The 56,846-nt window shown below is 64.9% G+C and carries 53 protein-coding genes (2 of these 53 running past the window's edge); 18 read left to right on the top strand and 35 right to left on the bottom strand.

The window, feature by feature from the left end:
• The 8 genes from CO675_RS17925 to CO675_RS17960 all read right to left on the bottom strand — a co-directional run.
• Window positions 1-82 carry the 5' portion of an Lrp/AsnC family transcriptional regulator gene (locus CO675_RS17925; protein WP_097673218.1) on the bottom strand. 428 nt of this gene lie to the left of the window's left edge, so the window shows 82 of its 510 coding nt (coding positions 1-82); its start codon is at window positions 80-82; the stop codon falls past the left edge of the window.
• A 313-nt stretch (window positions 83-395) separates the two neighbouring features.
• The gene (locus CO675_RS17930) at window positions 396-1,328 is read right to left on the bottom strand and encodes a sugar-binding protein (protein ID WP_097673219.1); all 933 of its coding nucleotides are present in this window, start codon (window positions 1,326-1,328) and stop codon (window positions 396-398) included.
• A gap of 96 nt (window positions 1,329-1,424) precedes the next feature.
• On the bottom strand, window positions 1,425-2,507 hold the full coding sequence (locus CO675_RS17935) for an ABC transporter permease (RefSeq protein WP_198964643.1): 1,083 nt from the start codon (window positions 2,505-2,507) through the stop codon (window positions 1,425-1,427).
• The gene (locus CO675_RS17940) at window positions 2,507-3,271 is read right to left on the bottom strand and encodes an ATP-binding cassette domain-containing protein (protein WP_097673221.1); all 765 of its coding nucleotides are present in this window, start codon (window positions 3,269-3,271) and stop codon (window positions 2,507-2,509) included. The genes CO675_RS17935 and CO675_RS17940 overlap by 1 nt, the downstream gene beginning before the upstream one ends.
• Window positions 3,272-3,309: 38 nt before the next feature.
• Window positions 3,310-4,659 (bottom strand): carbohydrate porin, encoded by a 1,350-nt coding sequence (locus tag CO675_RS17945; protein ID WP_097673222.1) that lies wholly within the window; start codon window positions 4,657-4,659, stop codon window positions 3,310-3,312.
• Window positions 4,660-4,959: 300 nt separating this feature from the next.
• Entirely contained in the window at window positions 4,960-6,021 is a 1,062-nt protein-coding gene (locus CO675_RS17950) for an ABC transporter permease (protein WP_097673223.1), read from the bottom strand.
• On the bottom strand, window positions 6,018-7,544 hold the full coding sequence (locus tag CO675_RS17955; RefSeq protein WP_097673224.1) for a sugar ABC transporter ATP-binding protein: 1,527 nt from the start codon (window positions 7,542-7,544) through the stop codon (window positions 6,018-6,020). The genes CO675_RS17950 and CO675_RS17955 overlap by 4 nt, the downstream gene beginning before the upstream one ends.
• 64 nt (window positions 7,545-7,608) lie before the next feature.
• Window positions 7,609-8,574 (bottom strand): sugar-binding protein, encoded by a 966-nt coding sequence (locus CO675_RS17960; protein ID WP_097673225.1) that lies wholly within the window; start codon window positions 8,572-8,574, stop codon window positions 7,609-7,611.
• A gap of 241 nt (window positions 8,575-8,815) precedes the next feature.
• On the opposite strand from CO675_RS17960, the gene CO675_RS17965 reads away from it, so the two are divergent.
• Window positions 8,816-10,087, top strand: a complete 1,272-nt coding sequence (locus CO675_RS17965) for an ROK family protein (protein WP_097673226.1) — start codon at window positions 8,816-8,818, stop codon at window positions 10,085-10,087.
• Between the two features lie 79 nt (window positions 10,088-10,166).
• Window positions 10,167-10,925 carry an SDR family NAD(P)-dependent oxidoreductase gene (locus CO675_RS17970; RefSeq protein ID WP_097673227.1) on the top strand — a complete coding sequence of 253 codons (759 nt, stop codon included), beginning with the start codon at window positions 10,167-10,169 and terminating at the stop codon, window positions 10,923-10,925.
• Window positions 10,926-10,948: 23 nt separating this feature from the next.
• Here CO675_RS17970 and CO675_RS17975 read toward each other — a convergent pair whose 3' ends face one another.
• The 21 genes from CO675_RS17975 to CO675_RS18075 all read right to left on the bottom strand — a co-directional run bounded on the left by CO675_RS17975 (window position 10,949) and on the right by CO675_RS18075 (window position 35,069).
• Window positions 10,949-13,318 (bottom strand): xanthine dehydrogenase family protein molybdopterin-binding subunit, encoded by a 2,370-nt coding sequence (locus CO675_RS17975; protein WP_097673343.1) that lies wholly within the window; start codon window positions 13,316-13,318, stop codon window positions 10,949-10,951.
• 14 nt (window positions 13,319-13,332) lie between these two features.
• The gene (locus tag CO675_RS17980; RefSeq protein ID WP_097673228.1) at window positions 13,333-13,791 is read right to left on the bottom strand and encodes a (2Fe-2S)-binding protein; all 459 of its coding nucleotides are present in this window, start codon (window positions 13,789-13,791) and stop codon (window positions 13,333-13,335) included.
• A gap of 15 nt (window positions 13,792-13,806) precedes the next feature.
• Window positions 13,807-14,700 carry an FAD binding domain-containing protein gene (locus CO675_RS17985; RefSeq protein WP_245452805.1) on the bottom strand — a complete coding sequence of 298 codons (894 nt, stop codon included), beginning with the start codon at window positions 14,698-14,700 and terminating at the stop codon, window positions 13,807-13,809.
• A complete protein-coding gene (locus tag CO675_RS17990; protein WP_097673229.1) occupies window positions 14,697-15,710 on the bottom strand; it encodes an ABC transporter permease in 1,014 nt (337 codons plus the stop codon). Before CO675_RS17990 ends, CO675_RS17985 begins: the two co-directional genes overlap by 4 nt.
• Window positions 15,703-16,719: an ABC transporter permease gene (locus tag CO675_RS17995; protein ID WP_097673230.1), complete on the bottom strand. Its 1,017-nt coding sequence runs from the start codon at window positions 16,717-16,719 to the stop codon at window positions 15,703-15,705. Before CO675_RS17995 ends, CO675_RS17990 begins: the two co-directional genes overlap by 8 nt.
• The gene (locus CO675_RS18000; protein WP_097673231.1) at window positions 16,716-18,254 is read right to left on the bottom strand and encodes a sugar ABC transporter ATP-binding protein; all 1,539 of its coding nucleotides are present in this window, start codon (window positions 18,252-18,254) and stop codon (window positions 16,716-16,718) included. The genes CO675_RS17995 and CO675_RS18000 overlap by 4 nt, the downstream gene beginning before the upstream one ends.
• Window positions 18,255-18,315: 61 nt before the next feature.
• Window positions 18,316-19,422 carry a TMAO reductase system periplasmic protein TorT gene (torT, locus tag CO675_RS18005; protein WP_097673232.1) on the bottom strand — a complete coding sequence of 369 codons (1,107 nt, stop codon included), beginning with the start codon at window positions 19,420-19,422 and terminating at the stop codon, window positions 18,316-18,318.
• 114 nt (window positions 19,423-19,536) lie between these two features.
• Complete coding sequence (locus tag CO675_RS18010; RefSeq protein WP_097673233.1) at window positions 19,537-21,498, bottom strand: hydantoinase B/oxoprolinase family protein; 1,962 nt, start codon at window positions 21,496-21,498, stop codon at window positions 19,537-19,539.
• Between the two features lie 3 nt (window positions 21,499-21,501).
• Window positions 21,502-23,526 (bottom strand): hydantoinase/oxoprolinase family protein, encoded by a 2,025-nt coding sequence (locus tag CO675_RS18015; protein WP_198964653.1) that lies wholly within the window; start codon window positions 23,524-23,526, stop codon window positions 21,502-21,504.
• Between the two features lie 194 nt (window positions 23,527-23,720).
• Window positions 23,721-24,680, bottom strand: coding sequence for an AraC-like ligand-binding domain-containing protein (locus tag CO675_RS18020; protein ID WP_198964644.1), 960 nt, complete (start codon window positions 24,678-24,680; stop codon window positions 23,721-23,723).
• 106 nt (window positions 24,681-24,786) lie between these two features.
• Window positions 24,787-25,752, bottom strand: a complete 966-nt coding sequence (locus CO675_RS18025; RefSeq protein WP_097673235.1) for a LysR family transcriptional regulator — start codon at window positions 25,750-25,752, stop codon at window positions 24,787-24,789.
• Between the two features lie 211 nt (window positions 25,753-25,963).
• Window positions 25,964-26,941, bottom strand: a complete 978-nt coding sequence (locus CO675_RS18030) for a 5-oxoprolinase subunit C family protein (RefSeq protein ID WP_097673346.1) — start codon at window positions 26,939-26,941, stop codon at window positions 25,964-25,966.
• Window positions 26,931-27,806, bottom strand: coding sequence for a 5-oxoprolinase subunit B family protein (locus tag CO675_RS18035; protein WP_097673236.1), 876 nt, complete (start codon window positions 27,804-27,806; stop codon window positions 26,931-26,933). The genes CO675_RS18030 and CO675_RS18035 overlap by 11 nt, the downstream gene beginning before the upstream one ends.
• 43 nt (window positions 27,807-27,849) lie before the next feature.
• Window positions 27,850-29,250 (bottom strand): acetyl-CoA carboxylase biotin carboxylase subunit, encoded by a 1,401-nt coding sequence (locus CO675_RS18040; RefSeq protein ID WP_097673237.1) that lies wholly within the window; start codon window positions 29,248-29,250, stop codon window positions 27,850-27,852.
• 13 nt (window positions 29,251-29,263) lie between these two features.
• Entirely contained in the window at window positions 29,264-29,506 is a 243-nt protein-coding gene (locus CO675_RS18045; RefSeq protein WP_021082329.1) for an acetyl-CoA carboxylase, read from the bottom strand.
• A 40-nt stretch (window positions 29,507-29,546) separates the two neighbouring features.
• The gene (locus CO675_RS18050; protein WP_097673238.1) at window positions 29,547-30,275 is read right to left on the bottom strand and encodes a LamB/YcsF family protein; all 729 of its coding nucleotides are present in this window, start codon (window positions 30,273-30,275) and stop codon (window positions 29,547-29,549) included.
• A gap of 90 nt (window positions 30,276-30,365) precedes the next feature.
• The gene (locus CO675_RS18055; protein WP_097673239.1) at window positions 30,366-31,553 is read right to left on the bottom strand and encodes an ABC transporter substrate-binding protein; all 1,188 of its coding nucleotides are present in this window, start codon (window positions 31,551-31,553) and stop codon (window positions 30,366-30,368) included.
• Between the two features lie 30 nt (window positions 31,554-31,583).
• On the bottom strand, window positions 31,584-32,657 hold the full coding sequence (locus CO675_RS18060) for a branched-chain amino acid ABC transporter permease (RefSeq protein ID WP_097673240.1): 1,074 nt from the start codon (window positions 32,655-32,657) through the stop codon (window positions 31,584-31,586).
• A 3-nt stretch (window positions 32,658-32,660) separates the two neighbouring features.
• Entirely contained in the window at window positions 32,661-33,575 is a 915-nt protein-coding gene (locus CO675_RS18065; RefSeq protein ID WP_097673241.1) for a branched-chain amino acid ABC transporter permease, read from the bottom strand.
• Window position 33,576: 1 nt separating this feature from the next.
• On the bottom strand, window positions 33,577-34,299 hold the full coding sequence (locus CO675_RS18070; RefSeq protein ID WP_097673242.1) for an ABC transporter ATP-binding protein: 723 nt from the start codon (window positions 34,297-34,299) through the stop codon (window positions 33,577-33,579).
• On the bottom strand, window positions 34,296-35,069 hold the full coding sequence (locus CO675_RS18075; RefSeq protein WP_097673347.1) for an ABC transporter ATP-binding protein: 774 nt from the start codon (window positions 35,067-35,069) through the stop codon (window positions 34,296-34,298). Before CO675_RS18075 ends, CO675_RS18070 begins: the two co-directional genes overlap by 4 nt.
• Window positions 35,070-35,169: 100 nt before the next feature.
• On the opposite strand from CO675_RS18075, the gene CO675_RS18080 reads away from it, so the two are divergent.
• Together CO675_RS18080 and CO675_RS18085 are read left to right on the top strand one after the other, a co-directional pair.
• Window positions 35,170-36,090 (top strand): LysR substrate-binding domain-containing protein, encoded by a 921-nt coding sequence (locus tag CO675_RS18080; RefSeq protein WP_097673243.1) that lies wholly within the window; start codon window positions 35,170-35,172, stop codon window positions 36,088-36,090.
• A gap of 167 nt (window positions 36,091-36,257) precedes the next feature.
• Window positions 36,258-36,902 carry a TetR/AcrR family transcriptional regulator gene (locus CO675_RS18085; protein WP_097673244.1) on the top strand — a complete coding sequence of 215 codons (645 nt, stop codon included), beginning with the start codon at window positions 36,258-36,260 and terminating at the stop codon, window positions 36,900-36,902.
• An 8-nt stretch (window positions 36,903-36,910) separates the two neighbouring features.
• On the opposite strand, the gene paaZ is transcribed toward CO675_RS18085, so the two are convergent.
• Together paaZ and paaG are read right to left on the bottom strand one after the other, a co-directional pair.
• Entirely contained in the window at window positions 36,911-38,938 is a 2,028-nt protein-coding gene (paaZ, locus tag CO675_RS18090) for a phenylacetic acid degradation bifunctional protein PaaZ (RefSeq protein ID WP_097673348.1), read from the bottom strand.
• A 109-nt stretch (window positions 38,939-39,047) separates the two neighbouring features.
• Window positions 39,048-39,839, bottom strand: a complete 792-nt coding sequence (paaG, locus tag CO675_RS18095) for a 2-(1,2-epoxy-1,2-dihydrophenyl)acetyl-CoA isomerase PaaG (protein WP_097673245.1) — start codon at window positions 39,837-39,839, stop codon at window positions 39,048-39,050.
• Window positions 39,840-40,226: 387 nt separating this feature from the next.
• Here paaG and CO675_RS18100 point away from each other — a divergent pair, with 387 nt between their 5' ends.
• Entirely contained in the window at window positions 40,227-41,207 is a 981-nt protein-coding gene (locus tag CO675_RS18100; RefSeq protein ID WP_158231265.1) for an AraC family transcriptional regulator, read from the top strand.
• A gap of 39 nt (window positions 41,208-41,246) precedes the next feature.
• Here the strand turns inward: CO675_RS18100 and CO675_RS18105 are convergent, their stop codons facing one another.
• Entirely contained in the window at window positions 41,247-41,618 is a 372-nt protein-coding gene (locus CO675_RS18105) for a hypothetical protein (protein ID WP_097673247.1), read from the bottom strand.
• 312 nt (window positions 41,619-41,930) lie between these two features.
• Between CO675_RS18105 and CO675_RS18110 the strand changes: the two genes are divergently transcribed.
• The 9 genes from CO675_RS18110 to CO675_RS18150 all read left to right on the top strand — a co-directional run bounded on the left by CO675_RS18110 (window position 41,931) and on the right by CO675_RS18150 (window position 50,459).
• Window positions 41,931-42,443 (top strand): class I SAM-dependent methyltransferase, encoded by a 513-nt coding sequence (locus tag CO675_RS18110; RefSeq protein WP_158231266.1) that lies wholly within the window; start codon window positions 41,931-41,933, stop codon window positions 42,441-42,443.
• 140 nt (window positions 42,444-42,583) lie between these two features.
• A complete protein-coding gene (locus CO675_RS18115; protein WP_097673249.1) occupies window positions 42,584-43,024 on the top strand; it encodes a hypothetical protein in 441 nt (146 codons plus the stop codon).
• 37 nt (window positions 43,025-43,061) lie between these two features.
• Window positions 43,062-44,081 (top strand): DUF4424 domain-containing protein, encoded by a 1,020-nt coding sequence (locus CO675_RS18120; protein WP_097673250.1) that lies wholly within the window; start codon window positions 43,062-43,064, stop codon window positions 44,079-44,081.
• Between the two features lie 167 nt (window positions 44,082-44,248).
• The gene (locus tag CO675_RS18125) at window positions 44,249-45,463 is read left to right on the top strand and encodes an acyl-CoA dehydrogenase family protein (protein ID WP_097673251.1); all 1,215 of its coding nucleotides are present in this window, start codon (window positions 44,249-44,251) and stop codon (window positions 45,461-45,463) included.
• 36 nt (window positions 45,464-45,499) lie between these two features.
• On the top strand, window positions 45,500-45,994 hold the full coding sequence (locus CO675_RS18130) for a hypothetical protein (RefSeq protein WP_097673252.1): 495 nt from the start codon (window positions 45,500-45,502) through the stop codon (window positions 45,992-45,994).
• A gap of 233 nt (window positions 45,995-46,227) precedes the next feature.
• Complete coding sequence (locus tag CO675_RS18135; RefSeq protein WP_097673349.1) at window positions 46,228-47,349, top strand: branched-chain amino acid ABC transporter substrate-binding protein; 1,122 nt, start codon at window positions 46,228-46,230, stop codon at window positions 47,347-47,349.
• Between the two features lie 247 nt (window positions 47,350-47,596).
• On the top strand, window positions 47,597-48,640 hold the full coding sequence (locus CO675_RS18140) for a hypothetical protein (protein WP_143279039.1): 1,044 nt from the start codon (window positions 47,597-47,599) through the stop codon (window positions 48,638-48,640).
• A gap of 75 nt (window positions 48,641-48,715) precedes the next feature.
• Complete coding sequence (locus CO675_RS18145; RefSeq protein WP_158231267.1) at window positions 48,716-49,573, top strand: alpha/beta fold hydrolase; 858 nt, start codon at window positions 48,716-48,718, stop codon at window positions 49,571-49,573.
• A 46-nt stretch (window positions 49,574-49,619) separates the two neighbouring features.
• Window positions 49,620-50,459 (top strand): class I SAM-dependent methyltransferase, encoded by an 840-nt coding sequence (locus CO675_RS18150; RefSeq protein ID WP_097673255.1) that lies wholly within the window; start codon window positions 49,620-49,622, stop codon window positions 50,457-50,459.
• 18 nt (window positions 50,460-50,477) lie between these two features.
• On the opposite strand, the gene CO675_RS18155 is transcribed toward CO675_RS18150, so the two are convergent.
• Both CO675_RS18155 and CO675_RS18160 read right to left on the bottom strand, forming a co-directional pair.
• Window positions 50,478-50,882 carry a GFA family protein gene (locus tag CO675_RS18155; RefSeq protein WP_097673256.1) on the bottom strand — a complete coding sequence of 135 codons (405 nt, stop codon included), beginning with the start codon at window positions 50,880-50,882 and terminating at the stop codon, window positions 50,478-50,480.
• Between the two features lie 38 nt (window positions 50,883-50,920).
• Window positions 50,921-51,622: a TetR/AcrR family transcriptional regulator gene (locus CO675_RS18160; protein WP_198964645.1), complete on the bottom strand. Its 702-nt coding sequence runs from the start codon at window positions 51,620-51,622 to the stop codon at window positions 50,921-50,923.
• On the opposite strand from CO675_RS18160, the gene CO675_RS18165 reads away from it, so the two are divergent.
• Window positions 51,579-51,893 carry a monooxygenase gene (locus CO675_RS18165; RefSeq protein ID WP_097673351.1) on the top strand — a complete coding sequence of 105 codons (315 nt, stop codon included), beginning with the start codon at window positions 51,579-51,581 and terminating at the stop codon, window positions 51,891-51,893. The genes CO675_RS18160 and CO675_RS18165 overlap by 44 nt on opposite strands.
• A 28-nt stretch (window positions 51,894-51,921) precedes the next feature.
• Here the strand turns inward: CO675_RS18165 and CO675_RS18170 are convergent, their stop codons facing one another.
• Window positions 51,922-53,238 carry a hypothetical protein gene (locus tag CO675_RS18170; protein ID WP_245452809.1) on the bottom strand — a complete coding sequence of 439 codons (1,317 nt, stop codon included), beginning with the start codon at window positions 53,236-53,238 and terminating at the stop codon, window positions 51,922-51,924.
• A 162-nt stretch (window positions 53,239-53,400) separates the two neighbouring features.
• On the opposite strand from CO675_RS18170, the gene CO675_RS18175 reads away from it, so the two are divergent.
• The 3 genes from CO675_RS18175 to CO675_RS18185 all read left to right on the top strand — a co-directional run.
• Window positions 53,401-54,441: an aldo/keto reductase gene (locus tag CO675_RS18175; protein ID WP_097673257.1), complete on the top strand. Its 1,041-nt coding sequence runs from the start codon at window positions 53,401-53,403 to the stop codon at window positions 54,439-54,441.
• Window positions 54,438-55,292 (top strand): amidohydrolase family protein, encoded by an 855-nt coding sequence (locus CO675_RS18180; protein WP_097673258.1) that lies wholly within the window; start codon window positions 54,438-54,440, stop codon window positions 55,290-55,292. The genes CO675_RS18175 and CO675_RS18180 overlap by 4 nt, the downstream gene beginning before the upstream one ends.
• 119 nt (window positions 55,293-55,411) lie before the next feature.
• On the top strand, window positions 55,412-56,846 hold the 5' portion of the coding sequence (locus tag CO675_RS18185; protein WP_097673259.1) for a Tex family protein. Its footprint extends 905 nt past the window's final position; the window shows 1,435 of its 2,340 coding nt (coding positions 1-1,435); the start codon lies at window positions 55,412-55,414; its stop codon lies off the right edge, out of view.

Genomic DNA, 56,846 nt, shown 5'->3' on the forward strand with positions numbered 1-56,846 from the left:
CCTGGAGAACCCGCAGGATCTTGCGATCAATCGCATCGAGGCGACGGGGCGCGACCGCCGAAAGCGTTTGGATGTCGGTCATGTGCAGAACTCTCGTTCAAATGAAATGTCTGCATCAATGCTAGATGAAACAATCTTCTACGCAAGCCGCGGGCATTTTGAAAAAAGCGATCGCCGGAGAAATCCCTTCCGCGGGTTCCGCGCTTTGTAGTCCATCTATCCGGCTGCTGCAGGTCGGAAGGCGTCGCGCTCAACGCTCGAGAAGGCACTCCGGCAGTATCGTAGGTTTGGTTGGCGTGGGGAAAGGCGTGGTAGCCTTGCCCCGTCACCAAGGGCGCCGATCTTGTGCGCCGAGCTGCGGTTTTCAACGAATAGGCGATGCGGCCTCCGGGCTGCTACTTCAGCATCGCCGCAACGTTGTCCTTGGTTACGACGTCGAGACCGGTGTGGATGATCTCCGGCACCTTCTGGCCCTTCTTGATGGCAAGCAGCGTATCCATCGCTTTCTCGCCCATCTCGAACGGGCGCTGGCCGATCAGCCCATTGGCATAGCCCTCGTTCAGAAGTTCAAGCTGCATCTTGAGGGTGTCGGCCACGACGAGCGTGAACTTGCCTGCATTGATCTCCGTCTTGCTCTTGCTGGCGAACGCCTTGAAGCCTTCCGGCGCGAACATCGGCCAGCCGCCGACCGGGATGATCGCAGCAAGGTCGGGAGTTGCGGTGCGCAGATCGGTCATCTGCTGAACGCCCAGCGCAGGGTCGTCGTTGCAGAAGGTCGGCGATCCCCCGACTTCGGTCCACTTCGAACCCTTGAGCGCTTCGCGAACGCCATCGACGCGTTCGGCGAGGTTGGCCGCTCCCGGCCCGCCGGAGATCATCGCGTATTTTCCGCCATCGGGCCGGAGCTTGAGCAACTGCTTGCCGAGCGCGACGCCGAACTCCTTGTTGTCGGTGCCGATATAGGCAATCCGCTTCGAGCCCGGCGCATCCGAGTCGAACGTGATGACGGCGATGCCGGCCGCCGTCGCCGCCTCGATCGACTTGGTCATTGCGGCAACGTCGGCGACCGAGATGGCGAGGCCGTCCACCTTCTGGGTGATGAAGTCCTGGATGATCTGCGCCTGCGTCGCCGGCTCGTGCTCGACAGGACCCTTGTAGATGCATTCGATGTTGCCGAGTTCCTTGGCGCGCTTCTGGCAACCGTCGCGCGCGAAATCGAAGAACGGATTGTTCATCGCCTTGGGCACGATCACGAACTTGTAGCTCTGGGCAAAGCCGGGCGTCGCCATCATGGCGAGGACCGCGGCGGCAAGAAGTGTCTTCCTCATTGCTTCCCTCCACATTGTTCTTGTGCCTATTCCTCGAAATCAGCGCCTCCCGGAGGCGGATAGGCGAACATTCATGATCCTCCGGGGACGAACTCTTCAGGCCATGCGCGAGCGGAGGCGATCGACCAGCACCGCTGCGATGATGATCACGCCCACCAAGGTCTGCTGCCAATAGGAGTTGACCTGCGCGAGCACGAGGCCGTTGCGGATCACCTCGAGCAGCACGCAGCCGACGATCGCTCCGAGCGGGCCGCCGGCGCCGCCGGCGAGATTGGCGCCGCCGATGACGGCGGCCGCGATGACATTGAGCTCGTAGGACGTCGCCATGTTTGCCGGCGCCGATCCCAGCCAGCCGCAGATGATGATGCCTTGCAGGCCCGCGGCGAGCGCGCAGATCACGTAGATCTCGATCTTTACCCGGACGACCGGAATGCCGGTCAGCGCTGCCGCCTTCTCATTGCCGCCGACGGCGAAGACGTGGCGGCCGAAGCCGGTGTGGTGCAGTACGACTGCCATCGCGACCGCGAGAATGACGAGGTAGATGAACGGTGCGGGCATGCCGAACGCGACGCCCGACGTCAGCGTGTAGAAATAACCGGCGTCGGGGCCGCTGGGAAAGCTGCCGCGGCCGTTGGAGACGACGTAGCCGAGGCCGCGCACGATCGAGAGCATGCCGAGCGTGGTGACGAAGGGCGACAGTCCGAGCACCGCGATGCAGAAGCCATTGACCAGGCCGACGATCAGTGCGACGCCGAGCCCTGCCAGGATCGAGACCAGCAGGATCAATCCGGGCACATTGGCGATCACGGTCTTGCCGTCGCCGGCCAGATGTACGAACCAGTCAGCGCCAGCCATGCCCGGTGTCGAGATCTGCGTCATGACCATCGAGGTGATCATCGCGGAAAAGCACATCACCGAGCCGACCGAGAGATCGATGCCGCCCGTGATGATGACGAAAGTCACGCCGAGCGTGGCGATGGCGATGAAGGAAAAATTCTTCGCCACATTCTGGATGTTGCCCTCGGTGAGGAAGTAGGGGCTGGCGAAGTTCATCACCACGAACAGCGCCACCAGCGCGAGCAGGACGTAGCCGGTCTGCGAGGCAAACAAGCCGCTCTGCCACCATTTGGCCTTGCCGACATTGGTGAAGGTGATGGGAGATTCCAGGGGCGTGGCCATCACGCAGCCTCCTTCGCTCCCGTGATGAGGGAGGTGACTTCTTCGGGGCTGGTGTCGGCGATCGCTTTGTCGGCGCGTTTCTCGCCGCGGCGCATGACGACGACGCGGTCGCAGACCGCGAACACGTCGGGCATGCGGTGCGAGATCAGCATCACCGCGACGCCCTGTTCCTTCAGACGATGGATCAGGCCCAGCACCTGCTCGACTTGCCGGACAGAGATCGCGGCCGTCGGCTCGTCCATCATCACGAGCTTGGCATTCGACAGCCGCGTCCGTGCGATCGCGACCGCCTGGCGCTGACCGCCCGACATCTGCTTGACGAGATCGTGCGGCCGGGTCTCCGAGCGCAGCTCGCCGAACAGCTCGAGCGCGCGGGCCGCCATCGCCTTGTGGTCGAGCAACGCGAACGGACCAAGCCTGCGCTTGAGCTCACGGCCGAGGAAGACATTGGCCGCTGCCGTGAGGTTGTCGGCGAGCGCGAGGTCCTGGTAGACCACTTCGATCCCGATCGCGCGGGCATCGATCGGTCGGGCGAAATGAACCGGCTTGCCGTCAAAGCGGATCTCGCCGTGGCTCGGCGGGAAATTGCCGGCAATGAGCTTGACCAGCGTCGATTTGCCGGCGCCGTTATCTCCCATCAGGCCGAGCACCTCGCCGGGAGAAACGCGCAGGTCGACGCCATGCAACGCGCGAATGGCGCCGAACTCCTTGCCGATGCCCTTCAACTCAAGGACCGCGAGCCCGGCGTCGTGAGGGGTTACCATGGCTGGTTTCGCTCAGACATGCTGGCAACCCCTCCCGATCAGAAATGCACCAGCGTGCGCAGGCCAAGGACCCAGGCATTCTCGGTCTTGATGCCGGCGGCATTGTAGCCGCGCCCGCCGGGATTGATCACGTATTGGGCGTCGAACTTGAGGTTCATCCAGCCGGTCGCCTGCCAGCCGTACCAGGCTTCGATCGGAACTTCGTTTCCACCCGCATTCAGGGTGAGCGCCGCCGAATTCACGTGGGTCGTACCCACTGCGAAGCCGACTTCGTCTTCCGGGCGCCAGGAGAACGTTCCGGTGTGCCTGAAGCCCAGGGCGACCTGGTAGTCCTGATACGACGTCCGGTGATCGGCGACGGTCGTATTGAGGAACATGTACCAACCCTGTGCCTTTGCACCTTCAACGGTCAGCCGCTGCAGGATCGATTCATAGATGCCATAGCGGCCGCGTTGATCGCCCAGATTCTGGTCCGAGACGCCACCGATGCCGGGGGCGATCGCGATGATACCGGGGAGGCCACCGTCGATCGTCGACGCGCTGTCATACCAGCCGCCGAAGCGCCAGGTCCCGTTCAGCGGACCGCTCGGCGCCCAGACCACCTCGACCGGCACGAGCACGCCGGAGGCCCGGCTCGAGCCGGGGACGCCCGGCAGGAAGTAGGTCGCGGAGTCCGAGGTCGTCAGATAGTTCGGATTGGCGTCGTAGACGCCGACCGAAAGCTGCCATTCCTTGGTGAAGTTGTAGTGTGCGACACCGGCCCATTGGCTCACCGGCCAGTTGTAGATGTAGCCACCCTGGATGTTGCCGGGCTGACCGCCGCAGAAGGTCAGGTTGATGAACTCGCACAGGCCGAAGAAGAAGTCCGAGCCGACCGGCAAGCGGCCGCCCTTGAGTTCAAGGCGATCATCGAACAGCTTCTGCGAGTAGTAGAGTTCGGTGAGGCGCAGGATGTTGCCGCGGCCGAACACTTCGTTGGTGAGCTGCAAGGCCGGAATGCCTGCCTCGTCGTTCAGGTTGCGGCCGAAGCGATCGACCAGTGTGAGACCGACCGTGCCGCCCTGGATGCCGGCAAGTTTCGCCATGTCGAACTTGGCCTGAAAAAACAGCTGTCCGGCGTTGGCGCCGGTGTTCCTGTTGCCGCCTGACAGGTTGGTGACGGCTTCATCGCCCAGCGTCAGGGCCAGCGAGATGCCCCGCTCCTTCAGCTGCGTCCTGCCGAGATCGCCGAACAGATACGGTCGCGTCCAGAAATCATCGGTCTCCGTGTAAGGCACAGGCGGAGCCTTCGTTAAGAGATCGGCGGCATGTGCGCCGACGTTGGACAGAGATAACAAGGCGATCCCCACGCCGCACGCTCGCGCGATGTTTACAGACCAAGGTGACATTTTCTGCACTCCCAGCGTCCCCGGCTTTGTCCATTTTTGCGTCACGTTCCTGCCCAAAGCCCTTCAGCCTGGAACGTGCCCCCGTCAGTGTAGCGACTCGTCAACTTGAGATAGAAAATCCACGCGCACCAAAGCCATTCAGGACGGTGGTGAGGTCTGCCCGCGGCCGGGCTCGGCCCACAGCGCCGACATGGACGCGAGCGTCGGATGCCTGATCAGTCTTGCGCATCGAACTCTTCCCCTGTCCCTCTACCCAAGTCGCCGCGGTCATATTCCCGATCCCGGTTCTTCGTCGTCGAGCTAAGCCTGGTCGCCCGCGCTCGTCGGCAACGCTGCCGCGCCGCGCGGAGACGCGCTTTGCAGCATCGTGGTTTCCTTTGATCGAGGTGCCGTGCGGGCGAGGCCGGCGAGCGCCGCCTTGCGCCTGCGCCGGGCCTGCAATTGCTGATCTGCCAGCACGCCGATCAGAATCACGGTTCCCATCACCGCGAAGTTCAGGGAGTTCGGAATGCCGAGGATGTTCACGAGGTTCTGCAGCACCTGCAGCAGCGCTGTCCCCAGCACGATGCCGAGAATGGAGCCTTCGCCGCCGCGCAGGCTGCAGCCGCCGAGGACGGCCGCGGCAATCGCATAGAGTTCGTAGAAATTGCCGAAGGAACTCGGGGACACCGAGTTGGTGTAGAAGACGAACATCACGGTCGAGACGCCGGCGAGGCCGCCGCTGATGACATAGGCGGTCGCGATCACGAGATTCGTCCTGATGCCGGAGTAGCGCGCCGCTTCCTCGTTCTTGCCCACCGCATAAAGCCAGCGCCCGTAGACCGAACGATGCAGCAGCACGCCGAGGATCACCGCAAGGATGATCAGGAAGATGAAGGTGTTCGGGATGCCCGCGACATTGCCGGAGGCGATGTTGCTCAGCGTGCTGGCCTCGTCGCCGTAGCCGAAGCCGCGGGTCGAATCGCTGGTGTAATAACGTGCGGCGCCGCGGTAGATCAGCAGCCCGCACAGTGTCACGATGAAGGGCTGCATCTTCAGCCGGGTGATCAGGAAACCCTGGATGCCGCCCAGCGCGAGCCCGCCCAACAGCACCAGCACCAGCGCGAAAGGCCAGGGCACCTGATACGTCGTCAGCAGGTCGATGAAGACGACGCCAAGCAGCGCGAACATCGAGCCGAGCGAAAGATCGATGCCTCCGGTGATGATGACCAATCCTTCGCCCAGCGCGAACACACCGAACAGGCCGATCAAATTGGCCATGTTCAGCAGGTTCACGAACGACAGGAAGGCCGGATTGATCGCGCCGGTGATGGCGGAGATCACCGCCAGCAGCAAGAACAGGCCGAGTTCCTTCTTCATCATGGCGCAGCGGTCTCCAGGGTTTCGAGCGCCTGGCCGACCGCCAGTCTCAACACGTTGTATTCGCTGAACTGGTCGCGCTCGAGCACGCCGCTGACGCTGCCTTCATGCATCACCGCGACCCGGTCGGAGACGCCGATGACCTCTTCCATGTCGGATGAGATCATCACGATCGCGACGCCCTGGTCGGCGAGGCTGCGCATCAGCGCGTAGATCTCGCTCTTGGCGCCGACATCGATGCCGCGGGTCGGCTCGTCGAAGAACATCACGCGCGGCTGCATCGAAAGCCACTTGCCGAGCACCACCTTCTGCTGGTTGCCGCCGGAGAGCGTCACGGCCTCGATGTCGATGCTCGGTGCCTTGATCGACAGGCGCCGTGCTTGTTCCTTCGCGATCTTGCGCTCGGATCCGCCGTTGACCAGCCACATCCGCGCGTGATCCAGCAGGCTCGCGAGCGTCACGTTCTCCCGGATCGGCAGCTCCAGCACGAGTCCGGATTTCTTGCGATCCTCCGGCACGAGGTAAATCCCTTGCCTGATGGCATCGCGCGGCGAGGCGACGCCGACCGGCGTGTTGTCGATCCTGATCTCGCCACCCAGCAACGGGTCGACGCCGAACACGGCGCGGGCCAGCGAAGTGCGGCCGGCGCCGACGAGCCCGGCGAGGCCGAGGATCTCGCCGCGCCGCACGGAAAGATCGATCTGCCGGTCGGGAAAGGCCGTCGTCACAACGCCGGCGATATCGCAACCACCCGGCTCTGGCGAGCGTGCCGGCGGCGTGTACAGCGCCTTCAGGTCACGGCCGATCATCAGGCGGATCATTGCCGCATGGCTCAGCTCGTTGCGCGCCAGCTCGCCCACGGTGCGTCCGTCGCGCAGCACCACGACGCGATCGGCGCAGCTCATGATCTCACCCAGCCGGTGAGAGATGTAGATCACCGAGATGCCGTGCGCCTTCAGGTCGGCAATCACCTCGAGCAGCCGTTCCGTCTCCGAAATCGTCAGGCTGGAGGTCGGCTCATCCATGATGATCACGCGGGCATCGATCGAGAGCGCCTTGGCGATCTCCACCATCTGGCGCTCGGCGATCGACAGATTGTCGACCAGCGTGTTCGGCGCGAAATCGGCACCGAGCCGTTCCAGCAGCGGGGTTACGCGGGCGTGCATCTGCGCATTGTCCACCAGCTTCAGCGGGCCGCCGGCGAGCTTCTCGCGTCCGATGAAGACATTGGCCGCGACGTCGAGATTCTCGAACAGGTTCAGTTCCTGGTGCACAAAGGCGATGCCGGCGAGGGTCGCCTCGTTCACCGTCATCCTTGCGTGGTCGTTGCCGCCGATGCGGATCACGCCCGCGCTCGGCGCGATCACGCCGGCCAGCACGCGCATCAGCGTCGATTTGCCGGCGCCGTTCTCTCCGATCAGGCCCAGCACCTCGCCGCGGCAGACGCGCAAATTGACGTCGTCGAGCGCCCTGACTCCGGGGTAGGTCTTGCTGATTCCGCTGAGTTCGAGCAGCGTCTCCGCCATTCGGCATGTCCTCCTGCAGCCCGCCCGGCGGCCAGTGGCGGCCGGGCGGTGAAGCCGACTGAAGCTACTTTTTCAGCAGTTCCTTCAATTGCCCGGCGAACTCCGCGACGTTGGTCTTGCTGATCACCTTGGTCGGCACGATCAGCTTGCTGTCCTTCGGAATCCAGGACTTGTCGCCGTTCAGCGTCTTGATGATGTTGGTGGCGGAGAGATAGCCGAACTCGTAGGGCTGCTGCACCACGGTGGATTCGATCGTGCCGTCGGAAATGCCCCGCAGCGTGCGCTGGTCCTCGTCGAAGCCGACGATCTTCACCTTGCCGGCCTTGCCCGCGGCCTTCACCGCATCATAGATCAGCGGAGTCTCGTAGCTCCACAGGCCGGAGAGCAGTGCGATATCAGGGTATTTGACGAGCACGTTCTCCATGTTCGCCTTGGCCTTGGCAAAGTCCACCTGGTCGGTGAACACGTCGACCAGCTCGACCTTGGTGCCGGCGATCGATTCCTTGATGCCCTGTACGCGCTCGCGGGCGTTGTCGGCATCCATCGTTCCGACGAACAGCGCGATCTTGCCGCCGTTCGGCAGCGCCTTCTTGATCTCCTCGCCGGCCTGTCGCCCGGCCGCGACGTTGTCGGTGCCGATATAGGCGAGACGGTTGCTCTGCGGCGCGTCGCTGTCCGTCGTGATCAGCACGGTCTTGGCCGCGACCTTGTTGAGTTCTTCGGTTGCATGCGGCGCATCGTCGACCGAGATCGAGATGCCGGCGACACCGCGCACCAGGAGGTCGTCCAGCTCGCGCCGCTGGCCAGCCGCGGTGCCTTCGTTGGTGACGATCAACTCGATATTGTATTCCGGGTGCTCCTTCTGCGCCTTCTCAAGCCCGCGGCCCGCGATGGTCCAGAAGTCGGCTGCGACGTTGGTCACCAGCGCGATGGTCTTTTTCTGCTGCGCCTGTGCTATCCCTGTGGCCATCGCGAGCGCGGCTGCGCCCGCCAACAGCGGCACGATCAATCTTCTCATTGAGTCATTCATATGCACCTCCCTGTCGACACCCCCGGTGAGGGGTTTTCACGCTCGGCGCTTTTCACGCCTTATTTTATTCACGTAACTAATAAATTAGCGCGACAAAATGTCCAGTCAAGGATGCTGATGCCCCAATATTCAAGCAAAAATAGTGTTGTGGTGGTGTATTGTTGCCACTATCGACGCCTTTTGACCATTATATGAGTTGCTCGCGTTGAATAACTTCACCAAGAGAATTAAAAAAGCCGATATGAATGAACAGCCCGAACCGCTGAGACGTGCTTCGAGTCTGGCCCGCGGATCGAACCGCGGCCGTCTCGTCGAAGTCTTGCGGCGTCAGGGGCCATTGCCGCGCGTCGAACTCGCCCGCAGCACGGGACTGAGCTTCCCGGCCATTTCGGCCATCACGTCGAAGCTGATGGCGGAAGACCTGCTGTGCGAAGCCGAGACAGATGCGGCGACGGCGTTGCCGGACGATACCGACGAAGAGGATACGGATGGCCTGAACGGCCGTCGCCGCGGCCGGCCGGCGGTCTTGCTGACCCTGAACCCCGAGTTCGGCCGCATCATTGCGGTCTCGCTGCGCATGAACCTGATCGAGACATTGATCGCCGATTTCAGCGGCTCTGCCCTGGCGCAATCGCGGCTCGAGCTCACGACCCGCGGGCTCGATGCAGGCGCATTGTGCGATCTCGTGACCGCGCAGATCGAGGCCATGCTGGATGAGACGGCCACGCCGCGAGAGCGGCTGCTCGGAATCGGGATTGCGCTGCAGGGCATCGTCGATGCCGACACCGGCCGGCATCTGTGGAGCCCGGCGCTGTCGATCACCGACGTCGATCTGGCGACGCCAATCCGCGAGGCATTCGGCGTCGAAGTCGTGATGGCGAACGACGCGGTCGCGGTGGCGCTGGCCCTCGTGGCGGCCGAGCCGGCGCTGGCACAGGGCCTCACGGCCACGCTCATGGTCGGTCACGGCATCGGCATGGGCATCGTTGTCGACGGTGAAGCGCGCTGGGGTGCCGGCGCGGGCAGCGAGATCGGCCATGTCAAGTTGACGCCGAACGGTCCGCAGTGCCGCTGCGGTCAGCGCGGCTGCATCGAGGCCCATCTCGCCGACTATGCGCTCTACCGCGACGCCCGCACCTTTCTCGATCTGCCGCCGGCGGTGTCGCAGCAACCGTCCGAGGCGCAGATGGCTCTGTTGCGCGCGCGGGCACGCGCCGGCGATCCCCGTCTCGAACAGCTGTTCCGGCAGGCAGGCCACGCGCTTGCCGAGGCGGTCGCCACGACGATCTCGGTGCTGCGCCCGCATCACTTGATCCTTGCGGGTCCCGGCCTGCAGGCGTTTGACATGATGCGCAGTGCCTATGAGGAGCGCCTCGAGCTGGCGGTGTTGCCGTGGCTGCTCAAGTCCACGGCGATTCATGTGCGTCCAAGCGAGTCGGCGACGATCGTCGACGGCATGGTGCGGCGGACGCTGCGGGTGGTGGATCGAAACTACATGGAGACGACCGAGTGAACCTCGGGGGTTGTGGCTCCTGGCTTGAGCCGCAGCAACGCAACCGACGCGCTTCAGGCGCCAAAGCGAGAGAATGCCAATGCAGGGTGCCATCTATCCAAGCCTCAAGGACCGGACCGTCCTGGTAACCGGCGGCGGTTCCGGCATCGGCGAGGCCATCGTCCGCCAGTTCATCAGCCAAGGCGCAAGGGTCGGGTTCATCGATATCGATGTGATGTCCTCGGAGCAGCTGCTGTCCGATTTGGGAGCGCATGCCCGCGTGCACTTCGAGCACGCCGACCTGCGCGACATCTCCGCCTTGCGACGCGCGATTACTGGCATCCGCGAGGCGCTTGGGCCGATCACCATCCTGGTCAACAATGCGGCGCGCGACGACCGTCACGCGATCGAGGACGTGACACCGGAATTCTGGGACGAGCGGATCGCCGTCAACTTGAAGCATCAGTTCTTCAGCGCCCAGGCGGTGGTACCCGACATGAAGCAGGCAGGGGGCGGTTCGATCGTCAACATCGGCTCGGTGAGCTGGGTGATCGGTCAGGGCAACATGCCCTGCTACACCACGGCGAAATCAGCGGTTCAGGGCCTCACCCGCGCGCTGGCCCGCGATCTCGGGCCGCACAATGTGCGGGTCAACTCCATCCTGCCCGGATGGATCATGACCCGGCGGCAGCAGGATCTGTGGCTGACGCCCGAAGGTGTGGCCGAGCTGATGCAGCGCCAATGTCTCAAGCGCAAGCTCGTGCCCGACGACATCGCTCGCGTCGTCCTCTTCTTCGCCGCCGATGACAGCGGCGCCTGCACCAACCAGAGCCATATTGTCGACGGCGGCTGGGTCTAGCGACACCGCCCGCCGGCTGATTGCTATGTCTTGGGAGCGGTCTGATGCGAACGCGTCAGATTGTCGGTCCACGCGTCGGCAATGTGGGGAAGTGTCAGATCCTGCATGCGATCGAGCAGCAGTTCGAGCACGCGTGGCGGGGTCAATGGAAGTGCCTGGACGCACTTGCCGGTGGCGTTTGCGACCGCGCAGGCGACGGCCGCTCCGACATTCAGGATAGGCACCTCGCCGGCACCCTTGGTCCCGAGCGGTCCGATTGACGGCGCACCTTCGTAGAGATCGATCTCCACTGGCACGACATCGAGCGCCAGCGGCACCCGATAGGTCTCGAAACCGCTCTGGCAGACACGGCCGTTGCTGCCGATCGTGACTTCCTCGTGCAACGCATAACCCAGCCCCTGCACGACACCGCCCTGGATCTGGCCATGGATGGCGCGCGGATTCAGCGCGCGGCCGACGTCCTGCACCACGCGATAGCTGAGTACCTCGACATGTCCGGTTTCCGGATCGACGGCGACCTCGCAGTCGTGGACCGCGAAGACGGGGATGTCGATCGCGTCGATGAAATGTCCGGCCACGCAGCCCGGCATCGCCGGCACACCGGCGCCGGTGAATGCGCCGGTGCCTGACACCGGGCCAGCCAGCGCCTGGGCGCGGGTCGCGACTTCCGCGACCGTACGGCCGGAGCCTGGCGCGCCGGCGATCTCGATCCGCCCGTCGCGCATGACGAGATCATCGGGCGCAGCCTCGATCATCTCGGAGGCGACCTTCAAGAGCTTGGTGCGCACCTCCTGCGCCGCCGACAGGCTGGCCGCGCCGAGCGAAACGGTGGTGCGGCCGCCGCCGACGCCGACGTCATAACCGGCTGCATCGGTATCGGCGGCGCGGACGATGACGTGCTCGGGTGCAATGCCGAGCGTGCTGGCCACGATCTGCGGCAAGCTCTGCATCATCGAGCCGGATCCAATCTCCACGCCCGACGTGACCAGCGTCGCCGTGCCGTCGGCATTCATGTTCACCGTCGCGGCCGATGGACCGACGAAGACGAACCAGGTGCCGACGGTGGTCGCGCGCCCATAGAGCCGGCCGTCGGTGCGCGCCGGTGGCGGCGCTGCCGCATCGCGCAGCGTATCCATCCGCTCCAGCATTGGGCCGAGCACATCGCCTTCGAACACCTGGCCGGTGGCACCGAGATCCTTGTCGCCGAGCACGTTGCGACGGCGGAAGGCCAGCGGATCCATTCCGATCCTCGCCGCGATCTCGTCGGTGTGGCGCTCGAGCGCAAAGGTGTTGTAGACGCCGTTGCAGCAGCGGAACGCGCCGTTTGGCGCCGTGTTGGTGTAGACCGCGCGCGAGACCATGCGCACGCTTCCAAGCCGGTAGTTTCCGCCGAGCGTGTGCGCGGTCATGGTGGTCAGGAAGATCTGTTCGCCGCCATAGGCGCCGCAGTCCATCAGGACGACCGCCTCACGCCCCACGATATCTCCCGCGCGCGTCACCGCCGAGCGAATGCGGATATCGGCGTTCTCGCGGAACAGGCAGGTCAGCATCTCCTCCTCGCGCGAATTGACGAGGCGCACCGGCCGGCCGCTGGCGCGGGCGAGCAGGGCGGCGAAAGGTTCAACAGCCAGATCGAACTTCAGACCGAAGCCGCCGCCGACCGGTGGCACCGTGACGCGGACCTGCGACGCCGGCACGCCCAGCAGGCGCGCGGTCGCATTGCGGACGCTCCAGGGAACCTGTGTTGACGTCTCGATATGGAAGCGTCCATCCTCGTAGCTCGCGACGACTGCGCGCGGCTCGAAGGCCACGTGGTTCTGCCGGCCGACGCGAAAGCAGCTTTCGACGATCTCGACGTCGGGCCGGGCAAAGGCGGCATCGACGTCGCCGCGAACGACGGTTGCCTCCCAGGCGACGTTGCCGCCGCGCGCGCTGCCTTCGAGCAAGACCTCATAGCTGCGCCAGTCCGGATGCACCAGCGGCGCACCCGATGCCAGCGCATCCGCCATGGTCAAGACGGCGGGGAACGGCTCGATCTCCACGTCGATCGCCGCGAGTGCGGCCTGCGCCTGCGCCAATGTGGCGGCTGCGACTGCCGCGAGCGGCTCGCCGTCATAGCGGATGACGTCGCGGGCGAAGAGCGGGTGGTCGGCGATGCCGATCCCGATCATGCCGGGCGCATCGGCCGCCGTTACGATCGCGCGCACGCCCGGCATGCGGGCCGCTCTGGACGTATCGAGGCGAATGATCCGCCCCGCCGGCGCGGTGGCGCGCAGCACCGCGGCATGCAGCATGCCGGGCAGATACCGGTCGATGGTGTAGCGGGTGCGGCCACGCAATTTATCGGCGGCGTCGCGCCGGCGCAGATCCATCGTTGCGGAAACGTCTGACATGCTTGCGCTCCCGATCATGCCGTGGCCAAGGCGAGCAATGTCGCCTCGACGATGCGTTCATAGCCCGTGCAGCGGCAGATGTTTCCGGTCAGCGCCATCAGGATGTCGTCACGGGTAGCGTCGGGCCGGGTCGTCAGGAGATGCGTCAGGCTCACCACCATGCCGGGAAAGCACATGCCGCATTGAACGGCATCGCTGTCCTCGAGCGCGGCCTGGATGCAGTTCAGCGTTCCCTGAGGCGCAAGGCCTTCGACGGTACGGATCTCGCGGCCATCGGCCAGCGCAGCGGGCAGCAGGCACGACGGCGTGGGCTCGCCGTCGAGCAGCACCAGGCAAGCGCCGCAAAAGCCCTCGCGACAGACAGGTTTCGCGCCGGTCAGATGCATCTCCTCGCGCAGGATGTCGACCAGCGGGGTGGCAGGATCGGCCGCAGAGGTGAGGCGATCGCCGTTGACGGTCAGGTTGAACCCCATGTCATCTCCGCGCGTTCATGAACCAAGTGCAGCGATCACGGCGCGGCGGACGAGGCCGGGCAGCACGCTGACGCGATACCAGGCCGGCGCATCGACGCTGTCGCGACCGACGAACTCGTCAGCCAGTTCGGCCGCACGACGCGCCGCTGCTGCGGCGTCGAGCGGATGTCCGATCAGCGCTGCTTCAAGCCGTGGCCAGCGCCGTGCGCTCGGTTCGACCGATCCGACTGCGATCCGCGCCGCCTGGACGCGGTTCGCCGCATCGACGCTGACCGAAAGGCTGACGATGGCGACCGGATAGTCGCCCGCTCGGCGCAGCGGCAGGCGGACATGGGCCGTCTTGCGCCTCGCTCGAGGCAGGATGATCCGTGTCACCAGGCGGCCGGGGGCGAGCGTTGATCGGACCGCGAGGAAATCCGCCAGGCCGATGCGCTCGTGGTCGTTGCGGCCGGAGATCTCGACAGCGGCATCGAGACAGAGCAGCGCCGGCACGCAATCCGCCGCGAAAAATTCCGACGTCGCGAGATTGCCGCCGATCGTCGCCATCGCGCGGATCGCGGGGTTGGCGGAGCCTCCAGCCGCGGCCGCGAGACCGGCAAATTCCGGAAGGTCGTCCAAGGCTGCCGCAAGGGCGGCGTGCGTGACCGCCGCGCCGATCTCGATGGCATCGCTTTCGATCTGGACCGCGGTCAGCTCGGCGATCCTTCCGATGGCGACATAGTGGGTCCTGAGCGGTTCGTGCCGGATCGGCGATCGCATGATCCACGTGCCGCCAGCCAAGGGGGCACCCACCGGACCGTATTCGCTCAGCGCATCGCGTGCGGCGGCGAGCGAGGGCGCGACATAGATCGATGCCGGCGCATCGCGCGACGAGACCGGGATGTTCTGGATGGGCGAGCCTGACATCATTGCCGCCGCTCCTGCCGCAGGCGATCCAGCAGCACGCCGATGATGACGATCGCGCCAAGCACGACCATCTGGACGTATCCGTCGATCCGGGTGAGGTTCATGCCGTTGGAGAGAATGGTGATGAACAGGGCGCCGAGCACGGCGGTGCCGACGCCGCCGCGTCCGCCTGCCAGGCTCGTTCCGCCGACCACGGCGCCCGCGATCGCCTGCAGCGAGAGCGCGCCGCCGAGGTTCGGCTCACCCGATCCGGTTCGCGCCGTCATCATGATCGCACCGAGCGCTGCAAGTCCCGAGCACAACACATAGGTCGCGACCAGGATGCGCTTGACCGGCAGGCCGGCGACCGCAGCGGCACGCGGGTTGGTGCCGATCAGATAGAGCGACCGGCCGAACACGGTGCGCGCCAGCAGCAAATGAAGCCCGACGCCGACTGCGAAGGTGATCGCAATTGCTGCCGGCACGCCGAAGATGCTGCCGCTGTAGAATATCTGCGAGAATGGCGCCGGCACGCCTTGTACCGGCCGTCCGGACGAGAGCGTGGTCGCAATCCCGATCGCGATGTTGTAGCTGCCCAGCGTCGCGACGAAAGGATTGACCCCGAGCAGCGCCACGACCACGCCGTTGAAAAGACCGCACGCGATACCGAGCGCGAAGCCGGCGCCGAGCCCGGCGAGCAGCACGGCGACCGCACCGTGACCCGACGCCGTGGCGCCGGCCATCGCGAGCGCGCTGCCGACGCTGACCATCGACACCGTCGGGCCAAGCGCAAGGTCGAAGCCGCGCGTCAGGATGACCACGGTCTGGGCCATCGCGAACAGCGCCAGATAGCTGGTCTGCTGCGCGATGTTGAGCAGATTGGCCGGCGACAGCACCCCGCGGTCAACCGCGGCGAAGCCGAGCAGCAGCACTGCCAGAGCGATCGGCAGGACCGCGCTCCAGAGCCTATGGCCCAGCGTCAGCTTCGGCCGGTCGGTGTCGTTGGCGGCAACGGTCAATTCGAGGTCAGACACGCGGCTTGCTCCGTCGGCTGAGTTCGTCGAGCGCCACGGCGGCGACCATGATGACGCCGAGGAAGACCGGCTGGAGCCGCGAGTCGACGTGCAAGAGGTTGAGTGCGTTGCCCAGGATGGTCAGGAACAGTGCGCTGATGGCGACAATCTCGATGCGCCCGACGCCGCCGCGCAGGCTGACGCCGCCGATCACGGCTGCGGCTATCGACTGCAGCATCATGCGGTCGCCGCCAAAGCTTGCCTGGCCGGAGCCGACCTGTGCGGTCAGCAGAATGCCGGTCAGTGCCGCAAGGACGCTCGAGACCACGTAGGTGCCAACGATATGGCGCTGGATCGTCACGCCCGACACCACGGCGGCATCGACATTGCCGCCGATCGCGTAAACGTAGCGGCCGAACAGTGTGCGCCGCTGTGCAAACACCATCACCAGGATCACGATCAGCGCGACGTGGGCGGCGGTCGGCAGACCGAATGCCTGGGCGCGTCCGAAGCCCTTCACGAATATCTCCGGCATGCCGTAAACGGGGATGCCGTTGGTGATCATGAGGCCGACGCCGGCGGTCGCGGACATCGTGCCCAGCGTTACCACGAAGCCGGAGACCCTGAGCCTTGCCACGCAGAAGCCGTTGACGAGCCCGACCGCGACGCCGCAACCGAGCCCGGCCGCGACCCCGCTTGCGATGATGAGGACATTGGAGCCGGGAAATGCGGCCGCGGTGGCCGCCATGGTCTTGGCCGTGACGACGCTCGCCAGGGCGACCACTGCGCCAACCGAAAGATCGAAGCCGCCAGCGATGATGACCAGCGCCTGGCCGCAGGCGACGATCGCCAGCAGCGAGGCGTTGCGCAGGATGTTGAGGACGTTGATGATGCCGTAGAACTGCGCATCGACTGCCGACATGCCGGCCACGAGCAGCACAAGCAGGGCCGGCAGCAACCCGATCCGGCCTGCGATCGACCGGAGGCTGACCAGACCCCGTGGCGCTGCGGCGACCAGGGCCGTGTTCATGCGACCTCCGCGGCGAGATGATCGCGGAAGAAGCTCGAAAGCACATTCTGCTCGGTCTTCTCTGCGCCCGTCAGCTCGGCGGCGATGCGGCCCTGATGCATAACGTAGAGCCGGTTCGACAGCGCCAGCACCTCAGGGAGTTCGGACGACACCACGATCACAGCAGCGCCGGTCTCGACGAGACGCTTCATGAACTCGTAGACCTCGAGCTTGGCCCCGACGTCGATGCCGACGCTCGGCTCGTCGAACAGGAACACGGTCAGCTCGCGCGTCAGCGCGCGTCCCAGCATCACCTTCTGACGGTTGCCGCCCGACAGGGCGCCGGCGCTCCGTTCGATGTTCGGCGGCCTCAGCTGCAGCTGCTCCATGATGCCCGCGATCGTCACGCGTTCGGCGGCCTGCCGTAAGACGCCGAAACGGGCGAAGGCGGGCAGGTCGAGCCCGGTCATCGACGCGTTCTCGCGGATCGGACGGGACAGCGCGAGTCCCTCGGCGATCCGGTTGGCAGGGAAATAGGCGACGCCGCGCTTGAGGCTTTGTCTTGGAGTTGGAAACTCGTAAGGTGCGCCGTCGATCCGGATCGCACCCGCTGACGGGCGCTCGATGCCGTAGATGGCGCGGATCAGCTCCGACTTGCCGCAGCCGACGAGGCCCGCGATGCCGGTGATCTCGCCGGCCCGGGCATGGAAATTGACCTCCCGCACGCTGCCGTCGGAGAGCGTCAGGTTCTCGACGTCGACCACCACCTTGTCGGGCCGGTGGGCGATGGCGGGAAACAGCAGGTCGATGGTGCGGCCGGTCATCAGTTCCACGAGTTCGCCGTCCGTCGAATTCGCGGCATCGAGCGTCCGGATGTGACGGCCGTCGCGCAGAACCGTCACACGGTCGGCAAGGGCGCGGATCTCGCGCATGCGATGCGAGACGTAGATCAGTCCGACATCCTGGCTCTTCAGGCGTGCGATCAGCTCGAACAGCCGCCCCGTTTCGCGTTCGGTCAACGAGGCGGTCGGCTCATCGAGGATCAGAAGGCGGACGCGGCCGAGCAGGGCCTTGGCGATCTCGGCCATCTGCTGATGGGCGCGGGACAGGTCGTCGATCCGTTGCGCGGGATCGAGGTCGAAGCCGAGCTCGTCGATCAATGCTCTTGCGCGCTTGCGCATCTCGCGCGCGCGCAACATTCCGCCGCGCGTGACTTCGCGGCCAAGGAACAGGTTCTCTTCCACGGTGAGGCTCGGGATCAGCGAGAATTCCTGAAACACCGGACTGATGCCGATCTCTCGCGCGCGCTGCGGCGTCAGGTGGCGGATCTCCTCGCCGCCGAAATGGAACGTGCCTTCGTCGGGTGGAAATGTACCGGATACGACATTGATCAGGGTCGACTTGCCGGCACCGTTCTCGCCGAACAGGACGTGAAGTTCGCCGGCACGGACATCGAGGTCGACTCGGTCGAGCGCCCGGACACCGGTGAATCGCTTCGATATGCCGCGCAACTGAAGCAGGGGCGCGGCCGGCTTCGGATCGATCTCGACGTTCATCCGCGTCTCCGTGGCCGTGAGCGGGCAGGCGGGAGTCGTGCTCCCGCCCCGATCGTTCGGCCTACTTGGCCTTGACCGAATAGACTGGCGTCCAGCTCGCGGGCGCCAGCACGAGATCCATCTGCAGTTTCGGCACCGTGGTCTTGTCGATCACCGTGGCGACCGGCTGGACCAGGCTCATCACCGGCTTCTTCTCGATCAGACGCACGGCCTGGTCGATCGCGATCGCGCCTTCGCCGACCGGATATTGGGTTGCGAAGGCGAGGATGTCGCCGCGGTTCAGCGCGTCGAGCATGGCCTGGTTTTCGTACGACGACACGATCTTCAGGTCGCTTCGGCCAGCCTCGGCGACCGCGCCGATGGCGGCTTCGGCGGTGGGGGCGGTGCCCCAGATCACGTTCATGGCGGGATAGGCCTGCAATGCGTCCTGGATCAGCTGGAGTTGCACCGCGACGCCGGAGTCGCCGAACTTCTCGGCCAGAATCTTGGCGTTCGCGTTCTTGGCGATGGCCTTCTTGAATCCTTCGTTGAACGATTCCGCCCAGCCCGAGCCCGCCGGACCGGGGAACGTCACGATGTTGAGCTTGTCGCCGGGCTTGGTCTGCGCCAGCAGGCCGTCGCCGGTGACCTCGCCCATGGCGACGAAGTCGACATAGTTGGCTGCAGGCAGCGCGTTCGGCGGCAGCGGATTGGTGACGCCGACCACCGGCACGCCCTTGGCCTTGGCTTCCTCGAACTTCTTGCTGAGCCCCGCGCCGGAGATCGCGCCGACGATGATCGCGTCCGGTCCGCTCGCCATGCAGTCATCGAATTGCGAGAGCTGCTTGGGCAGATTTTCGTAACCGCCGGCCTCGTAGAGGTTCATGTTGACGTTCATCGCCTCGGCCTGTTTCACGATCCCGTATGCGACGGCGACCCAGAAACTGTCCTTCATGTGCGGAAACAGCACGCACAGCCTGTAGGGTTTCTCGGCCTTCGGCAGCGGCGTGTAGTCGGCGGGCTTCGGCGTGCCGGATGACGCATCGTAGACCTTCATCGGAAACCACGGCGTCTCGGTCCCCGCCGCCGCCGGCGTGGCGGCGCCGGCAAGGGCGAGGGCTGTGGCGATGCCGAGCACGGAGCGGATCGGCCATAGTCGGTTGGAAGAAAGGCACGTCGTGATCGTCATAGCGCAATCCTCATGGTTTGAATGAATGTGGGCGATGCAGGGGGAGGCGACGGCTCGAATCCTCTTTGGTGGTTAGACCGCGCCGTCCGCCGACGGTGCGGCTGCCGGTGACAGTCAGCCCGCTTTCCACATCGCGACCGAGCGCCGCTCGAATGCTTCGCGGAATTGACGGGTGGATTCGGGAAGCAACGCGCCGGTGCCCCAGTCGAGGATCACCGCGTGCTTTCGGATCACGTCGAACGTGTTGAGCTCTCCGCTGCGGTAGCGCTGCGCCACCATCTCGGGATCGAGCCGGACATCGGCGACGCGCTCGGAGCGGATCCTGGTCCGGAGCGCAGCGGTCGCGACCTTGTCGACTTCGTAATTGCAGAGCTCGGCGTCGATGGTGTGCACCACGACGCCATAGTCCTTGGCGGCACGCTCAACCGACACATAGTCGTCCTTGATGTCCTCGATCACGAGGTTCGGATCGCGCTCCAGCGGATCGCCGAACCCGCCGCCGCCGGCGGTCGGACGCGAAAAGACGTCGCCCTCGCCGATCGGCACGTCCGAGAAGATCGAGCCCAATCGCTCCTCGGCTGTGCTGCCGGCGCGTTTCAAGGTCAGGCCGTGGGGCATCGACGGCAGGCCCCCCTCGATGCCCCACACGATGGCGCGCTCGCGGTCGCAGATATAGGAGATCACGGTCTTCTCGGCCTGCAGCATCCGCGATGTCTTCACCACGCCGGCGCCGCCGCGCCATTTGCCGGGACCGGGCGAGTCCGTGAGGATCTCGCATTCGGTGGTCAGGATCGGGTTGGCGCGCTCCTGGCCTTCGACCGGCTGCGACATCAGACCGGTGCCGAAGCAGGCGGTCGTGACATTGCTGCCGTCCTTGCCGTTGCGGCCGCCCCAGCCGCCGGGCAGCCAGTCGTAGAACATGAAGATCGGCTTGTCGGCGCTGCGGGCATCGAGACCGCCGGTGAGCAGATATTCGAGATTGAAGGCGCAGGCCAGCGCGCGTTCCGGCATCAGCTTCGACCACATCTCGTAGATCGAGTTCATGATCTTCTCGAACGGCATCAGGAATCCGGTGACCGCGATCGGCCATTTGGCATCGACGATCGAGCCTTCGGGAGCGATGATCTCGAAGCAGCGATAGAAGCCTGAATTGAGCGGCAGATCGGGAAAGAACGTCTTCATGCCGGCTGCGACCGCGGAGAAGGTCGCGCCGAACGCCGAGTTGTAGATCGAGCCGATGGTCGGATGGCTGCCGGTGAAATCGTAGATCGCGCGGTCGCCCTTGATCGTCATCTTGATGCGGATCGGGATCATGCCTTCGCCGCCGGCCGGATCGCGGTCGATGTAGTCGACGGTTTCCCATTCGCCGTCGGGCAGCGCTGCGATGCGCTGCCGCGCCGAGCGCTCGACATAGTCCTGCACGGCGGCAAGCCCGGTCTCGACCGTGTCGCGGCCGTATTTGCCGACCAGGCGCAGGATCTCGCGTTCGCAGACCGCAGTGGCTTCGGCCTGCGCCTGGATGTCGCCGATGATCGAGGCCGGGTCGCGGGTGTTGGAGGCGATCAGATGCGCGACGTCCTTGCGCAGGCCGTTCTTGTCGAACAGGCGGACCGGTGTGATGCGCAGGCCTTCGCGGAACATCTCGCGGGCGGCGACGTCGAACGATCCCGGCACGCTGCCGCCGACGTCCGACCAGTGTCCGTTGGACTGGCTGAAGGCGATGATCTTGCCGTCGGCGAAGATCGGACGGATCAGCCGCACGTCGGAAAAATGCGTACCGCCGGCATAGGGATCGTTGATCGCGAAGACGTCGCCCTCATGCATGTCGCCTTCGAAATGGCGCATCACGTCCTTGCAGGTGAAATGCAGCGTGCCGACGTGGACCGCGATATCCTGGTTGCCTTGCGCCGCACATTCGCCGTTGGCGTCATGCAGCGCGCTGGAGAAGTCGCGGTTGTAGATGACGAAGGAGTAGCAGGTCCGCAGCACCTGCTCGCCCATCTGGTCGACGCTGGTGATGAAGGAATTCTTCAGAACCTCGAAGGTTACGGGGTCGAGCGGGAGAGCTCCGGCCATGGTTCACTCCTTCACGCGGATGATGATGTTGAGATATTTGTCCACCTCGGCGCTGGCTCCCGGCGGCACCACAGTCGTCGCGTCGAGCTGCTCGATGATCGCGGGGCCCTGAAAGGAGAAGCCGCAGGGTAGGTCGTCGCGCTGATAGACGGGCGTATCGAGCCCGCTGCCCTCGAACCAGACCCTGCGGCGGCCAATCGGCTCGGGGCTAGCGCCGGTCGGCTTGTGAATGGCAAACTCGGCCTTGGGAACCACACCGACCGCCTTCAGATTGAGACGGAAGAAGCTGACCGGCGCGCTGTCGCGGCGGAAATTGTACTCGCGCTGGTGCTCGGCGTGGAAGCTCTGCACCAGGTCGGCGATCGCGCCGATCGGCTGCGGTGCGTTCACCGCGAGCGAACGCCACTGACCGCGATACATCATGTCGATCGACCGCTGCAGCACGATATCCTGCTGCGCGACGCCCTCATGGGTCAGCCGTGCGAGCGCGGCTTTCTCGAGTTCGGCGAACTGCGCTTCGATCTCGGTGGCGTCGGCGTCGGCCGCGTCGACCATGCAGCTCTGCGAGAAATCGTGCTGCATGTCGACGAGCAAGCATCCGAGAGCGGAGGTCACGCCGGGATTGGGCGGCACAATCACGACGGGAATCGCCAACTCGCGCGCGACGTCGACGCCATGCAGGGCGCCGGCGCCGCCGAACGCCACCAGCGCAAAGTCGCGCGGGTCGTAGCCGCGACTGATCGAGATCAGCCGCACCGCATCCGACATGTTGGCATTGGCGACCTTGACGATGGCGTCTGCGGCCTCGTGCAGGCCGAGGCCAAACGGCTTGGCGACGCCGCTCTCGACGGCTTTCCGCGCCAGCTCGGGGTCGAGCTTCACCTTGCCGCCGGCGAGGTCGGTGCCGAGCCGGCCCAGTGTCACGTTGGCGTCGGTGTTGGTGGGCTGGGTGTTGCCGTTGCCGTAGCAGGCCGGTCCCGGGTGGGCGCCGGCCGATTGCGGACCGTTGCGCAGGGAGCCGGCCGGGTCGGTCCAGGCCAGCGAGCCGCCGCCGGCGCCGATGGTGAGCACCTCGATCGAGGCGAAGCGGATCGGGTAGCCGAATTCGATGTGCCAGTCCTTGGTGACGCGCGAGCGGCCCTCATAGGCAAGCGACACGTCGGTGGACGTACCGCCCATGTCGAGGCCGATCGAATTGGGGAAGCCGCACAGGCCGGCGATGTAGCGGCTGGCGATCGCGCCGGCGGCGATGCCGGAGCCGGCGAGGCGCGCCGCGAAGTCCTTGACGCTCGCCGGCGTCATCACCCCGCCGCCGGTGTGCAGCAGCAGGAGATCGCGGGTGTAGCCCTCGTGCGCAAGGCGTTCGCCGAGCCGGCTCGTGTAATTGACGACGACCGGGCTCACGACGGCGTTGGCGACCGTGGTCGAAAATCTTTCGTGCTCGAAGATCTCGGGAAGCACCTGCGAGGAGATCGACACCGGAATGTCGGGCATTTCCGCCAGCAGGATGTCACGCATCGCACGCTCATTGGCGCCGTTGAGATAGGCGTTCATGAAGCAGACCGCGACTGCGGCGACGCCGCGTCGCTTGAGGATGCGGGCCACCTCGCGTGCCGCCTCGACGTCGAGCGGCTCGATCACCTTGCCGCCGGCATCGACGCGCTCGGGCACGGTCAGGCGATCGCGCCGCGGCACGTAGGGCCGGACAACGTCCTTGTAGGTGTCCCAGAGGTCTTCCTTGTTGGCGCGCCTGATCTCGATCACGTCGCGGAACCCCTTGGTCGTGACCACGGCGGTGCGGGGCAGGCGGCGGGTGATCAGCGCGTTGGTGGCAACTGTCGTGCCGTGTGAGAACAGCGCCACCCTGGAGAGATCGATGCCGGCCTTGGACACGCCGCCCATGATGCCTTCGATCGGATCGCGCGTGGAGGAGGTCTTCTCGATGCGGATGAGGCCCGTCGTCTCGTCCATAATGCAGATGTCGGTGAACGTGCCCCCGACATCGACAGCCACACGAAGGTCCTGCACCATGCGTCTTCCTTTCGAACAAGCGTTTCGCTGATCTTAGGCAGAGCGGCGGCCCGCCTTCTTGACGCTGAGCGCAGGAAGACTTGTGCGAGAGAGCGAACCGCATGGCGGGCCATGCGTGCTGGTGCGGGCGGCGGGTTGCCCGGGAAGTGGTCAGGTTAGCCGGTCAGATGGGTGCGGTTGCGACGCCGTGTTCAGGCGTTGGCGGCGCGCGAGGTGGCGCGCGCCTCGCTCGGGGTGCAGCCGAACCGGCCGCGATAGTTGCGGCTGAATTGCGCCTGGTCGGCGAAGCCCCATTGGTAGGCGATTTCCGAGATGCTCTTGCGGCAGCTCGCGTCGCGCAGCAGGGCGTCGCAGATCGATAGCCGCTGGTTGCGGATGTAGGCGCAGACGGTCAGGCCCTCACCTTCGAAAATCTGGTGCAGATAGCGCAGCGAAATGCCGCAGCCGTCGGCGACCATCTGCGGCGTCAGCCGCATGTCGTCGAGGCGGGTACGGATGAACTGCTCGCAGCGCAGCAGATGGCCATTGCGCACCGAGGACGAGTGGCCGGTGAGCACGCGGTCGTCGGACTCGATGGCCATCGCAAGCAGCTCGATGAGGTGCTTGCCCATCATCGCGCGCGCGGTCTCATCCATTTCCTCGATCCGCTCGCCGGAGAGGCGCAGCGTGTCGACGAACAGCGCACCGACGCTGCGGCTGGCGTCGAATTGCAGCGTGGCGAGACGCTCGGGCCGCGAAATCCGGCTGCGCAGCACCGCGCTCGGGATCTTCAGACACCACAGCGCCGTCGGATCCTGATGGCTGAACTCATAGGGGAGGTGGCTACGCTCGATCAGGAACGCGCCCGGCCGGCAGTGCACCACCTTGCCGTCCTGCTCGAAGCGGATTTCGGCGAGCTCGGGCACCGTGATCAGGAAGGATTCCTCCCGCTCGTTCAGGAGATGCCGCTCATGCCGCTTGTACAACAGGCCGTTGGCGATGTTTCGCGAGACCGAGAGGGGGCCCATCGACCAGGCGCCGAGGCGCGCATCGAAGTCGCGCGTGCTCGGGAAGCGCAGGTCGAGCGAGTAATAAGTCTTCGAGACGACCTCCTGCCAGTATTGGCGGCGGGTCTGCAACGGGATGTCCTTGGTCGTGTAGGTGACTTGCATGTCTCACTCCCCGCCGCCGGCTGTGCCTCCGGTCGTCGTGTCCCTGGCCAAAGTTTGGCGAGGACTGCCGGACGGCGTCAAGTCGAATAAAACGGAAACAGATAGTCTAGATTCCGATCGCCTCCTCGGCCTGGTGCCGGTGATCCATGCTGACCGGAGGCCGGGCCGGCCCGACGCCCGCAACTGCAAAGCGCATGAAATCACGGAACGCCATCGCGGCTTCCGACGGCCTGGTGTCGCGCCGCCAGGCAAGACCGATGTCCATGCTGGGCACCTCGTCCTCGATGACGCGGGTCTCGATCCGCTGTCCTTCCAGCGACCAGGGCCGGTAGATCAGGTCGGAGAGAATGGCGATGCCCATGCCGCCTGCGACCATGGAGCGCACGGCTTCGACCGAGGAGGTGCGGAAGATCGTGTTCGGTTCGAGCGAGGCGTTGCTCCAATAGCGCATCGAGGTGTGCTTGGCCTCGTCGACGGTGAGCATGACATAAGGATAGGTTGCGATGTCGGCGAGATGGACCCGCTCGGCGCGGGTCAGCGGATGCTCGGGCGCAAGCCAGAGGCGGCGCGGCGATCGCAGCAGCGTCTCGCTGGTCAGCTTGGCGTTGTCGCGCAGGTTCGAGACCAGCATCACCGCGAGATCGAGCGCGCCGTCGACGATCGCACGTTCGAGCACGTCGCGTGGCGCCTCGAACAGCTCGATCGTGATGCCGGGAAAGCTTGCCTGGAAGCGTTTCTGATGGCGCGGCAGGAAATAGCCCGACACGGTATAGGTGACGCCGATGCGGACCGTCCCGAACAGCGGTCCCGCCGACATCTGCGTGTTCCGCACCGCTTCGGCGACGGCGGCGAGGATTTGACGGCCCTGGGACAGGAACCGGCTGCCCTCCATGGTGACGGTTACGCCGTTCGGCGCGCGCTCCAGCAGGCGGGCGCAGACGGTCGCTTCGAGCTGCTGAATGGCCGCGGTGACCGCGGATTGCGAGACGTTGAGGTCGATGGCCGCCTGGCTGATGCGCCCGGTTTCGGCGGCGGCGACGAAGTAGCGGATCTGTTTCAGAGAAACGGACATCGCGGTTGTTCCGATGTTGCCTAACTCATGAGCGGTGTTTCTCAGCCCGGCTGCATTCGTTGCAACTCTCGTGCCGACAGGTGCAGAGCGCGCGGTGACGTCTATGTCAGGCGCGAAAGGCCGCAACCGACGGCCTGAAGCCTGGAATACGCGCGGTCACCCCGGATCGGTGGCCGCGGTCTTTGGCGGATAGGGACGCGGCTGCCGGCGGCTACGCCAGCGCGTTGTGCAGCTTGCCCAGCAATTCCGACCGGCTTTTGCGGGCCGCGAGCGCCTGGTTCATGTCGACCTTGACGAACTTCACCGGCGTATTGGGTTGCAGCTGGCCGATCAGATCCATGTCCGCGGCGATCACGGTCCCGACCATGAAGTAGCCGCCGCCGGAGACTGCATCACGATGCAGCACGATCGGTTCGGTGCCGCCGGGAACCTGGATCGAGCCGTAGGGATAGCAGGCATCGGTGATGTTGGACGGGTCGGACCCGGCGCCGAACGGCGGTTCGCGCGGAACGAATTCGAGCGGCTTGCCACCCTTGAAGCGGTAGCCGATCCGGTCGGCTTCCGGCGCCACCTTCCAGGTGTCGGAGAAGAAGCCGTCGCCGGCCGCCTCGGTGATGCGGTGCCAGTAGAGCCCGGGCATGGCGCGCAGTTCCGTCGGCATCCCTGCCGGTTGTCCGCGCAAATCCCTGGCAACGCTGCGTCCGTCCTTGCCCGTCGCGGCGGCACTGCCGATCGGCAGCTCGTCGCCGGCCTCGAGCTTGCGGCCCTTGAAGCCGCCGAGCGCGCCGAGCGCGTAGGTCGAGCGCGAGCCGAGGACGACGGGCACGTCGATGCCGCCGGCGACCGCGATGTAGCCGCGCGCACCCTGCTTGAGGAAGTCGAAGGAGAGGATCTGGCCGCGCTTCACCCTGAAGCTGGTCCAGGTCTCGCGCGGCTCGCCGTCGAGTTTCGGCGGCAGCTCGGCGCCGGTGATCGCGACGGTCGCGTCCGCGGTGAATTCGAGCTCGGGTCCCATGAACACGGCTTCGAGCACGGCAGCACCCGCCTCGTTGCCGACCAGCAAATTGGCCGCGACCAGCGCGTGACGGTCCATAGCGCCGGAGAGCGGGATGCCGATGTGATAATAGCCCGGACGTCCGAGATCCTGGACGGTGGTCGCAAGACCCGGCTTCAAAACCTTAACGGCCATGGAGAACTCCATCGAGCTTGGCGTTGTAGGCATCAACGTCGCGGTTGAATTCGGTCAGCGAGAACAAGACGTCGCGGATCACAGGCGCGAAGCGGCCGGCGTCGACGTCGGCGACCGCCGCGTCATAGGCCGCCCGGTCGATCGGCTTCCACTTCACGATGTCGCCCGGCTTGAACAGGCACATGAAGTCGCGCAGATAGCTGATGTTCTGGTTGGGATCGTAGATCGGCATCGGCGTGATGCCGAACATCTGATAGCCGCCGGCGCCGCGCACCGAGTAGATGCAGCTGAAGCAGCCGCCGTGCCCGACGGTGAGCTTCGGCGTATCGGTGCGAGGGCGCAGATATTTCGGCGCCTGTAGCTGCCGCTTGCGCTCGACCATCTGGTAGAGGAAGGGCAGGCCGGCCACGAAGCCGACCATCGAGACGAACCAGGGCGCGCTGGAATGTGCCTTGATGAAGGCTTCGACGCTATCGAGGCCGTTGATGCGCGCGGCGTATTCGAGGTCGGTCCCGTTCGGATCCTGATGACGCTCGCGGAAGCGCATCAACGTCTCATGCGTCCAGGGATCGTTGTAGAGCACGGGAATCTCGATGATCCGCGTCTTGATCACCGGTTCCGATTTCTCGGATGCGGAGTCCAGCCGCTTCAGCTCCGTCAGCAGATCGTCGGGCTTGATCTGGTCCGGATCGAACTTGACCTGATAGGACGCGTTGGCCGGGCAGATCTCGGTGACGCCCTTGATCCTCGCATCGCGCACCGCGTTGGTGATGAAGAGGCTCTTGAAAAAAGCCTCGAGCGACATCGCTTCGCCGACCTCGGCAAAGATATGCTCGTCGCCGCCGAAGGAAAATCGGGTTTGCATGACTAGCGGCCTCCTGTTGCTGACGGGGCGGATTCTCTTGCCATCATGGCGCGACCTTCGCGGCCGATGGCGGCTGAGCGGTGGCAAGGCCGGCGGCATGGGATTCCAGCCATGGTTCGAGCCAAGCCGTATGGAAGCGTCCGGCCTTGACGTCGGCGTCGCGCGCCAACGCCTGGTACAGGGGCTTTGTCGTGGAAATGCCCTCGACGCTGAGTTCGGCGAGCGCGCTTTCGAGTCGTCTGATGGCGCTCGGTCGATCCTTGTCGTGCACGATCAGCTTGCCGAGCAGGCTGTCGTAGAACGGAGGCACGGTGTAGCCCGCATAGAGCATGCTGTCGAAGCGCACACCATCGCCGCCGGGTACGCTGAGCGCGCTGACCGTACCCGGATTGGGCAGGAAGTTCCTGGCGGGGTCTTCGGCGTTGATACGGACCTCGACCGAATGACCGCTGACACGCACTTCGTTCTGACGAATACGCAAGGGCTCACCGCCGGCGATCCGGATCATCTCGCGCACGAGGTCGATGCCGGTGACCATCTCGGTGACGGGATGCTCGACCTGGATGCGGGTGTTCATCTCCAGGAAGTAGAATTCGCCGGTCCTGTCGTCGTAGAGATATTCGAGAGTCCCGGCGCCACGGTAGTTGACCGCCTTGGCCAGCGCCACGGCGGACGTACAGAGTTTTTCACGCACGGCCTGGGTGAGCGAGGGCGAGGGGGCTTCTTCCCAGACCTTCTGGCGGCGCCGCTGCAACGAGCATTCGCGCTCGAAGCAATGGATCACGTCGCGTCCATCGCCGAGCACCTGGACCTCGATGTGCCGTGCGCCTTCAATCAGCTTCTCGACGTAAAGCCCGCCGTCGCCGAAGGCCGCGAGCGCCTCGGCCTGCGCCTGTGGCATCAGATGATGAAATTCCTCGGCGGAACGCGCGATGCGGATGCCGCGTCCGCCGCCGCCGGCGGCGGCCTTGATCATGACAGGGAAGCCGGTTTTCTCGACCAGCGCGAAGGCGGCCTCCACCGACTCCAGCCGCCCCTGACTGCCGGATACGGTCGGTACACCGGCCGAGGCGGCGGCCTCGCGCGCCGCGACCTTGTCGCCCATCAGTCGGATCGATTGCGCGGTCGGCCCGACGAAGATCAATCCGGCCGCTTCGACCGCGGCCGCAAACTCGGCATTCTCGGCCAGGAAGCCGTAGCCGGGGTGGATGGCGTCGGCACCGGAGCCCTGCGCCGCTGCGAGGATGGCCGCCTGGTTGAGATAGGATTTCGACGCCTGCGGCGGACCGATATCGACCGACTCGTCGGCTAGTCTCACCGCGAGCGAATCCTTGTCGGCCTTGCTGTAGACTTGGACGGTCGCAATGCCGAGATCGCGCGCTGCGCGGATGATGCGCACCGCGATCTCGCCGCGGTTGGCTATGAGGAGCTTCTTGATCGCCATGGCTGGTCGGGGCTCAAACGTCGATTTCGGCGATCGGCTGGCCGGCCATCACGGCATCCTCGTTCTCGGCCAGGAATCGAACGATCTTGCCGGCGGCGCCGGCCTTCACCTCATTGAACGATTTCATCACCTCGATGAGGCCGATCGTGTCGCTCTCCGCGACGACGTCGCCGTCGTTCTTGTAGACCGGCTTGTCGGGGGCGGGCTTGCGGTAAAAGATGCCCGGGAGCGGCGAGAAGATCTGCTGCGTTGCCATGGTTTCCTCGTACGGTGATTGGTTTCTTTGCAGCGACGGCTCAGCGTGCGGTGAGATAGGGGCGAACCGCTTCGCGGACGGCCTCCGCGATGGCGACGGCGTTCGGCGTGTCGGAGTGGATGCAGATCGAATCGGCGCCGACCACGATGTCGTTTCCCGCCACCGTACGCGTCTTGCCCTCGTTGACGGCTCTCGCGCATCGGGTGGCGGCGTCGGCCGGATCCTTCGCCTCGTGCTCGCGGGTGATGATCAGGCTGCCGTCGGCATTGTAGTCGAGATCGGCGTAGTATTCGGCGACGAAGGCGTGACCGCGACGCTCATAGACCTGCTGGTGCAACGTTCCCTTCATGCCGAGCAGCGGCACCTTGTAGACATCGGCGGCGTCGGCCACGGCTTCGGCGATGTCCTCGTTGCGCGAGGCCATGCCGTAGAGCGCGCCGTGCGGCTTGATGTGATTGAGCGCCATGCCTTCGGCATCGAGGAACGCCTTGAGGGCGCCGATCTGGTAGAGCAGGCAGTTGGCCAGCTCCTCTCGGGTGATCTTCATCTCGCGGCGGCCAAATCCCTGCAGATCCGGCAGCGAGGGGTGCGCGCCGACCTTGACGCCGAACTCCTTGGCGAGCTGCACGGTCTTGCGCATGTGGTTGAAGTCGGAGGCATGAAAGCCGCAAGCGACGTTGGCGACGTCGATATGGGGCATCAATGCCTTGTCGTCGCCCATCTTGTAGAGGCCGTAGGCCTCGCCCATGTCGCAGTTGATCACGACCATCTCCTGATTTCCTTCCAACTGGCTTTGCATACGACCGTCGCAGCCGCCCGGGGTCCGTCTGGCGCACCCCGGGGCGGGGGCGTTGCCGGGTTACTTGGACACCAGATAATCGAGCGGGATTTTTTCCGAGATCGTCCACTGGTCGATCACCTTCGGCTTGCCGGCCTCGGTGTCGACGATCAGGTAACGGCCCTGGTTCTGGTGGTGGATGTCCTTGGTGAAGGTGCGCGGCCCGAACAGCGTGGACTCGTCTTTCATCTTCTCGAGCTCGGCCACCACGGGCGCCGCATCGGTCGATTTGGCGCGTTCGACTGCCTTGGCCCAGACATCGATCAGGACGTAGCCCGGATAGACGTACTGGCTGGACGGGTCGCCGCCGGTAACTTCCTTGTACTTCTTGTTGAACTCGTTGACCTTCGGGTTCGGATCGTCGCCGTAGACCGAGCCCTGCACGGGAACATAGAAGTTCGACAGATCGGGAACGGCGTTCAACCAGTAGCTGCCGTCGACGCCCGAACCGTTGAGGATCATCGACTTGATGCCGGCGGCGCGGATCTGCTTGATGGCTGACACGGCGCCCGGCATCATCGTGCAGAGCATGATGGCGTCGGGTTCCTTCGGCAGGCTCTTGATCCGCGTGATCTGTGACGCGATCGAGGCATCGTCGTTCTTGAAGGTGTCGCTGCCGACCAGCTTGGCCTCCTTCAGGCGCGGCAGCATCCAGTCGAAGCCGTCGCAAATGCCCTTGTTGTAGACGGTCCAGCTGTCGAGCAGCCGGTAGAAGCTGCGCGCGTTCTTTTTGGTGTACGCCCATTCCGACATGGTTGCGCCCTGCACCGGTGCCAGCACCGAGGCCGAGAACGAGAACGGGCCGACGCCGGGAATGCCGGCCTTGATCGATTCCGCACAAAGGAAGAAGGAAACCTTGCCGGCGGCCTGTGCCTGCAGCGCCGCGGGCGCACCGTAGTCGTAGTCGCAGGAGACGATCACGAGATCGGCGCCCTGGTCGAGCACCGCGAGGCCGGCTTTGGCGCCTTCGGCCTGATCGGTCTTGGTGTCGGCAAACACCGGCTTGATCTTCTTGCCGAGCAGGCCGCCGGCCTTGTTGATCTCATCGATCCGGATCAGCGCCGCGTCCTGCGCCGGCTTGTCATAGGCCTGCATGAATCCGGATGCCGCGGTCGCAAAACCGACGACGATCTCGTCGGCCGCCTGGGCCGGTGTGAACCAGAGCGTGGATGCTCCGGCCAGAATGCCGAGTAATCTCGTAAAGCGCATATGCCACTCCTCCAATTTTGCAAACGAGCGTCAGTGCAGTTCCTTCAGTGCGGTCTGGACAGGCCGGGTCGGGCACCGCTGCAACGGCCATCGGCGCCAGGAGAACTCCCGGTTGCGGGTCAATCCCGTCGGCAGGTACATCAGGATCACGATGGTGATGATGCCGATCGCGATCTCCTGCACGCCGTTCGGCAGGCCGACGGTGTGCCCGCCCAGGCTGATGCCCTTCTCGAGATCACGGAACAGCTCGATCAGCACTGATATCGCGACCACGCCCGAGACGGCGCCGCTGAGGCTGTACATGCCGCCGACCACCAGCATCGACAGCGTGATGAAGGTGGTCCGAAGATAGAATGCGCCGGGATTGACGATGCTCAGGAAATGCGCGTACAGCGCGCCGGCAAGCCCGATGATGAAGGCGCTGACGACGAAGGCGATCAGCCGTTCGCGGACGATGTCGATGCCGGAGGCGCTGGCGGCGACCGCTTCGTCGCGCGTCGCGCGCAGCGCGAGCCCCGAGCGCGAGATCGAGTAGAGATAGGCGATCGCGATGGCCACGGCGCCGCCGATCCATGCGGTCCAGACATTCATGGTGGGCGGAATGCCGACGATCGAGCCTTGTCCGCCTGTCACCGAATCCCAGTTCGAATAGACATTATTGATGACGCCGAGCAGGCCGAAGGTCGCAATCGAGGCGGCTATGCCCGACAGGCGCATGATGACCCGCCCGACGATGAGCGCGAACAATGCGGCAAACAGGCCGGAGATCGGCGTCGCCACCCACATCGGCAGTTGCGCATGGAGCAGCCACGCCGGCAGGCCCTTGAGCGTGATCGACTTCATCACCGGCGGAATGGTGAGCCAGGCGGTCATGTAGGCGCCGAGGCACATGAAGCTGATATGGCCGAACGACAGCAGGCCCGAATTGCCGACGAAGACATAGAGGCCAACCACCACCATGATGTTGATGAACATCTCGACCACGGTGCGGTTGAAGGCCCGGCTGCCGAATTGATAGGAGAGGGCGGCCATGATGAGCAGCGCCACGATCAACACAATCGGCGTGATGATCGTTTGCCGGATGACGGACGGCCGCTGCGACATCGATCAGACCCTCTGCTTGGCGGATTTCGGTGCGAACAGGCCCTGCGGCCGCACCAGAAGGACGACGATGACGGCGCCGTAGACGAAAGCGTCCCGGAACACGCGGGCGTCGTGCGGCAAAGTCGCCTGGAACACGACACTGGCGGCACCGATCAGGAAGCCGGCGGCAACGGCGCCGGGAATGCTGCCGAGACCGCCGATCACGGTTGCGATGAACGCGATCAGCATCACGTTGGCGCCCATGCCGATGTCGGCGGTACCGGAATTGGTGGCCAGGATCAGGCCGATCGCCGCCGCCAGCATGCCGCTGATGGCGAAGGCCAGCAGGATCACGCCGTTGGCGCGGACCCCGAGCATACGCGCCATGGTGAAATTGTCGGCCGCCGCGCGCATCTCGAGCCCGTAGCGCGTGCGCTTCAGGAACAGGACGAGGATCACAAGCACGGCCAGCGTGATGATGATGGTCACGACCTGAAGCATCGGGATGTGCGCGCCGAAGACTTCGACCGGCAGGCCGAGGCTCGGCCACAGCGTGATCGATTTCGGCCGGCTCGAAAACAGCATCAGCAGGAGATGCCGGATGACGAAGCCGAGCGCGAAGGACGCGATCATCATCGTCGCCGGATTGGCGTTGCGGAAGCGGCGGAAGACGACGACCTCCGACAGGATGGACAGCACGGCGCCGATCAGCAGCAGCAGCGGAATCAAGAGATAGAACGGCAACTGGCCGGCAAACACGATCGCCGCCGCATCGATCGACGGCCACAGCATGGCGAAGACGCAGAAGGCGATGAAATCGCCGTGGGCAAAGTTGACGAGACGCATGACGCCGAAGATCAGGGCGATGCCAAGCGCGCCCAGCGCATAGAGGCTGCCGAGGCTCAGCGCGTCGAAGATGATCTGGAGCAGCTCGCGCATCTCAGTGATCTCCGAAGCCGAAATAGCTCTGCTTCAGGCGATCGTCCCTGACCATGTCGGCCGCGGGGCCCTCGAGCACGATGCGCCCACCGCGGATCAGGACCATGCGCCCGCCCGTCATCATGGCGCGCGTCGAGCTCTGCTCGACGATCAGCAGCGTGAGCTTGCGCTGGGCCCGCAGCCGCAACAGGATCTCGTAGACCTGATCGATGATCTTCGGCGCGAGGCCCAGCGACGGCTCGTCGATCGCCATGATGCGGGGCGCGGCCATCAGTGCGCGGCCGATGACCAGCATCTGCTGCTGGCCGCCGGACAGCATGCCCGCCGGGCTGTGGCGGCGCTCCGCCAGCATCGGGAATTCCTGGTAGACCTGATCCAGGTCGCCGGCGATTGTCTTGCGGTCGGCGCGCATGCCGGTGCCGACCTTCAGGTTCTCCTCGATCGTCAGCGCGCCGAACACGTTGCGTCCTTCGGGCACTAGCGAAAACCCGCGCCGGGCGATGTCTTCGGGCGCGGCACCGGTGATCCCTGCGCCGTCGATCAGGATGGAGCCGGAGCCTGGCGGCACGACGCCTGCGATGGCGTTGAGCAGCGTCGACTTGCCGGCGCCGTTCGGGCCGGTCACGAACAGGATTTCGCCTTCGTCGACCGTCAATGTCACGCCGCGGAGCGCCGTAAGGCGCCCATAGCTGACCGTGATGTCGTCGACGACGAGTGCGGTCATGACGCCACGGCCGCTTCGGCTGCGACCGGTGGAACCAGTTCGTCGCGCTGCGTGCCCATATAGGCATGCCGCACGGCATCGCTGTTGCGGATCTGGGCGGGCGGGCCGACTTCGATGATCTCGCCGGAATCGAGCACGAAGATGCGCTCGCAGAGCTCCAGCACGAGGCCGATATTGTGCTCGATCAGCAGCACGCCGACATTGAGCTCGGATGCGATCCTGCGGATGATGCCGGCGAGCTCGTGGCTCTCATGCTCCGACATGCCCGCCGCCGGTTCGTCGAGCAGCAGATATCGCGGCGTGCCCATGATGGCGCGGCCGATGGCAACGCGGCGCTCGTCCGTGTAGGGCAGCGCGCCGGCAATGCTGTTGGCGAGATGCGAAATGCCGAGCCAGGCCATCACCCGCTCGGCCTCGCTGATCGCGTCGGGACGGCCTTGGCCGAGGCCGACGCCGGTCACTTCCAGGTTGTCCATGACAGGCAGGTCGCGGAAAAGCCGGCCTGACTGGAAGGTGCGCGCCACGCCTTTGCGTCGCAGCATGTGCGCTGCAATGCCGTTGAGCGTTTCGCCTTCCAGCTCCACGGTGCCCGCGCCGACCGGCTGGAAACCGGTCAATACATTGATAAGGGTGGTTTTGCCGGCGCCATTGGGCCCAATCAGTCCGGCGATATGCCCCCGCGGCACGGCCAGTGTAACGTCGGACAGCGCTTTCAGGCCTTCGAATTGGACGCTGACACCGCGAGCGACCAATTCCAAACCTTCGGACATCATCTCAACGCCTTCTCACCCGGAACCGACGGATTGATCTTTTCGTTCCGTCGCGGGATTGTAAAATTCGAAATATCGTTCGCTGATATCGGAAATTTTTATGTCTCTGACGTTCCGTCAGGTTCGGCACTTCATCGCGACGGCTGAGAGCGGACGCGTTTCCGCGGCCGCGGCAGCTCTGAACGTGACGCAATCGGCGGTCACGTCGTCCATCAAGGCGCTCGAGGCCGAACTCGGCCGCAAATTGTTCGACCGCCATTCCAACGGCGTGACGCTGACGTTTGACGGCCACGAGTTCTTGCAGCGCGCCCGCGCGATCGAGGCGAGCGTGTCAGATGCGACACGGGGCCCGCATCGCTGGGGAACGCAGGTCGACGGCACCGTGGACGTGGCCGTGAGCTACACCGTTGCCGGATATTTCCTGCCGCCGTTGCTGACGCGGTTCTGGCGGTCCTTCCCGGGCATCACGGTCCGGCTGCACGAGTTTCAGCGCGATGCGATCGAGCAGAGCCTGATCAGCGGCAGCGTCGATGCGGCCATCATGCTGATCGCGAACCTGCATGACCGGCACTCCATTCGCTCGCGGCTGCTGTTGCGCTCGGCGCGTCGCTTGTGGACATGCGTCAATCATCCGCTGCTGCGCAAGGACAACATCAAGCTGACTGATCTGGCGAGCGAGCCTTATCTGATGTTGACCGTCGACGAAGCCGAACGCTCCGCAATGCGCTACTGGCAGCATACGGCACACGTGCCCAACGTCATCTTCCGCACCCTGTCGGTGGAGGCCGTGCGCAGCATGGTCGCGACCGGGATGGGGATCACCATCCTGTCGGACATGGTCTACCGTCCCTGGTCGCTCGAGGGACATCGCATCGAGCTCAAGACGCTTGATGACGACGTGCATACCATGGACGTCGGGCTTGCCTGGAAGGGCAACGCGGCGCTTTCACCGGCGGCCCGCGCCTTCTGCGAGTTCGTCGCCCATTCCTATCCCGGATCGGAGCCGTTCAAGCTGGACTGAGTCCCGGGGAAGCACCATTCCAATTCAGCCATGGAATTATTCGACCGGATGGTCAATAAATGCTGGTTCGGACGCGGCCTGGCGCAAGCAGGGCCGTGGTTTCGGAACTTTGCCGTTGATTGACCTCTCCTGACGATGGCCGGACGGCGGCCGATGGAACGGAACACATGGCCCGATCGCGCGCCAAGGACTACGACGACAAGCGCCTCTCGATGCTGCATCGCTCGGCCGAGCTGTTTGCCGCATCGGGCTATGTCGGCACATCGATGAGCACGATCGCGGATGCGTGCGGCGTCTCGAAGGCGCTGCTCTATCACTATTACCCTGACAAGGAAGCGATCCTGTTCGACATCCTGTCGTCGCATCTCGAGAAGCTGGTGGCGGAGGTCCGGAAGGCGAGCGCGTCGGCCGGCGATCCGGTCGAGCGCTTCAGGACGATCGTTGCCACCCTGCTCGAACTCTACCGGCATGCCGACGCCGAGCATCAGGTCCAGATCGCGAGCCTCAAGCTGCTGCCAAAGGACAAGCAGCAGCCGCTGCTTGCGAGCGAGCGCATCCTGGTCGGGATCATGTCGGATGCGCTGGCCGCGGCCGTGCCGGCGGCGAAGCAGAAACGCGTCCTCAAACCGCTGACGATGAGCGTCTTCGGCATGCTGAACTGGCACTATATGTGGTTTCGCGAGGGCGGGCCGATGACCCGCGCCGAATACGCCGACTTCGTCGCGCAACTGGTGCTGGCGGGTGCGGCCGCAGCCCGGCCGCGCAGCAAGGCAAAGCCCGCCGGCCGAAGCCGCCAGGCCGCGTTGCTCTGAGCCGCGCGTTACGCCCGCATCGCGTTCATCGTCAGAAGCTCGTAGGTCGCCGCGGTCTCGCCGGTGCCGGTTGTGATCTCGACGTCCCAGCGCACCTCGCCATACTGCTTGTTGCGCGGCGTCTTCTCCTTCGCGGTCAGCCGCACTTGGATCTGCTCGCCCGGTTGCACGGGTTTGACGAAGCGCAGCGAGTCGAGGCCGTAATTCGCCAGCACCGGTCCGTAGTCGGGATCGACGAACAGGCCGGCCGCAAACGACAGCAGCAGGTAGCCATGCGCGACGCGGCCGGGGAAGAACGGATGCCCCTTGGTCGCTTCCTCGTCCATATGGGCGTAGAAGGTGTCGCCCGTGAAATGCGCGAAGTGCTCGATGTCGTCGAGCGTGATCTGCCGCGACTTCGAGACCAGCGTGCGGCCGATCTCGAGATCGTCGTAGTGATAGCGGAACGGGTGCAGGTCACCTTCGAGCACCGGGCTGCCCTTGAACCAGCGGCCGGTGACGCCGCTCAGCATGCGAGGGGAGCCCTGCAACGCGGTACGCTGCATGTAGTGCTGGAGACTGCGGACGCCGCCCAGTTCCTCGCCGCCGCCGGCCCGGCCCGGTCCGCCGTGAACCATCTGCGGCATCGGCGAGCCGTGTCCGGTGTGCTCGGTCGCGCAATCGCGGTCGATGATCGCGACCCGACCGTGAAAACTGCCGATGCCGAACGCGAGCGCGGTCGCGGCCGGGATGTCGTGGGTGTAGACCGATGCGACCAGGCTGCCGCCACCGCGATTGGTCAGCGCGATGGCCTGGTCGAGATCGTGATAGCCCATCACGGTGCAGACCGGCCCGAACGCCTCGATCTCGTGCACCGCGGTTGCGGCGAGCGGCCTGGAGCAGTGCAGCAGCAGCGGTGGAACGAACGCGCCGCGCTTGGCGTCGGCGTCGACCAGCGGGAAGTTGTCGGGATCGCCGGCGACCAGTTCGGCCTCGGTGCGAAGCCTCGCGACATGGGCAAGCACATCGCTGCGCTGGGCGAGGCCGACCAGCGGTCCCATTCTGACCTTCTCGTTTTCGGGATTGCCGATCGTGACCTTGGCGAGACGTTCGCGCAGCGCCGTGACGACGGCGTCGATCTGCGCCGACGGCGCCAATGCGCGGCGGATCGCGGTGCATTTCTGCCCGGCCTTGACCGTCATCTCCTTCGCCACCTCCTTGATGAAGAGGTCGAACTCCGGGCTTCCCGGCACGGCGTCCGGCGCGAGGATTGCCGCATTGAGCGAATCCCGCTCGGCGATGAACCGGACCGCTTCGCGCGCGATGACCGGGTGCCCTTGCAGCTTTTGCGATGTGTCGGCCGAGCCGGTGAAGGACACCACGTCCTGGCAGGTGAGGTGGTCGAACAGGTCGCCGGTCGATCCAACGATGAACTGCAGGACGCCTTCGGGCAGCGCGCCGGACTCGGTGATCATCCGGACCAGTTCGTAGGCGACATAGGAGGTGACGGTTGCGGGCTTGGTGACGACGGGAACACCGGCGAGCAGCGCGGGCGCCAACTTCTCCAGCATGCCCCAGCATGGGAAGTTGAATGCGTTGATATGCACGGCCACCCCGTGTAACGGCGTAACGATGTGCTGGCCGGCGAATGCGCCGCCCTTGGAGAGCCCCTCGACGTTGCCGTCGAGCAGGAATTTGGTATTCGGAAGCTCGCGGCGTCCCTTGCTGGCATAGGCGAACAGTGTGCCGATGCCGCCGTCGACGTCGATCATGGCGTCGGTGCGGGTTGCGCCCGCATGGAGCGACAGTCTGTAGAGCCGGTCCTTGTGCTGGCTCAGATAGTCGGCCAGCGTCTTCAGCAGGCCGGCACGCTGGTGGAACGACAGCTTGCGGAGATTCTTGCCGCCGACCGTGCGGCCATAGGCGAGGATCTCGCGCATGTCGAGATCGCTCCTGGTCGCGACCGCCACCACGTCGCCGGTGACGGCGCTGCGAATCTCGGTGGCCGGTTCGCCGGAACCGGTCCAGTTTCCGCGGACGAAGCTGTCGAGTTTCATGACGTTGTCGGCCGCCTGTGCGCCGCTGGATTGAGGCTGTGTCATCGAAGTTGAACCCTTTGACTGGTGACCAATGATGCGTCTTGCCTTGCGGGCGGAACGTTCAATTCTAGGCGCGCCCGACAAAGCGCGGCGTGCGCTTTGCGAGGAACGCGGTGACGCCTTCGGCGTAGTCTGCCGACCGGCCTGCGCGTCCTTGCAGGTCGCGCTCGAGCGTGAGCTGCGCGTCGAGCGTGTTGGTCTCGGACGCATCGAGCGCCTGCTTGATCAACGCAAGACCATCGGTCGGCTGCGTCGCGAGGGCGGCGGCGAGGGCGTGGGCCTCCGTCATGAGGTCGGAGTCCTCGACCACTCTCCAGATCATGCCCCATGTCTCCGCCCGCTCCGCGGAGACCGGTTCGGCGAGCATGGTCAACGCACGGGCCCGTGCTGCGCCGACGAGCCGCGGCAGGAACCAGGTGCCGCCGGAATCCGGGACGAGGCCGAGCTTCGCGAAGGCCTGAATGAACTTGGCCGACCGTGCGGCGATCACGACATCACAGGCAAGGGCCACGTTGGCACCGGCGCCGGCGGCCACGCCGTTGACGGCACATACGACCGGCATCGGAATGCTGCGCAGCTTGCGCACCAGCGGGTTGTAGAATTTTTCGATCGGCGCCGAGAGATCCGGCGTCTCGCCCGGCGTGAACACACCGTCCGAAAGATCCTGCCCGGCGCAGAACCCGCGCCCGGCCCCGGTCAAGATCAGCACGCGGCAGGATTTGTCCTGTTCGGCCGCGATCAACGCGGTCATCAATGCTGTGTGCAGATCGGCATTGAATGAATTCAGGCGGTCGGGCCTGTTGAGCGTCAGGACGCGATATCCGGCGCGGATATCGGTCAACACCAAATCGCTGACCATGATTACCTCCCGTTGCGGCTTCTGATGACCGAGGTCGCATGACCTGGGACCGGATTACTATTGACCGTCCGGTCAGTCAATTATAATTATCCGCGCTCCGATGCGGACGGCGTCTTCGGGCTTATCGGAGCGAGGACAATTTTAGTCCCGGTCGCGAATTCGAGCGCGACAAATCAATCAAGATCGAAGGAATTTCGCGCGCGCTGTAGATGCTGCGTATTTGCGAAGCTTATGCGCGATGCTTGACACTTGTCAGATCGAGGCATCGGCGGAACCCGCGAAAGGTTCACGTTTGCAGCTGCGCTGCATGGCGCCCATGCTGCGGTGTGCGCGGCCACAAATCAGCCGTATATGAGCGGCGACTTCCGCCACCATGAGGGCGAGCCGATGACAATGCAGTCGGGCGACATCACAGGGTTTCGATTCTCGACCGCGCATTTCGGCGAGCGCGATCGCTTGCCGATCTTTCGCGAGCAGATCGGGCGCATGATCGTCAAGCTCGATCCGGAGCCGCTCGACGACGGTGCGTTTCATGCCGAGGCGAATGTGCGCGAATTGTCCGGGCTCGGCATCGGATCCTGGGCCTGCAGCAATCTCAAGATCGCAAGACCGCGCGAATTGCTCGACGGCACCGACGACCTGGTGCTGACGATCATCACGAGCGGCAACACCCGTGCCTCGCAGCGCGGCCGCGATATCGAGCTCGGCCCGGGCCAGGCCGTGCTGCAGTCGAGCGCGGAAGCGGGCAACATGGTGGTGCCGGTGTCGCCGAGCCGCTTCGTTGGTCTCCGGCTGCCGCGCAAGGCGCTGGCATCGCTGGTCAACGATCCCGAAGACATGCTCATCCGCCCTCTGCCGGCGAACACCGAGGCGATGCGCCTCCTGGCGCTCTACATCAGGGAGCTCGACGACAGCTATCAGCTTTCGACCTCCGAGCTGCGCGGTGCTGTCGTCAAGCATCTGATCGATCTCGGCGCGCTGATCATCGGTGCCAACCGCGATGCGGCGGTTGCCGCGGGAGACGGCGGACTCGCGGCGGCCCGGCTTGCCGCGGTCAAGGCCGACATCAGCGACAATCTCAGCTATGGCGATCTCACGCTGCCCGCGGTGGCTGCCCGGCTGAGGCTCACGCCGCGCCATATCCAGAGGCTGTTCGAGAGCGTGGGTTCGACATTCTCGGAATTCGTGCTCGGCCAGCGCCTGGCGCGCGCGCATCGTTTGCTGACCGATCCACGCCACAATCGCAGCGCCATCGGCACGATTGCGTTCGAAGTCGGGTTCGGCGATCTGTCCTACTTCAACCGCACCTTCCGCCGGCACTACGGCGTGACGCCGTCGGACATCCGCGCGGTGCCGCGGCGTTCGTGACCGAACATCTGAACTCCCGTTGTATCGCCCGACTGCCCCTTATGGCTCTCCGCAACCTGGCACCCTCCGGATCTGCTCGATCAGCCGCCGGTGGCGCTCTGCGGACAATGCTCGCTCATTCGCGCACATCAGCATCGCAACGCACGCTGCCCGCGGCGCGGAGGGCCAGGCGACGGTGCCGTCGATCGCGCCGTCGCATTTGAGGTAGGCGTTCTTCGCATCCCAACGGATCACGCTTTCCGGTGCTGGCGTTGCGCCGGCTGTCACGATCAGTGCCGCTCCGGTCAACAGGACCGATTGGAACGTCCGCCGATATGATCCGCGCATGTCGCTTGTCCAATCCTTTTGAAGGTTGTTGACCTTACAGGAGCGTCCGAGGCGGGCAATCATTAGCGGGCGGCCGACCTGCATCCAATTCCGGCGTCGGGCAGGATGCAGCGACAAACTCGATTCACATCGTCGACCGATGTCGCACATGTCCAAATCGCTGTCGCATCGGTCCGTGCGACACATCCCCTAAGCGCATAAAAAGGCGGCTTCCGCGCGATCTTGCCTACGGGACGATCCGCTCAGGCTGGCACCGTTGGTGTGGTATCGCGCGCATCGGCTCAGATTTCAGGACGTATCATGGCTCCGCCTCGCTTGATCGCTCACCATCTCGCTCATCCACGCGGTGTCTTCGGTCGTTTCGTTGGCGGCCTGATGAACCGGCACAACAGCCGGATGAACCGCTTTGCGCTGGAGTTGCTCGACGTGAAGTCCTCCGATCGCGTGGCCGAGATCGGGTTCGGAGGTGGCGCGACGATCGCTCCCCTGCTCGATTGCGCGGCCCATGTGACGGCGGTCGATCGCTCCCAGGACGTGGTGGCATGGGCGACGGCGCGATACCGGACTGCGATCGACGCCGGGCGCGCCGACTTTCGGATCGGAGAAATCGAGGCCTTGCCGTTGGAGAGTGATCAATTCGACAAGGTGTGCTGCATCAACACCGTGTACTTCTGGCGATCGCTGTCCATCGGTGCCGGCGAGATCAGGCGGGTGCTCAAGCCAGATGGCGTGCTCGCGCTCGGCTTCCTGCCGGGTGATGCGATGGAGCGCCTGGGATTTCCCGAGGACATCTTCACCTTTCGAGCCGTCGACGATGTCGGGCATGCCTTGCGGGAGGCTGGATTTGGAACCGTCGAGATCCATCGTCCCGAGCCTGGAACGACTTGGAACGTGATCGTTGCGCAATAGGAAGAGTATGCTCGCCCTTCAATGCCGTTCGCAGCGAAAGGCCTCGGCTGCGCATGTATCGACATTGGATTCGACGGAAAGTTCGCGACGCAGCGAACCTGTTCGGCTCCAGGCGCACTCATTCAGGAAGGATTGCGCTCATGTCGGCTTCACCTATTCGATCAGCATCAGTCATTCTCTGCGTTCTGGCGGGAATAGCGCCGATCGCCACCGAGGCCGCGGGTACGAAACCTGCGCTCCGGATCGAGAATGGGTTCCAACAGACCGTTGCGGTCTCGGCCGGGAGCGAACTCTCGTTCGGACCACCGCGGCAATCGCCGATCCAGCCTGGTGGCACCGGCGCCGGCGAAATCACGATCTCGCTCGCGGCCGGCGCTACCGTGGGTGTTGCCAAGCTGCATGTTTTCGAGCGCAGTGCTGTCCCGATCGGTTTCACGGTGACGGCCTGGCAGGACCGGAAGTCGCTCGGCGTCGTCAAGCTTTGCGGTCATCTCGAGATGGACAGTTGGGTCGTGTTGCCGATCGAAACGACGCACGTCGACGTCTCCGATTTCTTCACGGTCAAGGACGGATGCGACTGACTGCCGCGAGTTTGCTCCCCCAATCAAGCGAGAAGGGATGACCATGCCTCCGATAGCCAAAGGGGCCTTTCTGGTCCTGCTTGCCGGGCTGCTGCCCTGGTGCGCGCGGGCGAATGACACGTCTGCTGCGCTGGAAACCGGGGGACTTCGCTTCAAGCAGGACCCCGATATCGTGATGCGTTCCGAGGATCTGTTCATCTCCGAGAAGCAGATCCGGATCGTCTACCGGTTCGTCAACACGTCCGCCGCTGACAAGACCATCATGATCGCGTTCCCGATGCCCGATATCGTCGGCAAGGAAGGCGACGAGAACATCGGAATCCCGACCGACGATCCCGAGAACATCTTTGATTTCCACGTCAGCGTCGACGGCAGGGCGGCAGCGCCGCATCTCGAACAGACGGCGCTGGCGAACGACGTAGACCAGACGGCGCTGCTGCGGAAGCTCGGAATTCCGCTGATGCCGATCAGGGGACCCGCGGGCGAGTTGCTCGACAAATTGCCGAAATCGAGCTGGCCGGAGCTAGTCAAGCTCGGCGTCGGCGCCATCGAGACCTACGGATCCGGTGGCCCGATGCAGGATCATCTGGTGCCGATCTGGACGTTGCGCTCGGCCTATACCTGGACGCAGACCTTCCCTGCGGGTCGGGAGATCATGTTCGAGCAGACCTATCGTCCGAGCGTCGGCGGCTCGGTGCAGACGATCATCGGCGCCGATAACTGGCGCAGCAATCCGGAAGCGCGAGAGTTCCTCGCCTCATATTGCATCGACGATGACCTGATCCGCACCATCGAGCGGGCGCGCGCGACCAGGCACGCTCCCTATCCCCCGTTCAGTGAACGGTCGATTGCCTATGTGCTCTCGACCGGTGCCAACTGGGCGGCGCCGATCGGCGACTTTCACCTCACCGTCGACAAGGGCGAGCCCAACAATTTCGTCAGCTTCTGCGCCCAAGGAGTCAAGAAGACCGGACCGACGCGCTTCGAGGTCCGGCACACGAACTTCACGCCGTCGCGAGATCTGAAGATCGTCATCTTCGTTCCGAACCCGAGTTAGCGCCGACAAGGACCACGCAATGATTGCAGACATTGTTGTGTGATGTCGCATCCGTCCCGATCCCGGTCGCATCCGTCCGAGCCTGGCATCGCTGAGTCGCCTAAAAGGCAGCCCCCGTGATCACCCTGTGCGGGCGATCCACCGATAGCGATGCAGTGAGGCCACCCATGACAGACACCAGTTCGTCGTTCGTCGATGCCGCCGCGGCGCTCGCGCCGCGCGTTCAGGCCTCAGTGCAGGAGAGCGAGCGGTCGCGGCGGCTGCCTGTCCCGCTGGTTGAGGCAATGGCGCAGGCGGGGCTCTTCCGCCTCTGGATTCCACGTGCCATCGGCGGCGAGGAGGCTTCCCCCATGACCCTCGTTCGGGTGATCGAGGAGATCTCGCGCGCCGACGGTGCTGCCGGTTGGTGCATGGCCATCGGGGGCGCCTATGGCGTGTTCGGCGGCTATCTCGGGAAGGCCGCCGCGCGCGACATCTATGGCAGCGATCCGCTGGTTCGGACGGCGGGCGCCTTGCGGCCGTTCGGCACCGCCAGGATCGTCGATGGCGGCTATCGCGTCGCGGGCCGTTGGTCGCTCGGCAGCGGCTGCCAGCACTCCGGCTGGATGATCGGCAATTGCCGGATCTTCGACGGGGATCAACCGCGCTTGCGCCCCGACGGCACCCCGGTGATGCGCTTCATGCTGTTTCCGACCGCGCAATGCGAGATTCTCGACACCTGGGACAGTATCGGGCTGCGCGGCACGGGCAGCCATGACTACGCGATCGCGGATGCTTTCGTGCCATCCGCGCAGTCGCTCTCGTTTCGCGAACCGCCGGTGGAGCAGGGGCCGCTCTATGCGTTTCCGACCATTGCGCTGTTCGGGGCGGCGCTTGCCGCCGTGCCGCTCGGCATCGCCCGCCACGCGATCGACATTCTGGTCGAGCTTGTCGGACGAAAGATCGCAACGCGCTCGCGCAAGCTGCTCCGTGAAGATGCGCTGATCCAGGCCGATCTCGGCCGCGCCGAGGCCTTGCTGGGCTCGGGACGGGCATTCCTTTACGGCAAGCTGGAGGAGACATGGCAGGCCGTCAGTGCCGGCAAGGCACTCAGCGTTGCCGACCGCGCTACGCTGTGGCTGGCCTCAACCCATGCGGCGAACACGGCCAAGCAGGCGACCGAGCTGATGTTCGGTGCCGGTGGCTCGGCCGCCCTGGACGTGAGCTGCGGGCTCGAACGCTGCGTGCGTGATGTTCATGCCGCCGTCCAGCACCTCGCATTGGCACCAGCCAACTATCAGATGGCTGGTGAGGCGTATCTCGGCGCGGACATGCGGTCGACACCCTTGCTGTTCTCCGATGACCGCGACGAAGCACGCTCCCCATCCGCCAAGCCGAATTAGCGCCGGCGCATTCCGCACATGATGAGCTTGCCAAGGATGGTCCTGAAGCCGGCCCTGCGCCTGCTTCTCTGGATAGGCACGTTAGCCGGGCCGGCATCGGCACAGTCCACCGATCCGCATTATCCGACGGTGCTCGGCGCTGGCGTCAATCGCGCCAACATCTCCAACGATGTCCGCGGTCATTACTACAGCTTCATGGCGGGGCCGGGCCATGTCGATGTCGAGCTCGCCTTCAAGGAGATGGGGGTGTTCGGCCGTCCGCTGCCACAGCATCTCAACTTCGACTTCTGGAATGCGGACGGCGTTCGGCTGTCCCACATTGAAGTCCTGTCCCAGGGCCGCGTCGCCCACCGGCACACCGATGCCGAGTTGCCGGCGCGCCAAAGAATCAATCTGGCGGTCTCGACGCAATGGGGTGCGATCAAGGTCGGTGGCTACTACGAGATCGAGCTGAAAGGCGCCGTGGAAGCGGCAGCGCCAGTCGGAGCCGACGTCAAGCCGGCAGAGCCCGAGCCGCTGGTGCGGCCGTGATCGCGCTATCACCAGCTATGTGCTGCCACGCACACAAGACGATTCCAAACGCCAATGCACGGCAACGTGTTTCACATTGTTGCCCAATGTCGCATATGTCCAATCCCCCGTCGCCTCAGTCCGAGCCTGCTGCTCATCGCGCGCATACAAGGCAGCCCCGGTGATCGTTGCGGCCCGCGATACCAGCCGATTGCGATGCATTGAGGCGACTTGAGACCATCGAGGAGAATATGATGAAGTTTGCACTTCGAGGATACCTTCTTGCGGTTGGCGCGAGCCTGGCATTATCCGGCGCGGCCATGGCCCAGGATATCAGTGTTGCCGTGGTTGGGCCGATGACCGGCTCGGAGGCGAGCTTCGGTCAGCAGTTCAAGAACGGTGCTGACCTCGCCATCGCCGACATCAATGCGGCGGGTGGCGTGCTCGGCAAGAAGCTGAAGCTGGAGGTCGGCGACGACGCCTGCGATCCGAAGCAGGCGGTGTCGGTTGCCGAGAAGATGGCAGGCGCGAAGATTCCGTTCGTGGTCGGGCATTTCTGCTCGTCGACCTCGATCCCCGCCTCGGACGCCTATGCCGAGGGTAATGTGCTGCAGATCACGCCGGGTTCGACCAACCCGCTCTTCACCGAGCGCGGATTGTGGAACACGTTCCGCGTCTGCGGCCGGGATGATCAGCAGGGCATGGTCGCGGCGGCCTATATCATCAAGAACTACAAGACCAAGAACGTCGCGATCATCCACGACAAGACGACCTACGGCAAAGGCCTTGCCGACGAAACGAAGAACGCCATCAACGCGGCGGGCGTGAAGGAAAAGCTCTACGAGGCCTACACCAAGGGCGACAAGGATTTTGCCGCGCTGGTGTCCCGCTTCAAGAAGGAATCGATCGATTTCGTGTATGTCGGTGGCTACTACGCCGAGGCGGCGCTGATCCTGCGCCAGATGCGCGAGCAGGGCGTCAATGCCGTGCTGATGGGCGGCGACGCCTTGGTCGACAAGCAGTTCGCCGCGATCGCAGGTCCCCTGGCCGAGGGCTCGCTGTTCACCTTCTCGCCTGATCCGCGCAAGAAGGTGACCGCGGCCGCGACCTTGAAGAAGTTCAAGGACAAGGGCATCGATCCGGACGGCTACACGCTCTACAGCTATGCCGCGTTCCAGATCTGGAGCCAGGCCGTCGCCCGCGCCCAGACAACCGACGCCAAGAAGATCGCAGCGACCATCAAGAGTGGACACTGGGACACCGTGCTCGGCAACATCAGCTACACGCCGAAGGGTGACATCACCCTGATCGACTACGTCGTGTACCGCCGCGACAAGGACGGTAACTACGCCGAGCTGCCGGCTGCCGGTCAATGATCGCTGGCCGCGACATCGGCGCTCCTCCCTGATCGATGTCGCGGCTGTGCCGGCTCACAGCGCCAACGGACCAACCCTCTGCCAGCCCCGGAGGTGTTGGCGCTGTGACGCCTGGTCTGCCGCGGACAAGCTGCCATTGGGCAGGTTGCCGCATCAGTCACCGTGCCGGGCCGATCCCGCAACAACGATACCGTTGAATCCAATCTCGATCGATCACGGCAACCCAAGAGCCAACAAGAGGCAACACGTGTCTGACATAAGCCTGAGCAATGGCAGCGGCCGCGGCGGTTCAGCCGATTGGCAAGCCGCGGGACAATCCCAAGGACAACCTCAAGGGGCGTCCCATTCCTATCCGTTGCTGGTTCACGATCATGGTCTGGGGACGGCGCTGAAGCTGTTGGTCGAAACCTTGCCCTATGCACTGGCGCGCTGGGGCGTGCTGCTGGCCTTTGCCGCGGCGTGCGCCATCTGGGTCATCGTCGCCGTTGGCGGCGCGGTGTGGCTCGGCACCCATGTCGCCAGCGTGTTCGGCTATTGCTGGCTGCTTGGCATCCTGCTGCTCGGCGGATGGATCTGGGGCGCCATCCTACGCTACACGCTTCACATGATCGCCTGCGGCCATGTCGCCGTGGTGACCGAGCTGATCACGCGCGGCAGCATCGGCAACGGCACCGAAGGGCAGTTCGCCTACGGCCGCCGGATCGTGATGGACCGGTTCGGCGAGGTCGCGGTCCTGTTCGGGCTCAACGCGCTGATCCGCGCCGTGCTCCGCGCGTTTCACAATGCGCTCGATACCCTCGGCGATTGGCTGCCGGCGCCCGGCATGAAGGCGATCGTCGGTCTGCTCAACACTATCCTGTCGGCCGCGACGCGCTATCTGGACAAGGTGGTGCTGTCCTATGATCTGGCGCGCGGCGGCGACGATCCGAGGCGCAACATCCAGGACGGACTGGTCTACTATTGCCAGAACGCCAAGCCGATCCTGGCGACGTCGGTCTGGATGGTCATCGTCGAGCGGATCCTGAGCATCCTGCTTTGCCTGCTGCTGCTGGTCCCCGCCGGAGTGGTGACCGTCTGGTTGCCGGAGGCTGTCAGGGAATATGGCGCCATGGTCACCGTCTTCATTGCGGCCCTGTTGGCGGTGACGGTGCGCGCGGCATTCATCCAGCCGCTATTCCTGATCTGCATGATGATCCGCTTTCACGCGCTGATCGAGAACCAGCCGATCAATTCGACCTGGGTCGGTTATCTCGACGGCCTCACAGACAAGTTCCGGCAGATCGGACGCTGAGATCGGCGCGGGTGATGCCGAGGTGCAACCCGGCCGGCGCCTGATGCCGACGGTATTTCGCAACGGAGATGTTCGGTGACTGATCTTACGCTCGACAATGACGGCGTCAGGCTTGCTGCTTCGGTCGATGGACCGACCGACGGTGAACCGATCCTGTTTCTCCACGGCCTGTCGCTCAGCCGGGACACATGGCAGGAAATCGGCGGCCGGCTCAGGGATCGATATCGGGTCTGGACGCTGGATTTTCGGGGACACGGGCACTCGGATCGGGCCTCGGGCTATGCGCTGGCCGATTATGTTTCGGACGCGGAGACCGCATTGGCCGCGATCGGGCGTCCGGCGGTGATTGTCGGGCACTCGCTCGGCGGCTGCGTTGCCGGTGTGCTGGCACAGCGCGGCGATGCCAATGTGCGCGCCGCCTTCCTCGAAGACCCGCCGTGGTATCTTGGCCAGCCGGGCGAGTGGGAGAAGTCGGCATTCCCAAAACTGTTTGCAATCGTCAGCGCGCGTCAGGCTGTGTGGCAGCAGGCGCGCGCGCCGCTCGGCACATACCTCGCGTTCCTTGCAGACTCTCCGACGCCGATGGGCGGGATCGGCCGAGATCATTTCGGCCCCCGTCACCTGTTGAGCCACGCGTCTGCACTGCAGCGACAGGACGGGCGGTGCTGGGCGGACGGAAACGTTGCGACCTCCGTTCTCGCGGCGATTCCGACCGGGCGGGAATTCCTTTGTCCCGTCAGGATCATTCAGGCCGATCCTGGATGTGGGGCGGCGTTGCTGGAGCACCACGACGCGCGCTTCGCGCACGACAATCCGCGTGCCGACATCGTTCGCTATGAGGGCTGCGGCCATTCACCCCACCGCGCCATCGCGTTCGAACAACGCTTCGCGGCCGATCTGCAGGCTTTCCTGTCCGGCCTGCAGCCGGCGTGAGCGCGGGCGCGGCCGTCTCCATTCACGAACCGAAGGCGGGTAGATCATGCAAGAGACGTCCGGCTACGATCCGAACTATGTGATGGGGCGCTCGACCGCGGAGACCGACCGGCTCAAGCGCCAGTCGCAGCTCTATGATGCGTCGACATGGCAGCTCCTGAAGGAGGCCGGGCTCTCGCGGGGCATGAAGGTGCTCGATGTCGGAAGCGGAGCCGGCAACGTGTCCTTCATTGCCGCAAGCCTGGTCGGCGAAAGCGGGGCGGTCGTCGGGGTCGACAGCAATCCCGCTATCGTCGAGGAAGCCGCGGCCACGGCGCGCTCGCTCGGCCTCCGCCAGGTCTCGTTCCGGGTCGGCGACATCAACACGATTGAGCTGGACCGGGACTTCGATGCGATTGTCGGCCGGCTCGTGCTGATCTACGTGAAGGACCCCGCGGCGCTAATTCGGCACTTGCTCGGGCACGTCAAGGCCGATGGCATCGTGGCGTTCCAGGATCTCGACTGGGGCGAGGGGCCGATCGCCAATCCGCCGTCGCCGCTGCTGTCGCAGGCGTGGGGCACCGTGAAGGAGATGTTTCACCGGGCGGGCCTGAACAATCGCATGGGATTGTCGTTGCACGGGGCCTTCGTCGCGGCCGGGCTTTCCGCACCGCGCATGAGCCTGTTCGCGCCGGCCGGAGGCGGGGCGGATTTCGACGGTTACGATTACATGGCGAGCGGCCTGCGCAGCAACCTGCCGCATATCGTCAAGCTCGGTGTCGCGACCGAAGCGGAGCTGGCGCTGGACAGCTTTGCCGAGCGCTTGCGGGCCGAAGTAGTTGCGGCGAACGGCGCGTTCGCGCTGCCAACCTTTGTCGGGGCCTGGTCGCGAAAGCCGCCGCGCTGAGCGCGGCAGGCCTGACCGTCACACATTCTGCGCAAAGCGCGTGGTGCCTGCGACCGGCGCGAGCCATGTCGCGGCGTGGTCGGTGTAGATTTCGATCTGCGGCTGCAACCCGTCCGTGTTGTCGAGCGTGCCGGCCTTCACCACGACCTTGCCCGGCATCAGCGCTGTCTTCGCCAGGATCGGCGAGCCGCAGGCTGCACAGAAATGGCGAAGCACCGGCTGGCCGCTGTCGCCGGTATCGATGAAGACGGCGGTCTCGCCGGACTGCCGGTAGTCGGCCTCGCGGATCACGAGGTTGAACGAAAACAGGCTGCCGCTCTGCCGCCGGCAATGCGTGCAATGGCAGATCGCGATGCCGCGCGGCTCCGCCTTCAATTCGTAGCGCACCGCGCCGCACAGGCAGCCGCCCTTTCGATCCGTCATGATGATTCCTCCTGGAACGTTGGTCAGACAAATCTCGCTCAGGCGCCCACCACCGCGTCGACAAAAGTCGCGCCTGACTCCTTTAACTGCTTTCGGCTGTAGCCGGCGCGCTCCATAACGGCGAGGCCGCGCGTGAAGGTCACGATGACCCGCGCCAGTCGGTAGGCATCGGCCGCCCGCCGCCCGCCCGGCGTGGCGCCGAGGGTCTCACCGATCAGCTGCTCGAGCCGGCCCAGCACATCCTGCACGCGCTGGCGCACCGCGGCGCTCGAAATCCCCGCATCGAGCGCGGTGCGCGTGGTCAGGCAGCCGCGCGCCGGGGAGCCGTCGGTCATGTTGACGATGATCATGTCGAAGAAATTTCGCAGAGCCGTCGTCGTGTCGCGGTGGGCCAGCGCATTGCCCGCCGATTCCAGGAACTGCGCAGCATATTGATCGAAGGCGCGCAGGAAGATTGCTTCCTTGTCGCCATAGGCGTTGTAGAGGCTGCCGCGCTGCACGCCGGTCGCCGCCGCAAGGTCCTGCATGGTGGCGTCATGCAGGCCCTTGCGCCAGAACACGTCGAGCGCGGTTGCGATCACGTCGTCCTCGTCGAACTGGCGTACGCCTACCATGTGATTTCGCTCCATCAAGTTATTCTTGACACTATCGTCAAGATTGACAAAGGTGTCAAGAATGAAGACACAGGAGACCGGGATGATTACCGCCGTCACGACGTTCAGATTGCCGAAGCCGATCACGCGCGAGGAAGCGCGCAGCATCTTCCTGAGCACCGCGCCGATCTATCGCGGCGTGCAGGGGCTGTTTCGCAAGACCTATGTGCTGTCCGAGGACGGCATGACGGCCGGCGGCATCTATTTCTGGAACTCGAGGGATGAGGCGGAGGCGTTGTACACCGATGCGTGGCGCGCCCGCGCCAGGGAGAAATATGGCGCCGATCCGACGGTCGCCTATTTCGAGAGTCCCGTGGTGGTCGACAATGTCGCCGAGCAGATTGCTGCCGAACGGTAGCAACAACGCGGCGACGGGCGAAGGCGCATCACAGCGCATTGAGCGCCCTGCGCGACGGGGCGAGCGGCAGCCATTCCGGAATCTGTCGCTTGGCGAGCCAGTATGGCCGCCAGATCGCGCGCCAGGTCGGACGGTCGAGAGATGCGGTGCCCCATTTGCGTTGCGCCATGTCGATCCGCAACAGATCGTGCGCATGTAGCCATTGGCGCGCTGCCCACCAAACCTCGCGCGGCACGGCGGTGTTTCGGAGTCCCCTGAGTTCGGCGATCCCGGGTAGTGGATCGTCGAAGCGGACTGCAACCTTGAGGGTGGCGATGCGCTGCCCGCGTCGCTTGACGCTCCAGAGCCGTGAGCGATTGTGAGCCGGATTGGTGCCGTACGAGCGCAGGCAATTCTGCATGGCGTCGGCTTCTTCCGAGATATCCGTGGTCGAGTTCAGCGGGATGAAATCGTAACCGTCGACGTGGCCCGGCTGCAGCCACATGTCGGCGATCTCCTGCGAGCCGAGGCTGACATGCAGGACAATCATTGTGCGCCACGCCTCGGCGGCAGCGAGCGCCGAGCCGATCTGCATGTTCGGTGTCCATCTCCGGTCGATCAGCGTATGTCCCAGCGTGGTCGGCTGGGTGGAGAACCACGCCCACAGGCTGATGAGCCGCAATCGTGCAGGATCGGTACGCGGCGGCGCCCGGACCAGCTCGCGCGCAATCCAGACGGCGGCCTGCGCATGCGCGACTTCGGCAACCGTGGCGACGGATTGCAGCCAGATCGGCGCGAACTTCGGCGATCGCGGCAGGTGGTTCGCGATCTGCCGGCGAAACAGCTCGCCATCGGGAAGTGCCGTGATCGGACGTGTGAGCGCTTCCGGCGGAAGCCTTCGCAGCCACAGCGGAATGCCCGCCGCGGCTGCGGCATCCGGGAGGGACTGGCCATCGATGACGCGTGCGAGCGCACGCGCAGGATCGAGCCCGGTCTGCGGTACGGCTAACGCAAACAGCAGCGCAGGAAAGCTTGCAGCAAGGTCGGCAAGACGCGTGTGCCGCGCGGCCAGCGCGCGAATTCTTCCCTGAACGTGTGGATGATATCTCCGCAGCTGTCGTTCGAGCAGCGCAGAGCGTGTGGCCACTCGACGAGAGGCCAGCAGAAGCGGCAAGGTCATGAGAACGGTTCCGCAGCGCGGAGCCATAAGGTCCGCGGCAGACTGGATTGCGTGTGGGTGCAGCGATTTCACCCGGGATTTGATCCCGGGACGCGCGTCAAAAATCGCGCGGCGAACCCGGGAAGCGTGCAGACCTGAACAACGTCGCCTCCTGCATTGGAGTTGCGGAGCGCTCCCATAGCCCATTTCCAACCGATAGGCAACGTGAAGTTGTCGATCGCATTTTAACGATGCGTCGTGTGTGCGATGAGCCTCACCGCGCAGTGGTAACCAAGGTCCTTCACGATCCCGGTCAACGACGCTAGTCTTGTGGGAGGGGCTAACAAGAAACCTAGGTGGGAGACTCCAATGACCCAACAACGACCCTCCGGTCGCGCGGCACTGCCACGCCGCAGGCTCGGCCGCACCGGGCTCGATGTCTCCATTCTCGGTTTTGGCACCGCGCCGCTCGGCGACCTCTTCGCGCGGCTCGACGACGCCACCGCGATCGCAGCCGCGGAGCGGGCGTTTGCGCTGGGCGTGAACCTGCTCGATTCCTCACCGCTCTATGGGCATGGTCTCGCCGAACATCGCTGCGGCACCGCGCTGCGCCGCGTGGTGCGTGACGACGTCGTCGTCTGTACCAAGGTCGGGCGCTGGATGGACGCGTTCCACGGCCGCGGTGACGGCTCGAACTTCGTCGGCGGCCAACCGCATCGCGCGGTGGTCGATTATTCCTATGACGGCACCATGCGGTCGGTGGAGCAGTCATTGCTGCGGCTCGGCACCGATCATATCGACTTGCTGCTGATCCACGACGTCGACGTCTGGACCCATGGCGCCGATGCGATCGAAGCCAGGTTCCGTGAGGCGATGGAGGGCGCCTATGTTGCGCTCGACAAATTGCGTGCCGAGCGCGTGGTCAAGGGAATCGGGATCGGCGTCAACGAGGCCGAGATGTGCGTGCGCTTCGCCAGGGCCGGCACGTTCGACACCATGCTGCTTGCCGGCCGATACTCGCTGCTGGAGCAGCCGGCGCTGGCCGAATTCCTGCCGCTCGCACAAGCCCGGGGCATCGGCGTGATGCTGGGCGGTGTGTTCAACTCCGGCATCCTGGCGACCGGCGCGATTGCCGGCGCCAAGTACAATTACAAGGACGCGCCGCTCGACGTGATGCAGAAGGTGGCGGCGATCGAGCGCGTCTGCCGCGCACACGGCGTGGCGCTGCCGACCGCCGCGCTGCATTTCGCGCTGGGCCATCCGGCGATCGCCAGCGTCGTGCTCGGCGCACAGACGCCGCAGGAGGTCGAGCGCAACGCCGCCGCATTGTCGTCGCCCGTCCCCGCTGCGCTGTGGCGCGATCTGAAAGCCGAGGCGTTACTCGACCAGCACGCGCCGGTGCCGGCATGATGCGGATCGATGCCCATCACCATGTGTGGACCTTGGCGCGAGCCGATTACGGCTGGCTGACGCCCGAGCGCGGACCGATCTACCGCGACTTCGGCCTGGCCGATTTGATGCCGCATCTTGCCGCGGCCGCCATCGACGGCACGATTCTGGTGCAGGCGGCGCCGACCGAGGCGGAGACGGCGTTCATGCTCGACGTTGCCAAAGGCGCGGAGGTAGTACGCGGCGTGGTCGGCTGGATCGACTTCGATGGCGACGACGCTGCGGCGCGGATCGATGCGATCGCCGATCGCCAACTGCTGGTCGGCCTGCGGCCGATGGTGCAGGACATCGCCGACGATGACTGGCTGTTGCGGCCGGAACTGGCCGGGCCGCTCGAGGCCATGGCGCAGTACGGCCTCGTGTTCGATGCACTGGCATTGCCCCGCCATCTGTCTCGGGTGATTCAGGTCGTCGATCGCCATCCGGACCTGCAATTCGTGCTCGACCATTTCGGCAAGCCGCAACTCGCAACCGGCGACATCGCGGCCTGGAAGCGCGACATCGCGAGCCTTGCCTCACGGTCCAACGTCGTCTGCAAGCTGTCGGGCTTGGCGACGGAGGCCGCGCCGAACTGGCAGGTCGCCGATTTGCGCGAAGCCGTCGATCATGCACTGGCATGCTTCGGTCCGCAGCGCATGCTGTGGGGCAGCGATTGGCCCGTCGTCAATCTCGCCGGCGGCTATGCACATTGGTTCGCAGCCGCAGAGAGCCTGCTTGCCGATTTGTCAAGTGAGGCAAGAGCTGCGATTTTCGGCGGCAATGCGGCGCGGGTCTATTTGTCAAGCCGCGGACGGCCAAGATCCCGGAAATAGCGCGTGCGGCGCGCCAAATTTGATCCACAGCGCGCCTTGATGAATCATTCCGGGATGGTCCATAAGCGGCGTCCGCGCCATCGGTGATTTGGCGGCGCAACGGGGTGAGAGAGACAGGCGTGGCAAAGATCCATCATCAGATTGCGCAGGAGCTGGGAGTTCGTGACGAGCAGGTCGAGGCGGCGGTGACGCTGCTGGACGGCGGCGCTACCGTGCCGTTCATCGCGCGGTACCGCAAGGAGCTCACCGGCGCGCTGGATGACGCCCAACTGCGCAGGCTGGAAGAGCGGCTGACATATTTGCGCGAGCTCGAGGAGCGCCGCACCGCGGTGCTCAGTTCGATTCGCGAACAGGGCAAGCTCGACGCCGCGCTCGAAGCCCAGATCATGGCCGCCGACAGCAAGGGCCGCCTGGAAGACATCTACTTGCCGTACAAGCCCAAGCGTCGCACCAAGGCCGAGATCGCCAAGGAGGCCGGGCTCGAGCCGCTCGCCGATCAGTTGTTGACGCAGCCGCAGAACGATCCGAACGAGGCCGCTGCTCCCTTCGTCAATGCCGAGAAGCAGGTTGCCGACGTCGCCGCCGCGCTGGACGGCGCGCGCGCGATCCTGGTCGAGCGCTTCGCCGAGGATGCCGACCTGATCGGCGCGCTGCGCGAGGAGATGTGGTCGAACGGCATTATGGCCTCGACCGTCCGCACCGGCAAGAAGACCGAGGGCGAGAAGTTCAAGGACTATTTCGATTTCTCCGAGCCGCTGCCGAAGCTGCCGTCGCACCGCATCCTGGCGCTGTTCCGCGGCGAGAAGGAGGAGATCCTCGACCTCGCGATCAAGCCGGAAGCCGAGGCGCCGGCGGCCGGCGTGCCCGGTCTCTACGAGCTCCGGATCATGAACCGCTTTGCGATCTCGAGCCAGGGCCGCAAGGGCGACAAGTGGCTGACGGAGACGGTGCGCTGGGCCTGGCGCACCAAGATCCAGATCCATCTCAACATCGACCTGCGGATGCGGTTGTGGACCGCGGCCGAGACCGAGGCGGTGCGGGTATTCGCTTCAAACTTGCGCGACCTGCTGCTGGCGGCACCGGCCGGCCCGCGCGCCACCATGGGGCTCGACCCCGGCTATCGCACCGGCGTCAAGGTCGCGGTGATCGATGCCACCGGCAAGGTGGTGGCGCATACGGCAATCTTTCCGCACGAGCCGCAGCGGCGCTGGGATGAGGCGCTGGCCATTCTCGGCAAGCTCGCGATCGAGCATGGTGTCGAGCTGATTGCGATCGGCAACGGCACCGCCTCGCGCGAGACCGACAAGCTCGCCGCCGAGCTCGTGAAGCGGTTGCCCGAGCGTAAGATGACCAAGATCGTGGTCTCCGAAGCCGGCGCGTCGGTCTACTCGGCTTCCGCCTTCGCTTCGAGCGAATTGCCCGACCTCGACGTCACCATTCGCGGCGCGGTCTCGATCGCGCGGCGCCTGCAGGATCCGTTGGCCGAACTCGTCAAGATCGAACCGAAGGCGATCGGCGTCGGCCAATACCAGCACGATCTCGGCGAGGCCAAGC

Source organism: Bradyrhizobium sp. C9 (genome assembly GCF_002532045.1).
Taxonomy (GTDB): Bacteria; Pseudomonadota; Alphaproteobacteria; order Rhizobiales; family Xanthobacteraceae; genus Bradyrhizobium.

Excerpts from the sequence above, each read along its gene's own strand:
- CO675_RS17940 (WP_097673221.1), bottom strand. The coding sequence starts at position 3,271 with ATGGTAACCCCTCACGACGCCGGGCTCGCGGTCCTTGAGTTGAAGGGC.
- CO675_RS18105 (WP_097673247.1), bottom strand. The coding sequence starts at position 41,618 with ATGCAGGTCGGCCGCCCGCTAATGATTGCCCGCCTCGGACGCTCCTGT.
- CO675_RS17975 (WP_097673343.1), bottom strand. The coding sequence starts at position 13,318 with ATGTCAGACGTTTCCGCAACGATGGATCTGCGCCGGCGCGACGCCGCC.
- CO675_RS18170 (WP_245452809.1), bottom strand. The coding sequence starts at position 53,238 with ATGGGCTATGGGAGCGCTCCGCAACTCCAATGCAGGAGGCGACGTTGT.
- CO675_RS18045 (WP_021082329.1), bottom strand. The coding sequence starts at position 29,506 with ATGGCAACGCAGCAGATCTTCTCGCCGCTCCCGGGCATCTTTTACCGC.
- CO675_RS18165 (WP_097673351.1), top strand. The coding sequence starts at position 51,579 with ATGATTACCGCCGTCACGACGTTCAGATTGCCGAAGCCGATCACGCGC.
- CO675_RS17960 (WP_097673225.1), bottom strand. The coding sequence starts at position 8,574 with ATGAATGACTCAATGAGAAGATTGATCGTGCCGCTGTTGGCGGGCGCA.
- CO675_RS18180 (WP_097673258.1), top strand. The coding sequence starts at position 54,438 with ATGATGCGGATCGATGCCCATCACCATGTGTGGACCTTGGCGCGAGCC.
- CO675_RS18030 (WP_097673346.1), bottom strand. The coding sequence starts at position 26,941 with ATGGCCGTTAAGGTTTTGAAGCCGGGTCTTGCGACCACCGTCCAGGAT.
- CO675_RS17985 (WP_245452805.1), bottom strand. The coding sequence starts at position 14,700 with ATGATGTCAGGCTCGCCCATCCAGAACATCCCGGTCTCGTCGCGCGAT.
- CO675_RS18080 (WP_097673243.1), top strand. The coding sequence starts at position 35,170 with ATGTCTCTGACGTTCCGTCAGGTTCGGCACTTCATCGCGACGGCTGAG.
- CO675_RS18055 (WP_097673239.1), bottom strand. The coding sequence starts at position 31,553 with ATGCGCTTTACGAGATTACTCGGCATTCTGGCCGGAGCATCCACGCTC.
- CO675_RS18150 (WP_097673255.1), top strand. The coding sequence starts at position 49,620 with ATGCAAGAGACGTCCGGCTACGATCCGAACTATGTGATGGGGCGCTCG.
- CO675_RS18120 (WP_097673250.1), top strand. The coding sequence starts at position 43,062 with ATGACCATGCCTCCGATAGCCAAAGGGGCCTTTCTGGTCCTGCTTGCC.
- CO675_RS18025 (WP_097673235.1), bottom strand. The coding sequence starts at position 25,752 with ATGTCCGTTTCTCTGAAACAGATCCGCTACTTCGTCGCCGCCGCCGAA.
- CO675_RS18065 (WP_097673241.1), bottom strand. The coding sequence starts at position 33,575 with ATGCGCGAGCTGCTCCAGATCATCTTCGACGCGCTGAGCCTCGGCAGC.
- CO675_RS18155 (WP_097673256.1), bottom strand. The coding sequence starts at position 50,882 with ATGACGGATCGAAAGGGCGGCTGCCTGTGCGGCGCGGTGCGCTACGAA.
- paaZ (WP_097673348.1), bottom strand. The coding sequence starts at position 38,938 with ATGAAACTCGACAGCTTCGTCCGCGGAAACTGGACCGGTTCCGGCGAA.
- CO675_RS17980 (WP_097673228.1), bottom strand. The coding sequence starts at position 13,791 with ATGGGGTTCAACCTGACCGTCAACGGCGATCGCCTCACCTCTGCGGCC.
- CO675_RS17955 (WP_097673224.1), bottom strand. The coding sequence starts at position 7,544 with ATGGCGGAGACGCTGCTCGAACTCAGCGGAATCAGCAAGACCTACCCC.
- CO675_RS18110 (WP_158231266.1), top strand. The coding sequence starts at position 41,931 with ATGAACCGCTTTGCGCTGGAGTTGCTCGACGTGAAGTCCTCCGATCGC.
- CO675_RS18040 (WP_097673237.1), bottom strand. The coding sequence starts at position 29,250 with ATGGCGATCAAGAAGCTCCTCATAGCCAACCGCGGCGAGATCGCGGTG.
- CO675_RS17935 (WP_198964643.1), bottom strand. The coding sequence starts at position 2,507 with ATGGCCACGCCCCTGGAATCTCCCATCACCTTCACCAATGTCGGCAAG.
- CO675_RS18050 (WP_097673238.1), bottom strand. The coding sequence starts at position 30,275 with ATGGTCGTGATCAACTGCGACATGGGCGAGGCCTACGGCCTCTACAAG.
- CO675_RS18115 (WP_097673249.1), top strand. The coding sequence starts at position 42,584 with ATGTCGGCTTCACCTATTCGATCAGCATCAGTCATTCTCTGCGTTCTG.
- paaG (WP_097673245.1), bottom strand. The coding sequence starts at position 39,839 with ATGGTCAGCGATTTGGTGTTGACCGATATCCGCGCCGGATATCGCGTC.
- torT (WP_097673232.1), bottom strand. The coding sequence starts at position 19,422 with ATGACGATCACGACGTGCCTTTCTTCCAACCGACTATGGCCGATCCGC.
- CO675_RS17965 (WP_097673226.1), top strand. The coding sequence starts at position 8,816 with ATGAATGAACAGCCCGAACCGCTGAGACGTGCTTCGAGTCTGGCCCGC.
- CO675_RS17950 (WP_097673223.1), bottom strand. The coding sequence starts at position 6,021 with ATGATGAAGAAGGAACTCGGCCTGTTCTTGCTGCTGGCGGTGATCTCC.
- CO675_RS18075 (WP_097673347.1), bottom strand. The coding sequence starts at position 35,069 with ATGTCCGAAGGTTTGGAATTGGTCGCTCGCGGTGTCAGCGTCCAATTC.
- CO675_RS18130 (WP_097673252.1), top strand. The coding sequence starts at position 45,500 with ATGGTCCTGAAGCCGGCCCTGCGCCTGCTTCTCTGGATAGGCACGTTA.
- CO675_RS17995 (WP_097673230.1), bottom strand. The coding sequence starts at position 16,719 with ATGAACACGGCCCTGGTCGCCGCAGCGCCACGGGGTCTGGTCAGCCTC.
- CO675_RS18085 (WP_097673244.1), top strand. The coding sequence starts at position 36,258 with ATGGCCCGATCGCGCGCCAAGGACTACGACGACAAGCGCCTCTCGATG.
- CO675_RS18020 (WP_198964644.1), bottom strand. The coding sequence starts at position 24,680 with ATGCAAGTCACCTACACGACCAAGGACATCCCGTTGCAGACCCGCCGC.
- CO675_RS17945 (WP_097673222.1), bottom strand. The coding sequence starts at position 4,659 with ATGTCACCTTGGTCTGTAAACATCGCGCGAGCGTGCGGCGTGGGGATC.
- CO675_RS18060 (WP_097673240.1), bottom strand. The coding sequence starts at position 32,657 with ATGTCGCAGCGGCCGTCCGTCATCCGGCAAACGATCATCACGCCGATT.
- CO675_RS18175 (WP_097673257.1), top strand. The coding sequence starts at position 53,401 with ATGACCCAACAACGACCCTCCGGTCGCGCGGCACTGCCACGCCGCAGG.
- CO675_RS17970 (WP_097673227.1), top strand. The coding sequence starts at position 10,167 with ATGCAGGGTGCCATCTATCCAAGCCTCAAGGACCGGACCGTCCTGGTA.
- CO675_RS18125 (WP_097673251.1), top strand. The coding sequence starts at position 44,249 with ATGACAGACACCAGTTCGTCGTTCGTCGATGCCGCCGCGGCGCTCGCG.
- CO675_RS18010 (WP_097673233.1), bottom strand. The coding sequence starts at position 21,498 with ATGGCCGGAGCTCTCCCGCTCGACCCCGTAACCTTCGAGGTTCTGAAG.
- CO675_RS18135 (WP_097673349.1), top strand. The coding sequence starts at position 46,228 with ATGAAGTTTGCACTTCGAGGATACCTTCTTGCGGTTGGCGCGAGCCTG.
- CO675_RS18070 (WP_097673242.1), bottom strand. The coding sequence starts at position 34,299 with ATGACCGCACTCGTCGTCGACGACATCACGGTCAGCTATGGGCGCCTT.
- CO675_RS18000 (WP_097673231.1), bottom strand. The coding sequence starts at position 18,254 with ATGAACGTCGAGATCGATCCGAAGCCGGCCGCGCCCCTGCTTCAGTTG.
- CO675_RS18100 (WP_158231265.1), top strand. The coding sequence starts at position 40,227 with ATGACAATGCAGTCGGGCGACATCACAGGGTTTCGATTCTCGACCGCG.
- CO675_RS17930 (WP_097673219.1), bottom strand. The coding sequence starts at position 1,328 with ATGAGGAAGACACTTCTTGCCGCCGCGGTCCTCGCCATGATGGCGACG.
- CO675_RS18035 (WP_097673236.1), bottom strand. The coding sequence starts at position 27,806 with ATGCAAACCCGATTTTCCTTCGGCGGCGACGAGCATATCTTTGCCGAG.